Origin of the sequence: Robertmurraya sp. (genome assembly GCF_036676585.1) — a bacterium.
Classification (GTDB): Bacteria; Bacillota; Bacilli; order Bacillales; family Cytobacillaceae; genus Robertmurraya_A.
Genome location: NZ_JAKFCQ010000184.1, coordinates 1 through 45,354 on the forward strand (window position 1 = coordinate 1; position 45,354 = coordinate 45,354).

The 45,354-nt window shown below is 36.6% G+C and carries 48 protein-coding genes; 35 read left to right on the forward strand and 13 right to left on the reverse strand.

Going from position 1 to position 45,354, the window contains the following annotated elements:
- The 10 genes from ACGLXV_RS22695 to ACGLXV_RS22740 form a co-directional block, all read left to right on the forward strand.
- Window positions 1-609 (forward strand): beta-ketoacyl-ACP synthase 3 (locus tag ACGLXV_RS22695; protein WP_391560419.1); only part of this gene is annotated, 609 nt, incomplete at its 5' end.
- Window positions 610-657: 48 nt separating this feature from the next.
- Window positions 658-1,896 (forward strand): beta-ketoacyl-ACP synthase II, encoded by a 1,239-nt coding sequence (fabF, locus tag ACGLXV_RS22700; protein WP_119707246.1) that lies wholly within the window; start codon window positions 658-660, stop codon window positions 1,894-1,896.
- Between the two features lie 109 nt (window positions 1,897-2,005).
- A complete protein-coding gene (locus tag ACGLXV_RS22705; protein WP_391560420.1) occupies window positions 2,006-2,794 on the forward strand; it encodes a DUF2268 domain-containing putative Zn-dependent protease in 789 nt (262 codons plus the stop codon).
- A 177-nt stretch (window positions 2,795-2,971) separates the two neighbouring features.
- Window positions 2,972-4,012, forward strand: a complete 1,041-nt coding sequence (locus tag ACGLXV_RS22710) for an ABC transporter ATP-binding protein (RefSeq protein WP_391560421.1) — start codon at window positions 2,972-2,974, stop codon at window positions 4,010-4,012.
- Window positions 4,002-5,012 carry an ABC transporter ATP-binding protein gene (locus tag ACGLXV_RS22715; RefSeq protein ID WP_391560446.1) on the forward strand — a complete coding sequence of 337 codons (1,011 nt, stop codon included), beginning with the start codon at window positions 4,002-4,004 and terminating at the stop codon, window positions 5,010-5,012. The genes ACGLXV_RS22710 and ACGLXV_RS22715 overlap by 11 nt, the downstream gene beginning before the upstream one ends.
- Window positions 5,013-5,042: 30 nt before the next feature.
- Window positions 5,043-6,761, forward strand: coding sequence for an oligopeptide ABC transporter substrate-binding protein (opp4A, locus tag ACGLXV_RS22720; protein ID WP_391560422.1), 1,719 nt, complete (start codon window positions 5,043-5,045; stop codon window positions 6,759-6,761).
- A 37-nt stretch (window positions 6,762-6,798) separates the two neighbouring features.
- On the forward strand, window positions 6,799-7,764 hold the full coding sequence (gene opp4B, locus ACGLXV_RS22725; RefSeq protein WP_119707250.1) for an oligopeptide ABC transporter permease: 966 nt from the start codon (window positions 6,799-6,801) through the stop codon (window positions 7,762-7,764).
- 13 nt (window positions 7,765-7,777) lie between these two features.
- The gene (opp4C, locus tag ACGLXV_RS22730; RefSeq protein ID WP_391560423.1) at window positions 7,778-8,695 is read left to right on the forward strand and encodes an oligopeptide ABC transporter permease; all 918 of its coding nucleotides are present in this window, start codon (window positions 7,778-7,780) and stop codon (window positions 8,693-8,695) included.
- 116 nt (window positions 8,696-8,811) lie between these two features.
- Window positions 8,812-9,021, forward strand: a complete 210-nt coding sequence (locus ACGLXV_RS22735) for a YuzI family membrane protein (RefSeq protein ID WP_119707252.1) — start codon at window positions 8,812-8,814, stop codon at window positions 9,019-9,021.
- Between the two features lie 95 nt (window positions 9,022-9,116).
- Complete coding sequence (locus tag ACGLXV_RS22740; protein ID WP_391560424.1) at window positions 9,117-9,863, forward strand: YjbA family protein; 747 nt, start codon at window positions 9,117-9,119, stop codon at window positions 9,861-9,863.
- A 28-nt stretch (window positions 9,864-9,891) separates the two neighbouring features.
- Here ACGLXV_RS22740 and trpS read toward each other — a convergent pair whose 3' ends face one another.
- A complete protein-coding gene (trpS, locus tag ACGLXV_RS22745; RefSeq protein WP_391560425.1) occupies window positions 9,892-10,881 on the reverse strand; it encodes a tryptophan--tRNA ligase in 990 nt (329 codons plus the stop codon).
- Between the two features lie 161 nt (window positions 10,882-11,042).
- A complete protein-coding gene (locus ACGLXV_RS22750; protein ID WP_391560426.1) occupies window positions 11,043-11,402 on the reverse strand; it encodes a DUF3899 domain-containing protein in 360 nt (119 codons plus the stop codon).
- Between the two features lie 238 nt (window positions 11,403-11,640).
- On the opposite strand from ACGLXV_RS22750, the gene ACGLXV_RS22755 reads away from it, so the two are divergent.
- The 5 genes from ACGLXV_RS22755 to ACGLXV_RS22775 all read left to right on the forward strand — a co-directional run bounded on the left by ACGLXV_RS22755 (window position 11,641) and on the right by ACGLXV_RS22775 (window position 17,421).
- Complete coding sequence (locus ACGLXV_RS22755) at window positions 11,641-13,326, forward strand: peptide ABC transporter substrate-binding protein (RefSeq protein WP_391560427.1); 1,686 nt, start codon at window positions 11,641-11,643, stop codon at window positions 13,324-13,326.
- Between the two features lie 139 nt (window positions 13,327-13,465).
- Window positions 13,466-14,395 carry an oligopeptide ABC transporter permease gene (opp3b, locus tag ACGLXV_RS22760; protein WP_391560428.1) on the forward strand — a complete coding sequence of 310 codons (930 nt, stop codon included), beginning with the start codon at window positions 13,466-13,468 and terminating at the stop codon, window positions 14,393-14,395.
- Window positions 14,395-15,423 carry an oligopeptide ABC transporter permease gene (gene opp3C / locus ACGLXV_RS22765; RefSeq protein WP_119707258.1) on the forward strand — a complete coding sequence of 343 codons (1,029 nt, stop codon included), beginning with the start codon at window positions 14,395-14,397 and terminating at the stop codon, window positions 15,421-15,423. Before opp3b ends, opp3C begins: the two co-directional genes overlap by 1 nt.
- A gap of 15 nt (window positions 15,424-15,438) precedes the next feature.
- Window positions 15,439-16,479 (forward strand): ABC transporter ATP-binding protein, encoded by a 1,041-nt coding sequence (locus ACGLXV_RS22770; protein WP_119707259.1) that lies wholly within the window; start codon window positions 15,439-15,441, stop codon window positions 16,477-16,479.
- Window positions 16,480-16,491: 12 nt separating this feature from the next.
- Window positions 16,492-17,421 carry an ABC transporter ATP-binding protein gene (locus ACGLXV_RS22775; protein WP_391560429.1) on the forward strand — a complete coding sequence of 310 codons (930 nt, stop codon included), beginning with the start codon at window positions 16,492-16,494 and terminating at the stop codon, window positions 17,419-17,421.
- A 110-nt stretch (window positions 17,422-17,531) separates the two neighbouring features.
- Here the strand turns inward: ACGLXV_RS22775 and ACGLXV_RS22780 are convergent, their stop codons facing one another.
- A complete protein-coding gene (locus ACGLXV_RS22780; RefSeq protein WP_119707261.1) occupies window positions 17,532-17,717 on the reverse strand; it encodes a hypothetical protein in 186 nt (61 codons plus the stop codon).
- A gap of 180 nt (window positions 17,718-17,897) precedes the next feature.
- On the opposite strand from ACGLXV_RS22780, the gene ACGLXV_RS22785 reads away from it, so the two are divergent.
- The 6 genes from ACGLXV_RS22785 (at window position 17,898) to pepF (ending at window position 25,037) form a co-directional block, all read left to right on the forward strand.
- Complete coding sequence (locus tag ACGLXV_RS22785; RefSeq protein WP_391560430.1) at window positions 17,898-18,473, forward strand: GNAT family N-acetyltransferase; 576 nt, start codon at window positions 17,898-17,900, stop codon at window positions 18,471-18,473.
- Window positions 18,474-18,856: 383 nt separating this feature from the next.
- Complete coding sequence (gene spxA, locus ACGLXV_RS22790; protein WP_119707263.1) at window positions 18,857-19,252, forward strand: transcriptional regulator SpxA; 396 nt, start codon at window positions 18,857-18,859, stop codon at window positions 19,250-19,252.
- A gap of 281 nt (window positions 19,253-19,533) precedes the next feature.
- On the forward strand, window positions 19,534-20,202 hold the full coding sequence (mecA, locus tag ACGLXV_RS22795; protein ID WP_119707264.1) for an adaptor protein MecA: 669 nt from the start codon (window positions 19,534-19,536) through the stop codon (window positions 20,200-20,202).
- A 104-nt stretch (window positions 20,203-20,306) separates the two neighbouring features.
- Window positions 20,307-21,818: a cardiolipin synthase gene (gene cls, locus ACGLXV_RS22800; protein ID WP_119707265.1), complete on the forward strand. Its 1,512-nt coding sequence runs from the start codon at window positions 20,307-20,309 to the stop codon at window positions 21,816-21,818.
- Window positions 21,819-21,910: 92 nt separating this feature from the next.
- Window positions 21,911-23,101: a competence protein CoiA gene (locus tag ACGLXV_RS22805; protein ID WP_391560431.1), complete on the forward strand. Its 1,191-nt coding sequence runs from the start codon at window positions 21,911-21,913 to the stop codon at window positions 23,099-23,101.
- Window positions 23,102-23,219: 118 nt separating this feature from the next.
- Window positions 23,220-25,037, forward strand: coding sequence for an oligoendopeptidase F (gene pepF, locus ACGLXV_RS22810; RefSeq protein ID WP_391560432.1), 1,818 nt, complete (start codon window positions 23,220-23,222; stop codon window positions 25,035-25,037).
- Window positions 25,038-25,527: 490 nt separating this feature from the next.
- Here pepF and ACGLXV_RS22815 read toward each other — a convergent pair whose 3' ends face one another.
- The 4 genes from ACGLXV_RS22815 to ACGLXV_RS22830 all read right to left on the reverse strand — a co-directional run bounded on the left by ACGLXV_RS22815 (window position 25,528) and on the right by ACGLXV_RS22830 (window position 28,300).
- On the reverse strand, window positions 25,528-26,400 hold the full coding sequence (locus ACGLXV_RS22815) for a ClpXP adapter SpxH family protein (protein WP_240390691.1): 873 nt from the start codon (window positions 26,398-26,400) through the stop codon (window positions 25,528-25,530).
- Window positions 26,397-26,804 carry a globin domain-containing protein gene (locus ACGLXV_RS22820; RefSeq protein WP_119707268.1) on the reverse strand — a complete coding sequence of 136 codons (408 nt, stop codon included), beginning with the start codon at window positions 26,802-26,804 and terminating at the stop codon, window positions 26,397-26,399. Before ACGLXV_RS22820 ends, ACGLXV_RS22815 begins: the two co-directional genes overlap by 4 nt.
- Before the next feature lie 288 nt (window positions 26,805-27,092).
- On the reverse strand, window positions 27,093-27,710 hold the full coding sequence (locus ACGLXV_RS22825; RefSeq protein ID WP_391560433.1) for a lytic transglycosylase domain-containing protein: 618 nt from the start codon (window positions 27,708-27,710) through the stop codon (window positions 27,093-27,095).
- An 8-nt stretch (window positions 27,711-27,718) separates the two neighbouring features.
- Window positions 27,719-28,300 carry a CYTH domain-containing protein gene (locus tag ACGLXV_RS22830; protein ID WP_391560434.1) on the reverse strand — a complete coding sequence of 194 codons (582 nt, stop codon included), beginning with the start codon at window positions 28,298-28,300 and terminating at the stop codon, window positions 27,719-27,721.
- A 135-nt stretch (window positions 28,301-28,435) separates the two neighbouring features.
- On the opposite strand from ACGLXV_RS22830, the gene ACGLXV_RS22835 reads away from it, so the two are divergent.
- Genes ACGLXV_RS22835 through ACGLXV_RS22850 form a run of 4 tightly spaced genes read left to right on the forward strand, consistent with a single transcriptional unit; the run spans window position 28,436 to window position 31,219 of the window.
- Complete coding sequence (locus ACGLXV_RS22835) at window positions 28,436-28,810, forward strand: UPF0738 family protein (protein WP_119707271.1); 375 nt, start codon at window positions 28,436-28,438, stop codon at window positions 28,808-28,810.
- Between the two features lie 43 nt (window positions 28,811-28,853).
- Window positions 28,854-29,492 carry a GTP diphosphokinase gene (gene yjbM / locus ACGLXV_RS22840; RefSeq protein WP_066054880.1) on the forward strand — a complete coding sequence of 213 codons (639 nt, stop codon included), beginning with the start codon at window positions 28,854-28,856 and terminating at the stop codon, window positions 29,490-29,492.
- A 24-nt stretch (window positions 29,493-29,516) separates the two neighbouring features.
- Entirely contained in the window at window positions 29,517-30,314 is a 798-nt protein-coding gene (locus ACGLXV_RS22845) for an NAD kinase (RefSeq protein WP_119710511.1), read from the forward strand.
- A gap of 17 nt (window positions 30,315-30,331) precedes the next feature.
- Window positions 30,332-31,219 (forward strand): RluA family pseudouridine synthase, encoded by an 888-nt coding sequence (locus ACGLXV_RS22850; protein WP_391560435.1) that lies wholly within the window; start codon window positions 30,332-30,334, stop codon window positions 31,217-31,219.
- A gap of 12 nt (window positions 31,220-31,231) precedes the next feature.
- Here ACGLXV_RS22850 and prpE read toward each other — a convergent pair whose 3' ends face one another.
- Window positions 31,232-31,969 (reverse strand): bis(5'-nucleosyl)-tetraphosphatase PrpE, encoded by a 738-nt coding sequence (prpE, locus tag ACGLXV_RS22855; protein WP_391560436.1) that lies wholly within the window; start codon window positions 31,967-31,969, stop codon window positions 31,232-31,234.
- A 149-nt stretch (window positions 31,970-32,118) separates the two neighbouring features.
- On the opposite strand from prpE, the gene mgtE reads away from it, so the two are divergent.
- The 3 genes from mgtE (at window position 32,119) to fabI (ending at window position 36,257) form a co-directional block, all read left to right on the forward strand.
- Complete coding sequence (mgtE, locus tag ACGLXV_RS22860) at window positions 32,119-33,495, forward strand: magnesium transporter (RefSeq protein ID WP_391560437.1); 1,377 nt, start codon at window positions 32,119-32,121, stop codon at window positions 33,493-33,495.
- An 11-nt stretch (window positions 33,496-33,506) separates the two neighbouring features.
- On the forward strand, window positions 33,507-35,357 hold the full coding sequence (locus ACGLXV_RS22865) for a monovalent cation:proton antiporter family protein (RefSeq protein WP_391560438.1): 1,851 nt from the start codon (window positions 33,507-33,509) through the stop codon (window positions 35,355-35,357).
- A gap of 123 nt (window positions 35,358-35,480) precedes the next feature.
- Entirely contained in the window at window positions 35,481-36,257 is a 777-nt protein-coding gene (fabI, locus tag ACGLXV_RS22870; RefSeq protein WP_119707276.1) for an enoyl-ACP reductase FabI, read from the forward strand.
- A 35-nt stretch (window positions 36,258-36,292) separates the two neighbouring features.
- On the opposite strand, the gene ACGLXV_RS22875 is transcribed toward fabI, so the two are convergent.
- Window positions 36,293-37,252, reverse strand: coding sequence for an EAL domain-containing protein (locus ACGLXV_RS22875; protein ID WP_391560439.1), 960 nt, complete (start codon window positions 37,250-37,252; stop codon window positions 36,293-36,295).
- Window positions 37,253-37,469: 217 nt separating this feature from the next.
- Here ACGLXV_RS22875 and ACGLXV_RS22880 point away from each other — a divergent pair, with 217 nt between their 5' ends.
- The 6 genes from ACGLXV_RS22880 to spoVIF all read left to right on the forward strand — a co-directional run bounded on the left by ACGLXV_RS22880 (window position 37,470) and on the right by spoVIF (window position 40,423).
- The gene (locus tag ACGLXV_RS22880) at window positions 37,470-37,943 is read left to right on the forward strand and encodes a sporulation protein (protein WP_391560440.1); all 474 of its coding nucleotides are present in this window, start codon (window positions 37,470-37,472) and stop codon (window positions 37,941-37,943) included.
- 17 nt (window positions 37,944-37,960) lie between these two features.
- Window positions 37,961-38,434, forward strand: coding sequence for a stage V sporulation protein AC (spoVAC, locus tag ACGLXV_RS22885; RefSeq protein WP_119710512.1), 474 nt, complete (start codon window positions 37,961-37,963; stop codon window positions 38,432-38,434).
- Entirely contained in the window at window positions 38,434-39,453 is a 1,020-nt protein-coding gene (gene spoVAD / locus ACGLXV_RS22890; protein ID WP_391560441.1) for a stage V sporulation protein AD, read from the forward strand. Before spoVAC ends, spoVAD begins: the two co-directional genes overlap by 1 nt.
- A gap of 13 nt (window positions 39,454-39,466) precedes the next feature.
- Window positions 39,467-39,823, forward strand: a complete 357-nt coding sequence (gene spoVAE, locus ACGLXV_RS22895) for a stage V sporulation protein AE (RefSeq protein ID WP_119707280.1) — start codon at window positions 39,467-39,469, stop codon at window positions 39,821-39,823.
- A gap of 87 nt (window positions 39,824-39,910) precedes the next feature.
- A complete protein-coding gene (locus ACGLXV_RS22900) occupies window positions 39,911-40,036 on the forward strand; it encodes a YjcZ family sporulation protein (protein WP_391560442.1) in 126 nt (41 codons plus the stop codon).
- 132 nt (window positions 40,037-40,168) lie between these two features.
- Window positions 40,169-40,423: a sporulation-specific transcription regulator SpoVIF gene (gene spoVIF / locus ACGLXV_RS22905; protein WP_119707282.1), complete on the forward strand. Its 255-nt coding sequence runs from the start codon at window positions 40,169-40,171 to the stop codon at window positions 40,421-40,423.
- A gap of 53 nt (window positions 40,424-40,476) precedes the next feature.
- On the opposite strand, the gene ACGLXV_RS22910 is transcribed toward spoVIF, so the two are convergent.
- Window positions 40,477-42,765 (reverse strand): UvrD-helicase domain-containing protein, encoded by a 2,289-nt coding sequence (locus ACGLXV_RS22910; protein ID WP_391560443.1) that lies wholly within the window; start codon window positions 42,763-42,765, stop codon window positions 40,477-40,479.
- A 112-nt stretch (window positions 42,766-42,877) separates the two neighbouring features.
- Here ACGLXV_RS22910 and ACGLXV_RS22915 point away from each other — a divergent pair, with 112 nt between their 5' ends.
- Complete coding sequence (locus tag ACGLXV_RS22915) at window positions 42,878-43,168, forward strand: hypothetical protein (protein WP_391560444.1); 291 nt, start codon at window positions 42,878-42,880, stop codon at window positions 43,166-43,168.
- A 28-nt stretch (window positions 43,169-43,196) separates the two neighbouring features.
- Here the strand turns inward: ACGLXV_RS22915 and ACGLXV_RS22920 are convergent, their stop codons facing one another.
- The 3 genes from ACGLXV_RS22920 to ACGLXV_RS22930 all read right to left on the reverse strand — a co-directional run bounded on the left by ACGLXV_RS22920 (window position 43,197) and on the right by ACGLXV_RS22930 (window position 44,976).
- Window positions 43,197-43,619: a GNAT family N-acetyltransferase gene (locus ACGLXV_RS22920; RefSeq protein WP_391560445.1), complete on the reverse strand. Its 423-nt coding sequence runs from the start codon at window positions 43,617-43,619 to the stop codon at window positions 43,197-43,199.
- A gap of 6 nt (window positions 43,620-43,625) precedes the next feature.
- Window positions 43,626-44,138 (reverse strand): YjcG family protein, encoded by a 513-nt coding sequence (locus ACGLXV_RS22925; RefSeq protein WP_119707286.1) that lies wholly within the window; start codon window positions 44,136-44,138, stop codon window positions 43,626-43,628.
- Between the two features lie 115 nt (window positions 44,139-44,253).
- Window positions 44,254-44,976: an alpha/beta hydrolase gene (locus ACGLXV_RS22930; RefSeq protein ID WP_391560447.1), complete on the reverse strand. Its 723-nt coding sequence runs from the start codon at window positions 44,974-44,976 to the stop codon at window positions 44,254-44,256.
- Window positions 44,977-45,354 lie beyond the last annotated feature (378 nt).

Below are 45,354 nucleotides of genomic sequence, written 5' to 3' on the forward strand. Positions count from 1 at the left end.
AGTGCAGCATGTGCAGGATTTATGTACGGGATGATTACCGCTAAGCAATTTATTGAGAGTGACAGCTATAAATATGTGTTAGTAGTTGGTGTTGAGAAATTATCAAAAATTACGGATTGGCAAGACCGAAATACAGCTGTTTTGTTTGGCGATGGTGCCGGTGCAGTAGTGATGGGGAAAGTAACGGAAGGCAGAGGTATACTTTCTTTTGAGCTTGGAGCCGACGGTACGGGTGGAAAGCATCTTTACCAAGAAGATTACATCGTAATGAATGGTAGAGAGGTATTCAAATTTGCAGTCAGACAAATGGGTGAAAGCAGCGTAAATGTCCTTGAGAAGGCAGGACTTTCAAAGGAAGATGTTGACTTCTTAATTCCCCATCAGGCAAATATTCGAATTATGGAGGCTTCTAGACAAAGACTAGAACTCCCTGAAGAAAAGATGTCGAAAACAGTTGATAAATATGGAAATACCTCAGCAGCTTCCATTCCGATCTCATTAGTAGAAGAGGTAGAAGCTGGTAAAATAAAAGAAGATGATTTGATCGTTATGGTAGGCTTTGGCGGAGGTTTAACCTGGGGAGCCATTGCCATGCGTTGGGGCAGGTAATTATTTAAGTTATTATATTTATTAAGAAAAGCAAAGGAGTTGCCAGACATGACAAAGAAAAGAGTTGTTGTAACAGGAGTTGGCGCTGTTACTCCAGTTGGTAATAACGTTGAAACAGCATGGAACAATGTATTAGCAGGTGTATCTGGTGTAGGACCGCTTACAAGACTAAATGCAGATGAATACCCAGCAAAAGTAGCTGCAGAGGTAAAGGACTTCCAAGTTGAGGATTTTATTGATAAAAAAGATGCTCGAAAAATGGATCGTTTCACTCATTATGCAGTAGCAGCAGCAAAGATGGCGGTTGAAGATTCAGGACTTGAGATTAATGACAGCAACTCGCATAATATTGGTGTTTGGATTGGATCGGGTATCGGTGGAATGGAGACGTTTGAAAGTCAGTATGAGACGTTTTTAAGTCGAGGTTATCGAAGAGTTAGTCCGTTCTTCGTACCAATGATGATTCCGGATATGGCAACAGGTCAGGTTTCAATTACACTAGGAGCAAGAGGATTTAACTCTTGTACAGTAACTGCTTGTGCGACGGGTACAAATTCAATTGGTGATGCCTTTAAGGTTATTCAACGAGGTGATGCTGTTGCAATGGTAACTGGTGGAGCGGAGGCACCTATTACAAAAATGTCTGTTGCAGGTTTTTGTGCAAACACAGCACTATCAACGAATCCTGACCCAAGTAAGGCAAGCCGTCCTTTTGATCTAAATCGTGATGGTTTTGTTATTGGAGAAGGAGCAGGAATTGTCGTATTAGAAGAATTGGAACATGCTTTAGCTCGTGGGGCAAAAATCTATGCAGAAATCGTAGGCTATGGAGCAACAGGTGATGCCTACCACATTACTGCACCAGCACCAGGTGGAGAAGGCGGAGCGCGTGCAATGAAAATGGCGATAAATGATGCTGGTTTAAACGTCAATGAAGTGGACTACGTGAACGCACATGGAACAAGTACCGATTACAATGATCGCTTTGAAACATTAGCACTTAAAGAAGTGTTTGGTGAACATGCGTATAAGCTTGCAGTGAGTTCAACAAAGTCTATGACGGGTCACTTGCTTGGAGCAGCAGGGGGAGTTGAAGCGATCTTTAGCGTATTAGCGATTAAAGAAGGCATGATTCCACCAACGATTAACTATGAAACACCAGACCCAGAATGTGATTTAGACTATGTACCAAATGAAGCTAGAAAACAAGAAGTACAAGTAGCGATGAGCAATTCGCTTGGCTTTGGCGGTCATAACGCAACAATTGTTTTTAAAGCATATAAATAAAACGAAACAGAGTGGAGTAATATCCGCTCTGTTTTTTTATGGCTTTAATCAAGTTTTGGTTATTCTCTCATAATATGCTATTACAGTGTAAAAGAAATGGGGGAGTTAGGTGGTAGTTGCACGTACGGATGAATGGCTAGACAAAGAATTTTCGAATCCTGTTGCTATATGTGAAAGATTTTTAAAAGAGTTTAACGAAAGTGAATCAAAGCCTATATATGAATATCTTTCCTCGTTTGGTATGTATCGACCTAACCAAGCAAGCTTTCGAACATATGAGATATTAAAAAAGAAAAAAACATGGGAAACGATTAACAATATTTATGAAAAGTATAGAAAAAAGTGGAATGGACCCCAAGTGAATATCTATATTTTCCCCATTACTCAATCTAACACGTCCTTTTTTAGAGAGCGGAAAACAAGAAAATCGGGGGTTTCTTTTCCAGATAGAATGTTTTTATTTATCGGAGATTATGAGGATGAAAAAGAAATAGAGGCATTATTTGTCCATGAATACCATCATGTGTGCCGGATAAAAAAACAAAACAGGGAACCGTTAGAGTTTACTTTACTAGACTCCATTATTTTAGAAGGCTTAGCAGAATTAGAAGTTGAAAAAAACTGTGGAACAGAATACTTGGCTGATTGGTGTCATTATTATAGTAAGGAAGACATAGAAATGTACATGAAGAAATATATCATGTCAAATCTAAAATTGAAAAAAACAGAGGAACAACATGATCGATTATTATTTGGTTTTGGTGCATACCCCAAACTATTAGGTTATGTATGCGGGTATTACCTTGTTAGAAAGTATTACAAGGAAAATTACTTTTCTACAAAAACTTCATTTACAATTCCAGGAAAATATTTTATTACGAAAGTCGAAGAAGCCTAGCTGTATCAAGGGTTTCGAATACACTTTAAAGCCTTAAAGTAGAGGCTTTTTTTGTTTTCTCAATAACTTGAATGTTTTCAATTGTTAAAAAAATCTTGCAATTGTCATTTAACTGTAATAATATTTTAATCAAATAGAACAATTAACTGAATAATTAAAAAACGTAAGAGGTGTCCTATGAGCGTAAATACTCAATTACATAAAGATACACCTTTGCTTGAGGTGAAAAACCTAGAAACTGCATTTTCTATTGATGGTCAATACTATAATGCAGTGGATAATGTGTCATTTTCTGTTAAACCACGGCAAATTGTTGGAATTGTTGGTGAATCAGGTTGTGGTAAATCGGTAATGAGTTTGTCAATTATGAAGCTTCTCCCAAAAGGTATCGGTAAAATTAAGTCAGGAAGCATACAATTTGAAGGTGTTCAATTAGAGCAAATGTCAGATAAAGAGATTAATAGTATTCGTGGAAAAGAGATTGCAATGATATTCCAGGAACCTATGACCTCGCTAAATCCAGTATTTTCAATTGGCTTTCAAATTCAAGAAGTGTTATTTAATCATATGAAAATCTCAAAAAAAGAAGCGAGATTAAAGAGTATTGCCTTGTTAAAAAGTGTAGGTATTTCAAGACCAGAGAAAATTATTGATGAGTACCCGCATCAACTCTCTGGAGGTATGAGGCAAAGAGTAATGATAGCGATTGCAATCGCTTGTCAACCTAAGCTGTTGATTGCTGATGAACCGACGACAGCACTTGATGTAACGGTTCAGGCACAAATCTTGGAACTGCTTAAAGATATCCAAAAAGTGAATGATATGTCAGTCATTTTAATTACTCATGATCTTGGGGTAGTTGCAGAAATGTGCGATGAAGTCATCGTTATGTATGCAGGTAAGGTTGTTGAAAAAACAGATGTCGATACCTTGTTTCACGATCCAAAACATCCATACACAAAGTTGCTAATGGGGGCTATCCCTCGGATGGATGAGGATGTTGAGGTATTAAGTTCCATTAAAGGGATTGTTCCATCGTTAAAGAACATGCCAAAGGTCGGCTGTAAGTTTGCTGCCCGCTGTCCTCAAGTGATGCCAGAATGTACAAGTATCACACCACTTCTAGCTGAAACAGACGAGGGGCACGAAGTTTCCTGCCTGCTGTATCCAACTAGCAGGCCAAGAGAGGGAGTCTTGCATAATGAATATGGAAGTTAAGGAAACAACATTAAATAAAAAAAATAAGAGAAATAATGATGTTCTTCTCGAGGTGAAAAATCTTAAAACCTACTACCCTATTAAGGGTGGGATCTTTAGAAAAACCGTTGCTGTTGTCAAAGCAGTAGATGATATTTCGTTTGAAATTAAAAAAGGAGAAACGCTTGGACTTGTTGGTGAATCTGGCTGTGGGAAATCGACAGCTGGTCGTACTATATTGCGCCTATTAGATGCAACAGACGGGCAGATTATTTTCGACGGAGACGATATTACAAATATTCGTGGGGTATCGCTTCGAAAGGTACGAAAAGATTTTCAAATGGTGTTTCAGGATCCATATGCTTCTCTAAACCCAATGATGATGGTCGGAGATTTAATTTCTGAGCCTATTAGAAATTTCACAAATAAAAGCTCTAAGGATTTAAAACCAGAAGTAATGGAGCTTTTAACAAAGGTAGGATTACCTGAAGATGCCTATTACAAATATCCTCACGAATTTTCAGGGGGACAAAGGCAAAGAATTGGAATTGCGAGAGCGCTTGCATTAAAGCCAAAGTTAATAATTGCGGATGAGCCGGTTTCCGCTCTAGATGTTTCCGTTCAATCACAGGTCTTAAATTTGTTAAAAGAACTTCAAGATGAGTTTGATTTAACCTTCTTGTTCATCGCTCATGATTTAAGTGTAGTAAAACATATGAGTGACCGAATCGGAGTAATGTACTTAGGTGGACTAGTTGAAGTTTCGGAGAAAAATAGCTTATATGCAGAGCCGTTGCATCCGTATACACAAGCATTAATTTCTGCTATTCCTGAGCCAGATCCAAGAAAAAAGAAGGAAAGAATTATTCTGGAAGGTGATGTACCAAGCCCGATTGATCCACCAAAAGGGTGCACCTTTCATCCGCGTTGTGCACATGCAATGCCTGAATGTCAGCAGGTTAAGCCTACTTTAAAGGAGGTGAAGCCTGGGCATAGAGTCGCTTGTCATTTATACAACTAGCAGAAAAAAACTATTTCCGGGGGGAAAACAATGAAAAAGTCAGCATTTTGGCTTGTTTCTGTAATGTTGATCATGTCTCTATTTTTAGCAGCATGTTCAAAGGAAACAGCTAACGAAGAGCCAGCAGAGGGTGATAAGCCAGCTGGAGAAGCAAAAGAAGGCGGTACAGTAACATTTGGTTATACTCAACCATTCAAAGGTGTTTTATCTTATGCATATTACGAAGGAGAAGATGATGTTAATGCTCTTCAATTTATGCATGAAGCTTTAATCAAAACGGGTGATGATTTAACACCACAACCAAACCTTGCTACATGGGAACTTTCTGAAGACCACATGAAATTAACGTTTAAGCTTAAAGAAGGCGTGAAATGGCATGATGGAGAAGAGCTTACTGTAGAAGATATGGAGTATGCTTGGTACTTAATCGCAGATCCAACTTATGAAGGTGCACGTTTTGCTAACGTAGCTATGATTAAGGGTGCTCAAGAATACCATGATGGAACAGCTGAAACGATCGAAGGTATTAAAGTAATTGATGACTACACAATTGAGGTAACTGTTACAGAACCATCTGTAAACTTACTAGATAATATCTGGGTATATCCAGAACCAAAGCATTACTATGGAGATATCTCTTCTAAAGAACTACCAGATTCTGAGCAAATTCGTAAAAACCCAATTGGGGTAGGACCATTCAAGGTTAAGAACATTGTTGCAGGTGAAATGATTGAATTTGAACGCTTTGATGATTACTGGCAAGGTCCAGCGAAATTAGACGGAGTTGTTTACAAAATCATTGACGGATCATTAGCTCAAGGGTTAATCCAAAACGGTGAAGTAGATGTTATCGAAGCACCGAAGGATCAATGGGCTGCTATTAAAGAGCTTCCAAACGTAAATGCAGTTGAAGCAGATGCAATGTCTTACAGCTATATCGGATTTGACTGGGGTCATTACGACAATGAAAAGGGTGTAGTTGTATCTGATAACCAAAAATTCCAAAATAAAGCTTTACGTCATGCAATGGCTCACGCTATTGATCGTCAAGCATTTATCGATGGTTTTGCAAACGGCTTAGGAAAACCATTAAATACTCCATTCCCTTCAGTTTCATGGGCAAAAATTGATGATTCTGAAATTAATGGTTATGAGTTTGATGTAGAGAAAGCAAAAGAATTACTTGATGAAGCTGGTTACAAAGATGTAGATGGCGATGGTTTCGTTGAAGATCCAGAAGGAAAGCCATTTACTGTGAACTTTGATGCAATGGCTGGTGCTGAAACATCTGAAGCACGTGCTCAATTCATCATTCAATCTTGGCAAGCAATTGGTCTTAATGCAAAGCTTAACGGTGGAGCGTTAAAAGACTTTAACTTATTCTATGACACAATTGAAGCAGATGACCCTTCTGTTGAAACGTTCATGGGTGCATGGGGACTTGCAGCAGATCCAGATCCAGCAGGAATTTGGTTATCTACAGACAAGTGGAACATGTGGAGATGGTACTCTGAAGAGTCTGATGAGTTAATCAAGAAGGGTGTAACATTCCCAGAAGATGAGAGCATGGACATTACTGAGCATCGTCAACAATATTATGATAAGTGGCAAAAACTAGTTAACGAAGAGTTACCAATCATTTTCTTCGAACAACGTGTTGATCCATGGGCAATCAATAAGCGTGTTCAAAACGTAAAGGTTACTCCATTCGGAACAGAAGATTTCCATTTATGGGCTGTAACGGAGTAATGAAAAGTACATTATAGTTTGATAAGGGGAATTGAGCATGCTACAATACACCATTCGTAGACTAATAGGTATGATTCCAATTATTTTCCTTATCTCAGTAGTGGTATTTTCCCTGGCAAAGCTTATGCCAGGGGATGCCCTATCTGGTAAAATCGATCCACTAAATTCAGATCCAGCTTATATAGAAGAAATGCGTGAAAAGATGGGATTAAACGACCCTATTCATGTACAGTACATTCGCTGGATGAGTGGAGTGGTCAAGGGAGATTTTGGTGATTCATTCGTACACAAACGTGAAGTAATGGAATTGGTTGGTGATCGCCTTCCAAACACAATCATTTTAGGATTATCTGCACTTTTAATCACATATTGCTTAGCCTTTCTAATGGGAAGGTTTTCAGGACGATACGCATATAGTATTGGGGATTATCTCATTTCAGGATTTAACTATTTAGCTCTAGCCATTCCGAGCTTTGTTGCAGCATTAGTTGCTATTTATATTTTCTCTATTAATTTAGGTTGGGTACCTGCCACAGGAAGTATCGGCTCAGGTGTGGAACCTGGTACTTTTGAGTATTTTATTAGTAAAGCGAAACATACGATATTGCCGGCTCTAGTGCTAGGATCTCTCGCTACTGCATCCTATACACAATTTTTGCGTAATGATATGATCGAAAGCTCTCGTAAAGATTATGTTCGTACTGCAAGAGCGAAAGGTACGAAAGAATCAACGATTTATAATAAGCATATTTTAAGAAATTCAATTATTCCTATTGTAACCTTATTAGGTTTTGATATTGCCAGTATTTTTGGTGGTGCGATTATTACAGAAACCATCTTTACATATCCGGGAATCGGGTATCTGTTTGTTGAGTCAGTTAATGCTCGCGATTATTCTGTTATGATGGCAATTGCCATGATGTTAACGGTTCTAACATTAATAGGTAATTTAATTGCAGATCTATTGTACGGATTGGTAGATCCACGAATTCGTTTAAGTTAGGGTAGGTGAGAGAATGGAACCAGTTACACAATCAACTACAGCGACTGTTGGGAGGGTGATTAAGCCTCCGAAGAGCCAATCACCATGGGCTCTCGCCCGCCGGAAATTTTTGAAAAATAAAATAGCCATGATTAGTTTGGCATTTTTAATCATTGTTACTGTGTTATCAATCTTTGCTGAGCAGCTGACGATTCCAGTCGAAGAAACAGCAAAAATCAATCTTACGCAGATGAGTAAGGAGCCATCAGCTGAGCACTTTTTTGGGACAGATAAGTCTGGAAGAGATGTGTTTGCTAGAACCTTACATGGTGGACAAACGTCACTATTACTTGCATTTTCTATTACCATTTCAGTAATTTCCATCGGAGCCATCGTTGGTGCAACTGCAGGTTTCTTCGGTGGATGGGTTGATAACGCGTTGATGAGATTTACTGATTTTATGATGAACTTCCCATTCTTACTATTTGTAATCGTATTAAAGTCGATTTTCTTAGAATCTAGCACAGCTACCCTAATTTTTGTTATTTCGGTACTGAGCTGGACAGGTACAGCTCGTCTCGTAAGAAGTAAGGTAATGGCTGAAAAGGAAAATGAGTATATTTTAAGTGCAATTTCAATTGGATGCTCACCTTTTAAAACTATTACAAAGCACTTACTTCCAAACGTTATGTCTACAATAATCGTACAAGCAACATTAACATTAGCTGTTATGATTGTTGCAGAAACAGGTCTTAGCTTCTTAGGTTTTGGTGTACCGATGAATATACCAAGCTGGGGAAATATGCTTCAGGAAGCACGTAGTCCTGATGTTTTGACTAGTAAATGGTGGATTTGGATTCCGCCTGCAGCAGTGCTAACTGGCACGATTTTATCTATAAATTTCATAGGTGAAGGGTTTAAAGACGCCTTTAACCCTAAATCAAACAGATAAATCTACCAATTCAAACTGGTAGATTTTTTTTTGTCTACATAAGTTGTCCCATAGTAACATATGTATGTAGAAAAGAGAGCTGGGGGAAGGGCGATGGAGAGAGTGGGGAAATCTCTATGATTATGAGGATTTTCCTTTTGCTTACTGGTTTTGGACTAGCAGTACTCGGGGGGATAAGTACAGTTGCGTACCTAAACTTATTAACTACAGGATATACGATGATCGACTATCTTGAATTTATTAAGGGTCGTGTAGAGTGCTATCTATTTCTAGTCGGCATGTTAATTATATGGTTAAGTATTTATTTTCCGGGTAAAGAGGAATAAAATATAAATTGGATTAAGATTTCATAAAAGGAATAAATTAACGGTAACCTGCCCATACTGAATGACAAACAGTTTGTGAAGTGAGGGGTTAATTCATGTTGTATCTTCATGATGTTTGGGTAAATTGGTTTGAAGGAGAAGAGAACGGATACAATGTCTGTCACTTTCATGAGTGGCGGAAAGATGACGGAGTCGAACTTCTAGATCAGGTTCCCTTGTTAAAGGTTGAGTCAGTGTTGTTTAACTATATTGAAAATGATCTTTCTGAACTCCCACAGCAGCTATTGGACGATGTTTATCAAAAGGCATATTTACGTAAAAATCACGAGCGTATACAGCTAGAATATTGCTTTGTCGTCACTGATGGTACAGGAATATTAGTAGTGGATACTATCGGCTACAATATACCGATTAGAAAGAGTAGGTTGATTCCAAGGCAAGAGCAGTTAGTTTATGAGATGATCGATAAGCATGACACCATTCCGTATGCATTTAATGATCATTCTTCATTAAAAGAATTTCATATTTTATCACCAGCACCAGAGCTAATGAACGGGTTAACTAGAAAAGAGAGACAACTAAAGCAGTTGTTATTTATGGCCCTAGACCAGCTTCACTCATCAAATAACGCCGCAGAAGTAAGATACTGGTACACAGAGTGGAATCCAGAAAGGTATTCGGAGATTCAAGACCTAACATTTGAAAATGTTTGGCGGGAATTATATGAAAATACAAAGTACGGTTGGTCCTTAAAGCATGAGAACTTTTGTGAAAACTTAATAAAAGGGCAGCCCTTCTTTGAAAAGTTATGGGAGATGGAACATGGTCCGAAAGTAAATTAAAAAGGCTGGAATATCCAGCCTTTTTAATTTACTTTCTTTTTCTTCCTAGCCCCATGGCATTTTCCATTTTCTTAACCATTTTACTAGCAACTTGATTTGCTTTAGCTGCTCCTCTATCAAGGATTTCATCCAATTCAGTAGATTCCATTAACTGATGGTATTTTTTCTGAATCGGTTCAAATTCAGAAATTAGAACTTGTGCTAGTTCTGATTTAAAGTCTCCGTATCCTTTACCTTCATACTGATTTTCTAATTCTTCAATCGTTTTTCCAGTTAGGATGGAGTAGATTGATAATAAATTCGAAACCCCTGGTTTATTTTCTTTGTCAAACTTTACTACCCCTTCAGAGTCAGTAACAGCGCTTTTAATTTTCTTTTCTATTTGCTTTGGCTCATCCAATAATGAAATAAATGCTTTTTGATTAGGGTCAGACTTACTCATTTTTTTCATTGGATCTTGTAAGGACATAATACGAGCGCCAACTTTTGCAATTCTTACCTCTGGAATAGTGAAAATATCATTGTACTTCTTATTAAAACGCTCCGCTAAATCACGTGTAAGCTCTAAATGCTGTTTCTGATCTTCTCCCACTGGAACAAGGTCTGTGTTGTAAAGCAAAATATCTGCAACCATTAAAGGTGGATAAGTAAGCAATCCAGCAGAAACAGCGTCTTTCCCAGCTGATTTATCTTTAAACTGTGTCATTCTCTCTAGCTCTCCAATATAGGATATACATTGGAACATCCAGCCTGCCTGTGCGTGAGCCGGAACTTCAGATTGAATAAATAACGTAACCTTTTCAGGATCTAATCCAACCGCAATGTATAAGGCAGCAAGACTACGAATATTTTTCCTAAGTTGCTGAGCTTCTTGAGGGACCGTAATAGCGTGTTGGTCTACGATACAGAAATAACAGTTATATTCATTTTGAAGCTCAACGAACTGTTTCAATGCTCCGATATAATTTCCTAGTGTTATCATTCCGCTCGGTTGGATACCAGAGAAGATGGTTTTCATGAAAGTTCCTCCTTTTAAGTGGAAAAAACCACCTCTCCATTCTAATACAAGGAAAGAGTGGCTGAATATTAACCACAAACTTAAAATCACTCATTAATTATGTAATAAGATGCTTATTAAAAATTATAAGTAACAATGCTCTTTTAATCAAGAACTACCGCTTATATATAGTAGAAGAAGAGCGCTGCGAGACAAAGAGCTAAATTAATAAAACCTATAAACAATAAAGGAGAATAATTAATAGTAATTATTTGTGATAAGGGTCTCATTTCATCCACGTTTTCTCTTGTTACATCTTTTCCAGCGAATATTAATCGAAAGGATTTGGTTACGACGTCAAAAAATCCTGTGTTCACTGTAAAAATTGCTAAAGATATAAAAAGAAGCAAACTTGAAATATAGAAGCTTTTATTTATATAGCTTAAAAGTGAAATGCTATTACTGAAAAACATTAGAATGAAGATAATTAATTGAGAGCATAATAAAAGTGCTAAATTTAGCTTTGTTTTAAGCGTTTCCATTAGGTAATCCTTTCTGAAATTATTATATTTGTAAAACAATATAACAAAAAACTAGTTGGTCGGGTTAGATATTCTATTTCTAATAAATGCTAATTATATCATAGTATATCTAAAGTCGATGTTAACAATTATAACAATAGTGTAAAATTTTTTTGAAAAAACATGTACAAACCGTAAATTAAATGTATAATAACTAATGTACAACTTTTCAGAAAAAACAATCTAAGGAGGTCTATCAGTGAAAAAGTCAAAATTTTCATTGCTTTTAGTCCTAACACTAGTACTTAGCATGTTTTTAGCTGCATGTTCTGGTGGCAATAATGAGGACGAAGCAACACCTGATAATGATTCAGACGCAACAGGCTCTGAATTAGCTGAAAACCAAGAAATCACAGTATTGGAATCTGCTGAGATTCCATCAATGGACTCTGTACTTGCTGAGGACACTGTAGGTTTCACAATGATCAACAACGTTAACGAAGGATTATACCGCCTAGACCAGGAACAAAATCCAATTCCTGCATTATCTGACGGTGAACCAACTGTTAGCGAAGACGGTACTGTTTACACTTTCAAACTTAGAGAAGCTAAATGGTCTAATGGTGATGCTGTAACAGCTAACGACTTCGTATATGCATGGCAACGTGCACTTTTACCTGATTCTGCTTCATTCTACGGTCCTTACATAATGACTGGAGTAATTAAAAACGCAGATAAAGTAAAAGCTGGAGAAGTTGACCCAAGCGAGCTTGGCGTTAAAGCTTTAAGTGATACTGAATTAGAAGTTACACTTGAAAAGCCAGTTCCTTACTTTACAGCTTTAATGGCATTCCCTACTTTCTATCCACAAAACCAAAAATTTGTTGAAGAAAAAGGCGCTGACTTTGCAAAGAATGCTGAAAACCTAATCTTTAACGGTCCTTTCAAAATGACTAGTTGGGATGGGGTTGCTGCTACTGAGTGGACTCTTGAAAAGAACGAAGAGTACTGGGATGCAGAAAACGTTACTTTAACAAAAATCAACTATAATACATCTAAAGATCCACAAGCAGCTGCTAATGCTTTCGAAGCAGGACAAGCTGATGTAACACCAAAATTATCAACACCTGCGGTTATCTCACAATATGAGGGAGATTCTCGTCTTGTAACATGGTTAGAGCCAACTGAATTCTGGTTAAAGTTTAACCAAGAAAATGAAGCTTTAGCTAACAAAAACATTCGTTTTGCTCTTTCTTTAGCGTTTGATAAAGATGCTTTAGTAAACGATATTCTTCAAAACGGTTCTTTAGCTGCTAACTACGCAGTTCCTGCTGAGTTTGTTAAGCACCCAGAAACTGGTGAAGACTTCCGTGAAGCAAACGGAGATTTAAATGCATTTGATGCAGAAAAAGCAAAAGAATATTGGGAAAAAGGTCTAGCTGAACTAGGCGTAGAAAGTCTTGAATTGAACTTCCTTGGTGGAGACACTGAGACTTCAAAAACAGTTGATGCTTTCCTTAAGGATCAACTACAAAATAACCTTCCAGGTTTAACTATTAACCTTGAAAGTGTTCCATTCTCTGTACGTCTTGACCGTGAAGATACTCAAAACTATGATATCCTTCATGCTGGTTGGGGCCCTGACTATCCAGATCCAATGACATACTCTGATCTTTGGTTAACTGGTGGCGGACACAACAAAATGTCTTACTCTAACGCTAAATATGATGAGCTAGTAAAATCTGCTCAAACTGAATTAGCTGATAAGCCTGCAGAGCGTTTCGAAGCTCTACAAGAAGCTGAGAAGGTATTATTTGAGGATGCAGCTCTTGCTGGAACATACCAACGTGCTTCAAACATCTTAGTAAACGAAAAACTTGAAGGCTTTACTTACCATATCTTTGGACCAGAGTACAGCTGGAAGTTTGCTAAACTAAATAAATAATTTACCATATAATTAATATGGTGAAATGATGTACAATGAAATAGGAGAGAGAGTATATTCGCTTAAATATACTCTCTTTTTCCCTGTATTCGAATTGTCGAAAGATGGGGAAAATTCAAAATAAGTAGGAGGTGCACAGATGATTAAATATATTGGCCAAAGGGTCATTTATATGATAATTACTCTATTTCTAATTGCCTCAATGACGTTTTTCTTAATGAAGCTTGTTCCAGGAACACCATTTAAAAACCAAGCAAAAATGTCAGATGAGCAACTTGAGATGATGCTTGAATATTATAAGCTTGATGAACCAGTTCCCGTTCAGTATGTGGCGTATATGACAAACTTAGTTAAGGGTGACTTAGGTACTTCTTATCAGTTTGCCAATACACCAGTATCAGAATTATTAGGTGCAAGGATTGGTGCCTCTGCTTTATTAGGCTTTCAAGCACTATTAGTAGGTACGATTGTTGGTATCATTCTTGGGGTATTAGGAGCGCTAAGGCAAAATACATGGGTAGATTATGGAACGACCTTTATAGCCGTTATTGGTAAATCTATTCCTTCGTTTGTTTTTGCTGGATTGCTTCAATATTATGTAGGTGTAAAACTAGGTTGGTTCCCTGTTGCATTCTGGAAAGGTCCTGAATACACAGTTATGCCAACGATTGCACTTTCGATGTTCCCGATTGCCATTGCAGCTCGTTTTATGAGAACTGAAATGGTAGAAGTTCTAGGATCGGATTATATTACATTAGCAAGAGCTAAAGGTGCAAACTACTTTGAAATTGCATTTAAGCATGCGTTAAGAAATGCTTTAATTCCAGTTATTACTGTATTAGGTCCGCTTGCTGTAAGCTTAATGACTGGTTCCCTTGTTATTGAAAAGATTTTCTCTGTTCCAGGACTAGGAGAGCAGTTTGTAAAATCTGTTCAGGTGAATGACTATTCGGTCATAATGGCGACAACTTTGTTATTTGCGTTCCTATTTATTGTTGTTATTTTAGTGGTTGATATTCTTTATGGATTGATTGATCCAAGAATTCGTTTAGCGGGAGGGAAGAAATAATGGCACAATTTGATGAGAAAATCAGCAAAGACCAATTTGAGCCCGCTATTATTGACGCATCAACAAGTGAGCGCATTTCTAAACCAAGTCTAAACTATTGGCAGGATGCGTGGTTACGAGTTAGAAAAAACAAAGGTGCGATTGTAAGTTTAGTAGTGATCGGAATTTTAATTATTATGGCTTTAATTGGGCCATCATTAAGTAAATTTGAGTTTGATAAGCAAAACACGAAACATGCAAACTTACCACCTCGTATTGAGGCATTAGAAAATATATCTTGGTTACCATTTGATGGAACAAGAACATTGAAAAATGGCAATGTGGTAAATCCATATGAGCAAAAGCAAATTGAAGAGTACTACTGGTTTGGTACGGATGCTCTTGGAAGAGACCAATTTTCACGTGTTTGGAAAGGGATGCAAATCTCTCTATATATTGCATTTCTAGCAGCTTTTATTGATATGGTTATCGGTGTTGCCTTCGGTGCTATTTCTGGTTACTTTGGTGGACGTATTGATAATATTATGCAAAGAATCATTGAAGTACTTTCAGGAATTCCAAATCTAGTAATTGTTATTTTAATGATTATTGTTTTGAAGCCGGGGATTATATCAATTACAGTAGCATTGACGATTACCGGTTGGGTGAGTATGGCGCGTGTCGTTCGTGCCCAAGTACTAAAATTAAAAAACCAAGAATTTGTTTTAGCGTCTCGCACACTTGGCGCTAGCCATGCGAATATAATCTTTAAACATTTAATTCCTAATCTCGCAGGTGTTATCATTATTAACACAATGTTTACGATCCCTAACGCAATATTCTTTGAAGCCTTCTTGAGCTTTATCGGTTTAGGTCTTCAAGAGCCATTAGCATCATTAGGAACACTTATTGATGAAGGATTTAAATCAATGATTGCCTTCCCATATCAAATGCTAGTTCCAGCAATTATTATTTCTGTCATTATGATTGCATTTAATATGATTGCAGATGGTCTTCGTGACGCGTTAGATCCTAAAATGAGAGACTAAGGCAGGTGAAATAAGATGTCAAAAATATTAGAAGTAAATAACTTAAATATATCTTTCCATACGTTTGCTGGTGAAGTAAAAGCGATTCGTGGAGCGAACTTTCATCTTAATAAAGGTGAAACTCTTGCCATCGTTGGGGAATCTGGTTCAGGGAAGTCTGTAACAACAAAGGCTATTATGCGTCTTTTACCTGAGAGTAACTCTGAGATTAAAGAGGGCGAAATCCTATTTGATGGAAAAGATTTAACAAAATTATCGGACAAGCAAATGCAAACGATTCGTGGTAAGGAAATCTCAATGATCTTTCAGGATCCAATGACTTCTTTAAATCCAACAATGACTGTTGGTAAGCAAATCATGGAACCAATTATTAAACACCAAAATATGAGTAAATCTGCTGCTAAGCAACGTGCGATTGAGCTTTTAAAGCTTGTTGGAATTCCGATGGCTGAGGAACGCTTTAAACAATATCCTCATCAATTCTCAGGTGGGATGAGACAAAGGGTTGTAATTGCGATCGCTTTAGCATGTAATCCCAAAGTATTGATTGCTGACGAACCAACAACTGCTTTAGATGTAACGATTCAAGCGCAAATTTTGGAATTAATGAAAGATCTGCAGAAAAAAATTGATACTTCTATAATCTTTATTACGCATGACTTAGGTGTGGTTGCCAATGTAGCAGACCGAGTAGCAGTTATGTACGGTGGAAAAATTATTGAGATCGGTACTGTAGATGAAATTTTCTACAATCCGCAGCACCCGTATACATGGGGGCTAATTAGCTCGATGCCAGATTTGGATACAGCTGAAGCTGAGCTTTATGCTATTCCAGGATCACCACCAGACCTACTTAACCCGCCAAAGGGAGATGCGTTTGCACCGCGTAACGAATATGCGATGAAAATTGATTTAGAACAAGAACCTCCAATGTTTAAAGTTTCGGATACTCATTACGCAGCAACATGGCTTCTTCATCCGGATGCTCCAAAGGTAGAGCCACCAGCAGCTGTTATGAAGAGAAGAGAAATGTATCCAGGTTACAATAATAAATAAGGAGGTAAATCAATGGAAACTAGAAAGAAATTGCTTGAAATTAAAAATTTAAAGCAATACTTTAATGTTGGTAAGCCAAACGAAGTAAGAGCAGTCGATGGAATTAGTTTCGATATATATGAGGGTGAAACATTAGGACTCGTAGGAGAGTCAGGATGTGGGAAATCTACAACTGGTCGAACAATTATTCGACTTTATGATGCTACAGACGGAGAAGTTTTATACGATGGGGTTAATGTACATGGGAAAAAATCTAAGGAAGAGTTAAAGGCATTTAATCATAAAATGCAAATGATCTTCCAGGATCCATACGCTTCATTAAATCCAAGAATGAAAGTTTCTGATGTAATTGCTGAAGGGATCGATATTCACGGTCTAGCAAAAACGAAAGAAGATCGAATGAACAAAGTGTATGAACTATTAGAAACGGTTGGATTAAACAAAGAGCATGCGAACCGTTATCCACATGAATTCTCAGGTGGTCAAAGACAACGTATTGGTATTGCTCGTGCTTTAGCAGTTGATCCAGACTTCATCATTGCTGACGAACCTATCTCAGCTCTTGACGTGTCAATTCAAGCACAAGTTGTTAACTTGATGAAAAAGCTTCAAAAGGAAAAAGGGTTAACTTACTTGTTTATTGCGCATGACCTTTCAATGGTGAAGTATATCAGTGACCGAATTGGAGTTATGTACTTTGGAAAGCTTGTTGAACTAGCTCCAGCAGATGAATTATATAATAATCCAAAGCACCCATACACTCGATCTTTGCTTTCTGCAATTCCACTTCCAGATCCTATATCAGAGCGTTCAAGAAAACGCAAAACTTATGATCCAAAAATGCATAATTACCAAGCGGATGAATCCGTTGAATTACGTGAAGTATCACCAGGACATTTCGTTCTATGTTCTGAGAAGGAATTCGCACAATACATGAAATAATAAAAACGATCTCGAAGACGAGATCGTTTTTCATTTGAAGAAAGATACGCTATACGTTATCATAAGTAAAAAGTGAAGCGCTTACGATACGTGATAAAGAAATAAAAATATTATTTTCTTTTTCCGCCAACTTGTTTCCAGCCGGTTTGAAATTTTGCTGATTGGTCTACAAATTCTGTTTTTTGTTTACCACCAAACAACTTCTCTCCAATTCCATTTGTAACGACTCCTAAAACAGCGGTGATTCCAATAATTAATAAGGCAACAATGGTAAGGTCGGTAATATAATTAACCATAATAAACCTCCTTTATGAATAACTGGCGTAAGCGCGATTATGTAATTCCCACTACTTTCTATTCTAAAGAATTATCCTTAGTATGAAAAGAGTAATATTAACAAAAAATTGTATCGTAAGAAATCTTTCTATTTTCAAATATAGTTCATAAACGATAAATCCATTAAAAGGAGTAATTATATGCACTGGTATGAAAAATTAAATCAATATTTTCCAATTGAAGAAATGAAGTCAAAGGAACATATGGAAACCCTTCTAAAAGAGAAATCGTCTATATATCACAAAGACGAAGGAAAGTATCACGTGTTAATGTATGCGGAATTTGACCAGTTTATATTCATTGATTATTTATATGTTTCTGGTGAAGCGAGAGGGAAGGGGTTAGGACATCAACTTTTAGAAAAGCTGAAACAGAAGGAAAAACCAATCATTTTAGAAGTTGAACCAATTAACTATAAAGATAGTGATACAGAAAAGAGATTACGTTTTTATAAACGTGAAGGTTTTGAGCATGCAAGCAAAATTGGATATGAAAGAAGATCGTTAGCAACAAATGAAGTGAATACTATGGAAATTCTTTATTGGTCACCTGGACATGAAAGCGAAGAGGCGATATTTGAAGGTATGAAACAAGCATATAAATTGATTCACACATATAAGGATATCGAGTTTTATGGAGAGTCATATGAACCAGTAGAAGAGGTATTAAGTTTTGACCAAAAACATGAGACAACGGACCTATTAAAAGATATTTAATGAATTTTGGACAGTTGCCACTGTGAGGTGACTGTTTTTCATTTTCATTAGCTAAATGAGAATTATATTAAGGTTTACTCCAACTGAAATCTGGGTAAATAAAGTAGGAACATAAAAATATTCGAGTTTTTTTAAAAAAAGAAAGAAAAAAATGAAACTTTTCTCTCACCTAGTACGTATATAGACTATCTAGCCAATAAATTTATTGTATTATTGTAATTTAAAACTTTCGAAAAAAGGATACCTTTTTACTCAGATTTGATGTATAATAATTAATATAAATTACTAATTTAAAGTAATTTTAAATAATAATACGTCAAATGACCAAAATATCTCCCAACATAGATTTTATAAGTTAAATTTAAAGGAGTGTGAGTTAGTTAATGGTAACATTATACACTTCACCAAGTTGTACATCATGCCGTAAAGCGAAAATTTGGCTAGAAGAACACGATATTCCTTATACAGAGAGAAATATTTTTTCTGAACCATTATCTATTGATGAAATCAAAGAGATTCTTCGTATGACTGAAGATGGAACAGATGAAATTATTTCAACTAGATCAAAAACGTTTCAAAAGCTAGATGTTAATTTAGAGACTATGCCTCTTCAGGATTTATTCGAGTTAATCAAAGATAACCCTGGTTTACTGCGTAGACCAATCATCATTGATGAGAAGAGACTTCAAGTCGGGTATAATGAGGATGAAATCCGTCGCTTCCTACCAAGAAGAGTCCGAACGTTTCAATTACGTGAAGCTCAACGCTTGGTTAATTAAATGATTGAAACCTTCGAATAGAATCGAAGGTTTTTTATCTATTATTGGTTTAAAAATAGCTATAATAGATAATTATGTAGGAAGAAAAGTATTAAATATGGGTGTTAGTTGGTTTTTTGAAAAGTGTAACATTTTATTTCCCTTTATTGTATTTTTGTCATAAAATATAAATACGAGGCAACAATACGGTTAACACATGCCTCAGGAAATACTAAAGACTAGATCGTTTTTCTGCATGAGGGTAAGTCCCTTCCAAAAATGCAAGAAGGGAGAGGTTAGTGTTGGAAATCGAACGTATTAACGATAATACAGTCAAGTTTTATATTTCATACGGGGATATTGAAGAAAGAGGATTTGACCGTGATGAAATCTGGTATAATCGTGAAAAAAGTGAAGAGCTTTTTTGGGAAATGATGGATGAAGTTCATCAAGAGGAAGAATTTATGATTGAAGGCCCTCTTTGGATCCAGGTCCAGGCTCTTGACAAAGGTCTTGAAGTTCTCGTAACAAAAGCACAAATATCAAAAGATGGGCAGAAGTTCGAACTTCCTATCACAGATGAAAGGCTGAAAGATATTCCTGTAGATGAAAGAATTGAGGAATTGCTTGATCAGCATTTTAATACAAAAGCAGACGATGAAGATGATGATTCATACGAAGATACACTAGAGTTCCTAATTGCTTTTAAAGACTTTGAAGACTTAATATCACTCTCAAATCGTAATATTTTAGAAGACTTATCAACAAAACTATATTCCTTCGAAGGTAAATATTATTTATATGTTGATTTTCCCGAAGAGGAGTATGATGAAGAGGATATCGATAATAGCTTAAGTTTATTATTAGAATATGGACATGAAACAGCGATCACCATTCATCGTGTAGAAGAGTATGGAAAACTAATTATGTCTGAGAATGTTTTCTCTGAAATAAGAAGACACTTTAAATAATTATCCGATTTCAATAAATGAAATCGGTTTTTTACTTTTCGGACAAAGAGTTTATCCTCTTACTTTTGAGGGAATAGTAAGGCAATGTTTTAGAGGGGGTAGCTATGAAAAATTTCGTTAGAATTCTTTTATTTGTTGCTGTTTTAGCTATTCTTTATTTTCTTCTCCAAGGAAAAGTGTATGAAGGATTATTCCGATATATTAGTATTCTAACTACATTATCGGTTATTTTTATTGGAGCAGTAATCTTTTTAGAAAATAGACATCCTACACAGACATTAACATGGTTAATCGTACTTGGTAGTTTTCCATTAGTAGGTTTCTTTTTTTATTTGCTGTTTGGAAGGAACCATAGAAAGGAAAGAATGTTTCGTCGTAAATTTTTCCTTGACCAACAAAATTACTTGAAATACGAACGTGGAAGAGACCCTATTAGTGAAGAAAAGATAAAAGTACTGGGGGAAGATCAGCAAAGGTTATTCCATTTGGCCCACCGTATAGGCCATAGTCCGATATCATTTGCCACATCTACTAAGGTGTTATCGAATGGTGATTCCACCTTTTATGAAATTTTAGAAGAGCTTAAAAAGGCTATGCATCACATCCATTTGGAATATTATATCGTTCGCCACGATGAGATTGGCCAACAAATAAAAAAAATCTTGATACATAAGGTGAAAGAAGGTGTGAAAGTTCGCTTTCTATATGACGCTGTGGGATCGTGGAAGCTGCCGAGCGTATACATAGAAGAGCTTAAAGAAGCTGGAGTGGAGGTCGTTCCATTTGGTCCGGTTCGTATCCCTTTCTTAAATAGTAAATTTAACTTTAGAAACCATCGTAAAATTATTGTTATAGACGGGAATATTGGGTTTGTTGGAGGATTAAATATTGGTGATGAATATTTAGGTCGTAATGATACCTTTGGATTTTGGAGAGATACACATTTACTTGTAAAAGGAGAAGCGGTAAGAACGCTACAGTTAATTTTCCTTCAAGATTGGTACTATATGACGAACCAAAGCTTTCTCAATTCTGAATACCTTTCACCTGTTCTTGAGGAAAACATTCATGGTGGCGTTCAGTTAATTGCTGGTGGTCCAGATAATGAACATAGTGTGATTAAGACGATTTTTTTTGCTATGATTACCTCCGCTAAGGAATCTGTTTGGATTGCTTCTCCCTATTTCATTCCAGATGAAGATATTTTCTCAGCAATAAAAGTAGCTGCATTGAGTGGTATTGATGTACGTATTCTTGTGCCTTATAAACCGGATAAACGGATTGTATTTCATGCTTCCCGTTCCTACTTTCCAGAGCTTTTGGAGGCTGGTGTCAAAGTGTACGAATACGAAAAAGGATTTATGCATAGTAAAATATTAATTATCGATAAGAAGATTGCTTCTATAGGTACATCGAATATGGATATGAGAAGTTTTCATTTAAACTTTGAAGTAAATGCCTTTTTATATGGTACAAGAAGTGTTGAAATGTTAGTCCATGAATATGAAAGTGATATTACTTTTTCTAGGCAGATCAATCTTGCTCAATTTACAAAGCGTCATTTTGGATTAAAGCTGCTAGAATCTACATCGAGGCTATTATCTCCACTTTTATAAAAAATCTCCTAGCCGAAAACAGCTAGGAGATTTTTTATGGAGGAATTAACGAGTAAGGAAGAGAATTAATTAATCAGAAAGGAGATGATTCATTGTTAACGGCTAAAAATCAATATGGAGAGATCGTTTATATTGGTGAATTGATAAAGAGGGAGGGAGTACATCGATTAAGGGAAAACCATTATTTTTGTCCAGTATGTAAGGGAAAAGTAATTGTTAAGCTTGGTGTTCAGCGAATCAGTCACTTTGCTCATGTTCAATTGTCATCTATATGTGTTGAATACGAAAGAGAATCTGCGTATCATATGCAAGCAAAAATGCAGCTCTTTGAATGGCTTGAAACAGAATGTTCAAAACCTGAATTGGAAGTATTTCTACCTGAGATCATGCAAAGACCAGATCTTATGTTTACGTTCCTAGGAAAAACATACTGTGTTGAATATCAATGTTCCCCGATACCAGAGGAGATTTTTGAAAAGCGGACAAATGGGTATTTATCGAGTGGTTTGACACCTATATGGATACTAGGTGCAAATAGAGTTCATAGGAAACAAACCAATCTAATTACTCTGCCAAAATTTCAATCCTTGTTTATTAAAAGAAATAATATAGGAGCCTGGTATTTACCATCATATTGTCCTAGTCTAAAGAGCTTTATTTCGATAACGAATTTGCACCCGCTTTCTCCACATACGATGCAATGTGACTACGATGTAACTCCTCAATCTCAACTACACTTACCTCAATGGTTAAACCCAATTTTTCAGAATACCTTTTACGTTTCTAACTGGCGTAAAGGAATTCAACATGTAAAAGACAATATTATTCGTTTTCACACACATAAGCTCTTCCTGCAGGAGCTATATAGGAATCAACTTCACCTCTATCTCCTCCCGCCCTATGTTGGCGTACCACTAAGAGATAATCTATTACTCGAAACCTCCCCAATCATTTGGCAAATGTATGTTTTATTAGATAATATATTTTCGAAAGAGGTAGGGATCATCCTTACAAAAGAGGATGTGTATAAACAATTAATCAAGCGTATAAATAGGAACCATATTAAAGTTAGAAACCCTCTAAAGCCAAGTGTGGATCAACTATTGGTATTAATTCGAGAGTATTTTTATCTACTGATAAAGTGCCAAGTCCTTAATGAAATCAAGCCTAATGTATATAGGTATGAGAACCCTATGTCATTTCCGAGTACTATTAGTGAAGCTAGTAAATTTGAAGAACAATTTTATAAGAATCTTACTAATGAAAAGATTGTTTGGTATTAATGAACTCGCCGTTGTTAACATACACTAGGGTGTAGTGGATTTTTCCTAGATTGAAGCAGGATTTTATTAATTGGTGGCGAATACCAAAAATAGAAGTGAGTAGATTGGAGGAATAAACATGGCAAATGAGACGGCAGTAAAGAAACTTCCCACTAGAAGTGAAATACCATTGGAGGACACGTGGAAACTAGAGGATATTTTCCTAACAGATCAACAATGGGAAAGCGAATTTCAAGAAGTTAAACAGTTAATTCCTTCTATGTCAAGCTATCAAGGAAAGCTTGGGGAAAGTGCGGATTCTCTTTTTCAGGCTTTACAAGCACAGGATCAGTTGCTAGAAAGGATTGGTAAGCTGTATACATATGCTCATATGCGTTATGATCAGGATACCACCAATTCCTTTTATCAAGGCTTAGACGACCGCATCAAAAATCTCTACACTCAGGCAGCAAGTACACTTGCTTATATTGTTCCAGAAATATTGTCTATCGACGAAGAAAAAGTAAAAAAATTTCTAAACGAAAAAGAAGAGTTAAAGCTTTATGAGCATTCTTTAGATGAGTTAAACTTGCAAAGGCCACATGTATTATCTGCAGAACAGGAGGCCCTTCTAGCAGAGGCATCAGAAGTGATGAGTGCCTCAAGTAATACATTTGGTATGTTGAACAATGCGGATATTCAATTTCCAAGTATTAAAGATGAAAATGGAAATGAAGTGGACGTAACTCATGGTCGCTATATTCGTTTCCTCGAAAGCGCGGACCAGAGAGTAAGAAAGGATGCTTTTCAAGCGGTTTATGATACGTATGGAAAGTTTAAAAATACTTTTGCTAGTACATTAAGTGGTCAAGTTAAAAAGGACAACTTTAATGCAAGAGTACGCAAATATAGTTCAGCAAGACATGCAGCTCTAGCGGCTGATAATATTCCAGAATCTGTGTATGAAAATTTAGTTAATACGGTCAATAAAAACTTACATTTGCTTCACCGCTATGTGAAACTTCGGAAAAAGGTATTGAAACTTGATAAAATTCATATTTATGATCTTTACACGCCGCTTGTAAAGGATGTAAAGATGGAAATTCCTTATGAAGAAGCGAAAGATCTAATTCTTAAAGGTTTAGCGCCTCTTGGTGAGGATTATCTAAATGTATTAAAAGAAGGTTTTACCAACCGTTGGGTAGACATTCACGAAAATAAAGGGAAAAGAAGTGGAGCCTATTCCTCTGGTTCGTATGGAACGAATCCTTATATCCTTATGAACTGGCAGGATAATGTTAATAACTTGTTTACTCTTGCACATGAGTTTGGTCATTCGGTACACAGCTACTATACTAGAAAAGAACAACCATATGCATACGGCAATTACTCTATTTTCGTAGCAGAGGTTGCATCTACATGTAATGAAGCGCTACTGAATGATTATTTATTAAATACGATTGATGATGAACAGAAACGTCTGTACTTGCTTAACCACTTTCTAGAGGGATTTAGAGGTACAGTGTTCCGCCAAACGATGTTCGCAGAATATGAGCATTTAATTCATAAAAAAGCACAAGATAATGAAGCGCTAACTGCGGAACTTCTTACAAAAGAGTACTATGAACTGAACAAAAAGTACTTCGGTGAAGAAGATATCGAAATTGACGAAGAAATTGGCTTAGAATGGTCTCGGATTCCACATTTCTATTACAATTACTATGTGTATCAGTACGCAACGGGGTACAGTGCTGCGACAGCATTGTCCAAACAGATTTTAACAGAAGGTCAACCTGCAGTTGAGCGTTATCTAGACTTTTTAAAGTCAGGTAGTTCAGATTATCCGATTGAAGTTCTGAAAAAGGCTGGAGTTGATATGACGAGTTCTAAGCCAATTGAGGAAGCATGCAAGGTATTTGAAGAGAAGTTAAATGAAATGGAAGCATTATTATCATAAAAATGAAGTCCCTTCCGACCAATCGGGAGGGACTTTTATAAACCTTTAAATCTTTTTCGTTCATTTAAAAAAAGAACTAGGGACAATAAGGAAAGAAATAATAGGGGGGCTGTAATGATCAGAGGGAAAATATTTAATAAGCCAAAAAGATTTAGTATAAAAGAAATAATAATAAATAATACGATCAGCCATAAGCCGATGGTTCGTGCCACAAAAAATCACTCCTTTTCCTTCTCTATAGATATATTCGTTTGTCCCAGTAATCATTCATAGATTATGACAATATTGTGAAATAGCGAGCACAATTATTGTCGAATAATCTATTTCATGATATATTATTGATGTGAAGTTGATCACAAGCAAACATATACCCCTTTGTTTGACCGTGAAAAATTTCTCCCATCCCCTTTGTTCGTATTTAAATAGAGAAAAGGCCATTTACAAACAGACAGGTTTGTATGGCCTTTTCTTTTTTTACATAGTCTTAGCGCTATTCAATATAGCGCCAAAACATACCATATTTAGCTGGAACTTGTTCAACAATTTGTTTTAATTGTAGCTTTTTCATTTCTCTTTCGGCTTCATTTATTGACATATTATAAACAACCGAGATTTCCTTTGTTGCCACGAGCTTAAAGCATTTGAGAAAGCTCTCTAAATTAGGAGGGGTACTTTTCTCGGGCTTCATTGGTAACATTTCTTCAAGTATTTGCTCATATACCTCATATGGATAATATCCGGTAATCTTGATTCCTTCGTCTTCAATATTCTCATTAAAGAAAACCAAGGTTGGTATTTCGTCCACTTCCATTTCAGAGGTGATTTTTAAGTCACATTGAAAGGCTTTACCAGCTGATTCCGAATGAATATCAAGAACAAATTCATCCACGTCTAATCCGGTGGAACTAGCCATTTCCTTTAATACCTCAAAGCTTGAGATGTTTTGTTTTTCTAGAAAAATACCCTCCTGTAATTTTCTTAGAAAGCGAATCCCGGCTTTTCTTCCTTGCAATTCAGCCGCTTTAATAGCTATAGAGGCTAAATGAGGAGACGAAATAGGGTTGTCAAACCAAAGACTTCCATCACAAGACATGCCTGTTCGGCTTGCAGTTTTTTCCCATAAGTCTGCAATGTTTTCATATTTTTGCTTTTTGCTCATATTTAATGATGCAAGGCGACCGCTTAAAATATATTTAATGGAAAAGAAACGACCGTATTCAATTTGTAGCTTCTTTATAATTGGCTCAAGTGCCCAGCATTCTGGACATAGAGGATCAATAAACATATAAATTTCAAGCGGCTTCTTCTCATTTCCATGGCAATAGTAGGAGGGAGTCGTTGGCAATGTTTCTCGATTCCTCACGTTCTCTCACCTTTCATCTCTTCATTTTCATCTGTATTTATCATATGCTGAGCTGTTAGCACAAGTCTCGCATAAAATTCATCTCGGATAGGACCGGTAAGGCCAACCTCATCCATAGCTTCGCGCATACATCCGAGCCATGCTTTTGCTCTAGTCTCTGTTATTTCAAATGGTAAATGTCGAGCTCGCATCATCGGGTGCCCATGCTCATTCGTGTAAAGAGTGGGTCCACCTAGATATTGAGTCAAAAACTGCTTTTGTTTTCTCGCTGTTTCCGTTAAATCATTCGGAAATATGGGAGTCAGATCTGGATGTTGCCCAACTCGATGATAAAAGGCATCAACTAGTCGATGCAATGTTTCTTCACCGATCAAATCAAAAGGTGTAAGCATGTTTCCGACCATATTAAAAACTCCTTTAAACATATCTTTTTTCGTTTGTTAAATACTTTGCAATCGAGCTTCGGCGGCTAGTCCCTCGGGGTCATTAGCCAAAGCCTTACAGAGGTCAGGACCTCTTTCAGTCCTTCTCTTATGCCTGTCGGGCCTAACCAAGCCGCCTACGCATCTATCCAATTGATAGTACTATTTTATCAGTGCGGAGTTTATATCACAAACAATGTGCATTAGGAGGTTATTTCCTATCGGATTTTACGCATAAAAATACCGTCTGTTTGGTAACAGACGGTGTATTTATGCTAGCAGGTTACTAGTAACCTTTCTAACATAATTTTGAGTTTCTTTAAATGGAGGAATTCCTCCATACTTGTCCACATTTCCAGGTCCAGCATTGTATGCTGCTAAAGCTAATGTTGTATTGCCGTTATATTTATCTAGCATTTGCCGTAGGTATTTGCTGCCACCAAAAATATTATCTCTTGGATCGAATACATTAGTCACTCCAAGTCCTCTTGCGGTAGCCGGCATAAGTTGCATTAAACCAGAGGCTCCTGCACCACTAACTGCATTGGGGTTGAAGTTAGATTCTTGTTTAATGACTGATTTAATTAAATTTCCAGGTAAGTTGTATTTAGCTGCTGCCTCTTGAATAATTGAATCAAATTCAGTTGAACTTCCAGAACTAGAAATTTTCGTCATATGGATAGGTGGTAAAGAAGGTGTTTGATTTAAAAGGGTGGCAGTTGTAGATACACTCGTTTGTCCACTTAACTGGGAAAAAGAGTCGCCTTCCTCTAACAGCATCTCATTCATTAGGTCTTGAAATATATTTCCGGATGATGAATTAGATGAAGAATTGAAATTTTGTAATGCCTGTAGTTGAAGCATAATTTTTAGTTTATCTATATTCATGTGACACCTCAATGAAGTGAGTATTTTTGTTTGTAAAAACGTTTGATTTTATTTTCAGTAACTCGAATGGGAATTTGAAAGGATTGGAGAAGTTGTTTAAAAGCTAATTCGCCCTCTACTGGATCCTCGACTTCATATTCTAGCTCATAATCTTCTTTTAATAAATATAAACTATGGTCTAGAACTAATAAACCACCTTTATATTGTAACTCACACCGTTTTGTCGTTAAAGAACCAAAATATTGAAGCTTATTGATAGGAAAATTGTTTTTTTCTAATTGTTCCCTCACGATTCCGCTTGGAAGAGCTGCACCTTGTAACATCGCCAAGGCTACGTCCTTTGTTAATTCTTGATTTGTTTCAAGAAGGCCAACCACTAAGGGCTGTTTTAATGTAAGCTCAAATCGCCCTTCTTTTTCACGAATTCGTAAGGCACTGCCTAATTCTTTTAGATGAAATTTCCCTGTGTCAAAATAATGGTTAATTTGCGTACCAATCATAGTTTCATTTATCGAAAATTCGGTTATCAAATGAAGGTATTCTTCTTTCGTGAGCATGTTTTTAAATTCAATTTCGATATGTTGGCTCAAGATTGTTCTTCCTTTCTCTACTCATGCTACGTTTAATTATCGGTTGTTACGTGTTCAATTTCAATATCTGATTGCATGTGAAGTGGATAATTCAGCCACTTATGATAAAATAGGGGAAGTGTGGAGGTATTAAAAATGAGAGAAAAAATTTATGTGGAAAAAGCAATCAAAACTGAAAAAAATGAAGTGATATTAGTAGTAAACAATGATTATTCGATAAAAGAGCTGAGTGCAACAGGTCAAGTACTTGTTGATTCAAATGAATTGGCTTTTGTATACATTGTTGAAAAAGATGATAGCTTTATGTATATTGAGCTAAGTCTCAATACATGGCCAATCTTAAAAGAAGGTTTGGGAAACAATTGTGAATATAAGCTTTCTAATGGTGAAGAAACTATTGTGTTACCAAACCTGCAGGAAGAATTATTGTACTTAATTGACAATATAAAAGGTAATAGCAACTATGGAGAGGAAATGGTTACAAAAGTAGAAGAGTGTTTTTGTAACTAATATCACCCACCAATATAAAATAATGGTCCGGATGAGGTGACTTATGAAGCACTGGGAGAAATTCTTGGCACCCTACAATCAAGCGGTGGAAGAATTAAAGGTTAAGCTCAAGGGGATGAGACGGCAATTCGAAATGAAGTCCTCTCACTCACCTATTGAATTTGTTACTGGTAGAGTAAAGCCAATCGCAAGTATTCTAGATAAAGCCAATCAAAAATCAATTCCCCTGGATAAGTTAGAGACAGAAATGCAGGATATTGCAGGCCTTCGGATGATGTGCCAATTTGTCGATGACATAAAAAGGGTTGTGGAACTTCTTCGTCTTCGAAATGACTTTGAAATTGTCGAGGAAAGAGACTATATTTCTCATAAGAAAGCAAGTGGGTATCGTTCATACCATGTTGTTGTACGATATCCTGTTCAGACAATTCAAGGGGAGAAAAAGATACTAGTTGAGATACAGATTCGAACACTCGCAATGAACTTTTGGGCAACGATTGAGCATTCGCTAAATTATAAATATCGCGGGCAGTTTCCAGAGGATATTAGAGTAAGACTACAAAGAGCAGCAGAAGCTGCTTTTCGACTTGATGAAGAAATGTCCCTTATTCGTGGGGAAATCCAAGATGCACAAGCATTCTTTTCAAGGAAAAAAGAGCTGCATCAAGAGGGAAATAATTAATTATAGAAGAGAGCGAACTTGGTCATGAAATTTGCGATTACGTCAAAAGGAGACTCAAAATCTAACACTCTCATGCATAAAATGAGAACTTATTTGCAGGATTTTGAACTTATATACGATGAGGATCAACCAGATATTGTGATTTCAGTTGGAGGAGATGGAACGCTACTATATGCGTTCCATCGCTATAGTAGCCGCTTAGATCGAACAGCATTTGTTGGTGTTCACACGGGACATCTAGGTTTTTATGCCGATTGGATCCCAGAGGAAATTGAGAAGCTAGTCATTGCAATTGCTAAAACACCCTATCAAGTCATTGAGTATCCATTGTTAGAGGTAATCGTTCGTTACCAACATGGTGGAAGAGAAACGAGATATTTGGCGTTAAATGAATCTACTGTCAAAAGTGTGGAAGGTACATTAGTGATGGATGTAGAAATACGGGGTCAGCAGTTTGAACGTTTTCGTGGTGATGGACTTTGTTTGTCCACTCCATCTGGAAGCACCGCGTATAATAAGGCGTTAGGTGGAGCGATTCTTCATCCATCATTACCTGCTATACAATTAGCTGAGATGGCATCGATCAATAACCGTGTGTTCCGAACAATCGGGTCCCCACTTGTTTTACCGGCACATCATACATGTATGCTAAAACCGGTAAATGGACCAGATTTTCAATTAACCATTGACCATTTAACTCTTCTTCATAAAGATGTAAAGTCCATTCAGTTTCGAGTTGCAGATGAAAAGATACGCTTTGCTCGTTTCCGACCATTCCCATTCTGGAAGAGAGTAAGAGATTCTTTCGTAGCGGATAACTAACAAGCAGGAGACCGTACATGTCACAATTTAAACTTCAATGGGTTATTGATGAAACACACGCAGGGATGTTAATACGCGATTATTTAAAAGAAAAAGAGATATCAAAAACTGCTCTAACTGATATCAAATTCAATGGTGGCCGTATTTTGGTTAATGGAGCGGAAATGACAGTTAGGTATGAGTTAAAACAAGGAGATCTTCTTGAAGTATATTATCCACCTGAAAAACATAGTGAGGGGATCGTAGAAGAGAAGATCCCCTTACTCATTCTTTACGAAGATCCATATGTACTAGTAATTGATAAGCCGGCTGCGATGAATACTATTCCTTCAAGGGAACATCCTACAGGCAGTGTTGCTAATGCATTAGTTGGGTACTATCAATCCATTAATCTTCAATCAACGGCTCATATAGTTACACGGCTTGATCGCGATACTTCTGGCATTGTATTGATTGCAAAGCACCGGCATATTCACCACTTGTTTAGCAAACAGCAAAAGAGTGGGGGGGTTCACCGGACTTATGAAGCATTTGTTCACGGAGCTTTGCCAACAAAGAAAGGAACGATTACCGCACCGATTGGAAGAAAAAAGGATAGCATCATTGAAAGAGAAGTTACGGATGATGGCCAATATGCTTGTACCCACTATATTGTTAAACGTAACTATCCTTTATTTACTCACATCCAGCTACGTCTTGAAACTGGTCGAACTCATCAAATAAGAGTGCATATGAAACATATTGGACATCCTCTTTTGGGTGATGATTTATATGGCGGATTACGAGAACTTATACAGCGGCAGGCATTACATTGCCGAAAAATATCCTTTTTTCATCCCATTTATCAAAAAGAAATGATGTTTTCCTCTCCATTACCAGAAGAAATGACAAGGCTTTTTGAATAATTATCTTTTCGTTTATTCAAAAGGCCTGAATTTTTCCTGAACAAAAGGCATGGAAGAAGGGACAGATATAAGTTCCATCTCCGGGTAACGAAGGGCAGTTAGTTTCCCTCCGAACACTGCGCCTGTATCAATATTATACGTATTATTGACAATTCTTGGCTCCCTAACGGGTGTGTGACCGTAGACGATCGTTGCATTTCCATGATATAATTTTGCCCAATCTCGTCTAACTGGTGTGCCATCGGGGTTCGTTTTTCCAGTGATATCACCGTATAGAACGAATGTTTTTACTTTTTCTCCTTGTTTACCAATTAAATCCTCTTTTATTCCAGCGTGGGCGATAACAAGCTTTTTATTATCTAACACGTGATAAAGAGGAGAGGACTCATAAAGACGAATAAATTTGTCACAAATTTTGTTTTTTTCTTTTTTTGCTAAATCCTCGTATTCTGCGACAGTTGTTTCAAGACCATGAGTTACTTGAACGTTCCTACCGAGAAAAAATCGATAAAGTTTGTTACAATGATTACCCGGAACGTAATATCCGCTTTTTTGATCCATAACGATGGAATAGACAAGTTCGACCATTTTAAGGGATTGTGGGCCACGATCTGTTATGTCCCCAACAAAAGCCAGTTTACGTTCTGAATGAAAGGGACAATCGTTGCTCCACTCATATCCTAAATTATTTGTTAGCAGCTTGAATTCCTCAAAGCATCCATGAATGTCACCAATGATATCTAATTTCATTTTTACCTATACTCTCCTTTCCCGTCTCTACAAACTATTTTCTCATAAGTTTCATCACATTATGATTCTACACCGAGTGTTTTTTCATGTTTGGTTTAGGGAAAGGTAAACTACAAAGATGAGTGTATGGGGAGGAAGGAGGAGAAAAAATGGCTGATAACAGTCTAGAAAAAAAACAACATATTGATTTTGATTTATTATTCGAATCTTTACAAAATGAAGATATAGGGAAATTTCGAGAAGAATTTTTAGAATTACATCCATATGATCAAGCTTCATTTTTTAAGGATTTGGAAGAAGAGATCCAAACTAAGATTTATCATTATTTGTCACCGGAAGAGATGGCTGGTATTTTCGAGAATATAGAAATTGAGGATGAAGATTACAAAGAAGTTCTTTCGCAAATGACACCGACTTATGCTGCTGAAATGCTTGCTAATATGCATGCAGATGATGCTGTAGATGTTCTTAATGAGCTGAGTAAAGACCAAGTTGCGAGTTATCTTGCTATTATGGATAATGAAGCAGCTCAAGAGATAAAAGAGTTACTTCACTATGAAGAGTATACAGCAGGTAGTATTATGACTACAGAGTTTATCTCGATTGCAGCAAATCAAACCATACGTTCTGCGATGTATATTTTAAAAAGGGAGGCCCCAACCGCTGAGACAATCTATTATCTGTTTGTGGTAGACGATGAAAAGCGGTTAGTTGGTGTTATCTCCCTTAGGGATTTAATAGTCAGTGATGATGATCAGATGGTAGAAGAGATTATGAATGAACGTGTTCATTCTGTTGGGGTTGGAGAGGACCAAGAGGAAGTTGCAAGAAAAATGAAAGACTATAATTTCTTAGCATTACCGGTTGTAGACTTTCAAAATCATCTTCTCGGAATTATCACCGTTGATGATGTAATGGATGTTATGGAAGAGGAAGCATCTGATGATTATTCAAAGCTAGCGGCTGTCTCGGGAATCGATAGTTTTGATAGAGGCCCACTCTCCGCAGCGAGAAAAAGATTGCCGTGGTTAATTATTCTTTTGTTTTTAGGAATGATTACTGCAAATTTAATGGGCCGATTTGAACAAACCTTAGACCAAGTAGCTATATTGGCGGTGTTTATTCCTCTGATTGCAGGTATGGCAGGAAATACAGGTACTCAAGCCTTGGCTGTAGCTGTTAGAGGACTTGCAACTGGTGATTTAGAAAAAGAGGAGAAATCAAAGTTAGTTGTAAGAGAAGCGGGAACAGGTTTGATAACAGGAACCACTTGTGGAATGTTAGTGATGATTATTGTATACCTATGGAAAGGAGATATCTTCTTAGGTATGCTCGTAGGGATATCTATCCTGTTGACTTTAATCGTTGCCACTCTAGCTGGCGCATTAGTTCCGCTAATTATGCACAGACTCAAGGTAGATCCTGCTGTTGCATCAGGTCCTTTTATCACAACGGTAAACGATATTATTAGTCTTCTCATTTATTTAGGTATGGCGACAATATTTATGGGATATTTGATTAGTTAGGGGGGAAACAAATGGAACATGGTGCTTCCGTTACATCGCTATTAATAGTAGTTGTTGTTGCATTCTTAACACCAATTCTTTTGCATCGGTTTAAATTAAACTTTATTCCAGTGGTGGTTGCTGAGATCATCGTCGGTCTAATCATTGGGAAAAGCGGTTTTGATATTGTTCATGAAGACATGTGGCTAGAAACATTGTCGACTCTTGGATTTATTTTTTTAATGTTCTTAAGTGGTCTTGAAATTGATTTTTCTGCTTTTAAGAAAAGTGGAAATAAAGATAAGAAAGGCAGTAAGAAGGAACCGAATACTTTTTTTGCTGCATCCATTGTTTTCATAGGTATCTTTATTGTGTCATTGGTTTTGTCGTATCTATTCGTACTGGCAGGATTTATTGAGAATGCGTTTTTAATGACATTGATTATTTCAACGATTTCTTTAGGTGTTGTCGTACCGACTTTAAAGGAAGGAAACTTAATGAAGACCAATATTGGTCAAATTATTCTCCTTGTGGCGGTAATTGCTGACTTAGTTACAATGATTTTGCTAGCAGTCTTTGTTTCCTTATATGGAGGTGGAGATAGCAACACATGGCTACTACTCGTCCTTTTTGCTGTTGGAGTTGGTTTATTTTTTGTTGCGAAAAGATTTAAAAACAATAAAATATTGGAACCTCTTTCCACAGGAACGATTCAAATTGGTACGAGAGGAGTATTTACTCTTATCATTGTTCTTGTTGGACTTTCTGAAACGGTTGGAGCTGAGAATATTCTCGGAGCGTTTTTAGCTGGAGTACTCGTGTCATTATTATCACCGAATCAAGAACTAGTTCATAAGCTTGATTCCTTTGGTTATGGATTTTTAATTCCGATATTCTTTGTAATGGTAGGAGTTGGGTTAAATATATGGGAGCTATTTAGTGATCCAAAGCTCATAATACTTATCCCTCTTCTGTTGATCGCTTTACTTTTATCAAAGATTATCCCTGCTCTATTCTTAAAGAAATGGTATGATTTCAAAACCGTTATGGCCTCGGGCTTTATTTTAACCTCAACACTTTCCTTAGTGATTGCAGCTGCTACGATTGGGGAGAGAATGGATGTCATTACGAATGAAATGAGTGGAATGCTTATTTTAGTAGCAGTCATTACATGTATATTCACACCAATTGTGTTTAAAAAGCTGTTACCAAAGGAATCAGTACAGGTGAAAAAACTAAAGATAGCTTTTATTGGTGCCAATCAATTAACCATGCCAGTCTCCAGACAACTAGAAGATAGTCTTTATGAGCCAACGATTTATCATACAAAGCAAGAAAAAGCGACATATAAAATTGCGGACTCACTGTTTAACATTGTAGAAATTCCGGATTTTGAGCTTGAAACACTCGAAAAGGAAAATGTACTACATTCCGATATTATCGTTGTTTCAACGGGTAGTGATGAAATCAATGCTCAATTAGCATTGGCATGTAAGGAAAAAGGAGTAGAAAGGGTTATTGCAAGAATAGAAACACAGGATTTAGAGGAGGATTTAAAAGCTCAAGACGTAGAGGTATTCTCAATCTTCCTGTCAACAAAAGCATTGTTACGTGCATTAATTGAAACTCCGAGCGTATTGAATATCCTTACCAATCAGGAAACCGCATTATATGAAATCCAGTTAATGAACGTACAATATGAAGGAATGACACTTAGAAAGTTCCCGTTTACGGGAGATGTCATTTTTGTGCGGATTTTCCGTGGAAAAGAAACCATCGTTCCACATGGAGATACAGAGCTTCACTTACATGATCGTTTAATTGTAACAGGTTCTAAAGAGTATGTTGAAGAGTTAAAGAGGGAATTAGAATTCCTTATGTAAAAGTAGTCTGCTGGCTGCTCCCAGCAGACTACCTTTATCATTAAGGCTTTTCTTTTTGAAAAAAATCATGTAATATTAGTACTAGGTACTAATAACAGATTCTTATTTAGGAGGATATACATAATGAACCTTTCTTTAAAAGGAAAAAATATAGTTGTAATGGGCGTTGCTAATAAGCGTAGTATCGCATGGGGGATTGCTCGCTCTTTACATGATGCGGGCGCAAACTTAATCTTCACGTATGCAGGAGAGAGGTTTGAAAATGAAGTTCGTAAATTAGTTGAAACGTTAGAAGGTCAACAATCTCTTCTAATTCCTTGTGACGTCACTTCTGATGAGGACATCGCAAAATGCTTCTCATCGATCAAAGAACAAGTTGGAACAATTCATGGTATTGCTCACTGTATCGCGTTCGCAAACAAAGAAGAACTGCAAGGGGAATACATGAATACAACTAGAGATGGTTTCTTACTAGCTCATAATATTAGCTCTTATTCATTAACAGCGGTTGCGAAAGAGGCAAGAGAGCTAATGTCAGAAGGTGGAAGCATTGTTACGCTAACATACCTTGGTGGAGAGCGAGTAATTAAAAATTACAATGTAATGGGTGTTGCAAAGGCTTCTCTAGAAGCAAGTGTAAGATACTTAGCCAATGATTTAGGACCAAACAATATTCGTGTGAACTCTATTTCAGCTGGACCAATTAGAACATTATCAGCTAAGGGGATTAGCGATTTTAATTTGATTCTTAAGGAAATTGAAGAGAACTCTCCTCTAAGGCATGCAACAACACAGGAAGAGGTTGGGGATACAGCACTGTTCCTATTTAGCGACCTGTCACGCGGAATGACTGGTGAAAATCTACATGTAGATTCTGGATACCACCTACTATCTAGATAATAAAAGATCCTGCTTCTTATGGAAGCAGGATTTTTTTATTGGCCCTTTGATGTTTGAAGTAGTTGCCCGACAGCTACTTTTTTTATTATTTGATTTTTGTCCATAATAACAATTTCATTGTCAAGCTGGACAATAACGGGTTTCAGTGTTCTGTTTTTGTTTAATTGTGTATGTGTGCGTCTGATCTTCTCTATAAGTGTCTCGTCAAGTTCTGCGACAGGAAAGTTTGGTCTGGAAATATAATACCCTTGTCCGCAATCAATTCCCAATTGAATTACAGCGTCTAGCTCTTCTTCCAATTCAATGCCCTCCGCAATAATAATTGAATCCATTTTCTTTGCAAACGTTACAAATGCATCCAAAATATGTTTTTTTACATTGTTTTCATGAATTTTACTAATCAGGGAGCGATCGACTTTTATATAATCAGGTTGAATTTCTGAAATAGCTTGGAGGGAAGAATAGCCTGCTCCAGCATCATCAACAGCAATTTGAAATCCTTGATCTCGATAATGATAAAGAACCTTCGTAAAGGCTGAAAAATCCTCAATTGCACTTCGCTCAGTTATTTCAAACACAATGTTTTGAGGGGATAGTTTATATTGTTTAAGCAAGGATACGGTATGTCCAGGAGTGAAACTTGGATCATAAATCACTTGAGGACTAAGATTAATAAATAACTTTTCGTCCTTACTAAGGATTGTTGAGCTATTTTCAAAAGCCAGTTCTCTAGCTATTTTTTCAAGCGTATATAACGAGCCATATTCTTCTGCATACTTAAATAGTTGAAGTGGTGATTGGAATCTGCTTTGGATAGGACCTCTAGTTAACCCTTCGAATCCTAAGGTACTCCCAGTAGTGAGATCAATAATTGGCTGGAAAACCGTTCTTAATTGTTTCTTAGCTAACAGAGTCTGAAACTCTTTCCGGATTTCTAAGTCACTATATGTGTGTAGTTGGATAATGTTTTGACTGATTAAAGCGGTTGAATTCATTAAAAAAGCTCCTTCCCTGAAAAAAGATCAAAGTTGATCTTTTTCACTCTATTTCGACAGTAGCATATGAATTTATTAATTTAATGAAGAAATTGTAAATATTACTTTAACCTTTAAAACAAATGAGTATGGAATAAATATACAAATGTAATGCAACATAAAATCTTCAATTTTTGAAAAAATAATTACAAGAATAAGAACAAAAGGATGGAATGATATGCAAAAAATACTCACTCTCACCTGTATAACTGTACTAACCGCCTTGCTTACTTCCTGTAATACTGACGCTACGCAGCATAGTGGGATGTCTTTAATTCAAAAAAGTGATCCCGATCCAATCATTCTTGATGAGAAATCAAGGGATAAACATAAATTAGTGGCCTCAATAAAAAAGGATGTTGCTAAATTTGAGGAACTATATGATGTAGCTGTCATCAAAGGTGAGGAGGAAATATTAGTTGCTTATAAGGTAAAACATATGCAGCGTTTTCATATGGTCAAAATTGAAGGGGAAATTAATAAAATGCTTGAAAAAAAGTACCCGAAGGAAAATTTCATAGTCTCGAGTGATTATAAAATATTTTTAGAAGCTGTTGAATTAGACGATAAAATGAAAAATCCGAATTTTTCCAATAAGGATGCAAAGAAAAAGCTAGAAGAAATCATAAAGCTTAAGAAGGAACTAACTTAAGAAGGGAGCATGTGAAGGTGGGGAACAATAAGCAAGAATCAAAAGAGGTAGAACAATATAAGCAATTTGAGAAGAATTTTGAAACAAAAAGACCGGTCTTTAAAAATTGTTTAAAGGCTTTTTTAGTTGGAGGATTCATCTGCATGATCGGTCAAGCTATCACCTATTTTTATATTTATTTTTTCAACTTTACAGAGCAAACAGCAGGAAATCCAACTGTAGCAACGATGGTGTTTATTTCGATGCTTTTAACGGGCTTTGGGGTGTACGATCGATTAGGCCAATTTGCAGGGGCAGGTAGCGCAGTTCCTGTAACGGGTTTTGGGAACGCAGTCATCTCTGCTGCGATTGAACATAGAACAGAGGGGTTTGTTCTAGGTGTTGGGGGAAACTTATTTAAACTAGCAGGGTCAGTTGTTTTATTTGGTGTTTTTTCAGCATTTGTGGTTGCGTTAATTAAGACGATATTAATCAAACTGGGGGCAATATAATGCTGAAAGGAAAACAATCATGGATATTTAATAATCGCCCCGTTATTGCTGCTACAGGTGTTACTGGTGGTCCATTCGAAGCAAATGGCAGATTATCAAATGATTTTGATGTTCTGTTCGATGATTTATGGATGGGAGAAGATTCCTATGAGAAAGCACACCGTCACTTACTCGAAGTTGCAACGAATACAGCGTTCGAAAAAGAGGGTGTAACGGTAGATGATGTACAGTTCATGATTGCTGGAGACCTTATTAATCAGATTACTCCAACTAGCATTGCTGCAAGACAATTGAAAGTCCCATATCTCGGTATTTTTGGTGCATGCTCGACATCTATGGAGGGACTTGCACTTGCGTCGTTTTTTGTTAATTATGGGGGAGGAAATTATATTCTGACAGGTGCTACGAGCCATAATGCGGCTGTTGAGAAGCAATTTCGTTATCCTACTGAGTATGGTGGACAAAAGCCGCCTACTGCTCAATGGACCGTAACAGGTGCAGGTGTTGCGCTGGTCAAAGCAAATCAGGGAAGTGATAGTGGGAAGCCAGTCACAACATCAGCCACAATAGGAAAAGTCATTGATCTTGGGCTAACGGATCCTTTTAATATGGGTGGTGCAATGTCTCCTGCGGCAGCTGATACGATCTTAGCTCATTTTAAGGATTTGGAAATTGATCCTTCGTATTACGACTTAATTGTAACAGGTGATCTTGGAAAAATTGGACATGAAACAACGTTTGGATTATTGCAAAAGGAAGGTTTACCAATTAAAAAAGAGCAATTTAAGGATTGTGGGATGTTAATTTACAATGAAGATCAACCGGTTCAATCCGGAGGAAGCGGGGCCGGTTGTTCAGCAACGGTATTATATGGACATCTGATAAATGAAATGAAAAAGGGATCATTCAAGCGAATTCTAGTCGTTGCAACAGGAGCACTTCTTTCACCGCTTACTGTTCAACAAAATGAAACCATTCCTTGTATTGCCCATGCTGTTTCTATTGAAATGAACGAATAAGGGAGGGAAGAAGATGCTGGCTATGTTTTTTTGGGCATTTGTTGTTGGAGGGGCAATTTGTGTAATCGGACAGCTAATGTTTGATGTAGCACGACTTACCCCTGCACATACATTAAGTACGCTTGTTGTTATTGGAGCGGTATTAGACGGGTTTGGATTATACGAACCATTAGCCGATTTTGCAGGTGCTGGAGTAACTGTGCCGATTACTAATTTTGGAAATACCCTTGTTCACGGTGCCCTTCAAGAAGCTGAACAGCATGGAATTATCGGGGTATTAACAGGTATGTTTGAGATTACAAGCTCAGGTATCTCAGCAGCAATCGTTTTTGCGTTTATCGGTGCACTAATATTTAAGCCAAAAGGCTAAAACTTTTTTAATATAGGACAAAGCCTACACGTTTTCAGGTCACTTACATACGTTATAGTAAGTCAAGAAAAAGTGAGGTGACTTGATATGTGTGGTTACGGCTACGGTGGCTACGGCTATGGCGGCAACGGCGGTGGATACGGATCAACTTTCGTATTAATCGTTGTATTATTCATCTTGTTAATTATTGTTGGAGCTAGCTTTTACAACTAATCTCCAGAACGAAGTGTAGGAAGAGAGATCGTTTCTGTACAAAGAAACGGTCTTTTTCCTGTCCTAAAATCACCCTTTTTATGTTCTCTTCATAAGATGAGAGTAGCTTAAAAAGGAGGCGTGGTTTTAAGAATGGATAATCAATTTTTCAAAAATGTTGAAAAGAAAACTGGCGTTAATATGAAAGACATTCTTGAACTGGCTGGTTCATTACAAAATGCAAACTTTAAAGATGAAAAAACAGTTCGCAATGTAATCAAACGTGTATCTCAAATTGCAAACAAACCAGTCACAAAGGAAATGGAAGATAAAATCGTTTCTTCTATCGTTGCTGATGGAAAACAACTTGATTTTAATACGTTATCTAAAATGATTAATAAAAAATAATTGAAAAAGAGAAGCTCTCAAAATTGGGAAGCTTCTCTCTTCTTTTTACTTTTTTATTTAGGAAGGATGGGAGCCAAAAATCTAGATGGCTTTGCGTTTTTGCCTCTTCTCTTATGCGGTATCGCTATATAGCATTCTTCTCGAGCACGAGTGATAGCTACATATAGTAGACGACGTTCTTCTTCAATTGGTGCCGACTCACCATTCCTCAAGGAGTCTAGAGCGTAGTCGTGGGGGATTCCTCCGTCAACAACATCAAGAATATACACGACTCGGTATTCTAATCCTTTTGCTCGATGAATGGTGCTAAGGGTAATTGCTTGTTCAAGCTGTTTACTAAGTTGTTTTATTTCTTTATTCATAGCACTCATATGCTTTGTGTGGTCTAGGAAGTCGATGATTGTTTGGAAGTTTTTAGCTGCGACCTTCAAATCCCGAATATCGTCAGAGCCTTTTTCAAGACTATTTCCTTCATTGCCACGCTTTTTTAGATAATCCCCAAATCCTATTTCCTTTTCAATAAATTCAATGCACTCTAGCGGCTTGAGTCCTTTCAAGCTTCTAATGGAAGGTAATAGCTTTTTTAGCTTTCTTTCCTGAAAAGCATGTCCGGTTGTATAATTTGATAAGCATTCGAGCATGGAGCAATCATTCAAAATGCTGTTTGCTTTTAAGTCAGTCATAACGGATTGTCTAATAAAGAGAACCGGGAGTATCTGACTGATAGCGTGCTGGTCATCCTCATTAATTATTAGACGTAGAAAGGACAACATGGATTTTACTAAATAACGTTCATAAAAGTTTTCGGAATCCAGATCAATTCGAAAAGGAAAGCTAGTCGTTGCTAGTCTTTCAAAAACTGCTCGGCTCCCGGTATTCGTTCGATATAAAATGGCAATATCATTTGGAACATAACCGTTTTGTAGTTTTTCATGTATATCCTGAACAATCATGGTTGCTTCCTCTTCTTCATCAAAAGGATAAAACAACAAAGGTGAAAGAGAATGTTGATATTGAGCTTGCATGGTTTTCTTTCTACGAGCTGTATTTTTTTCAATGATCCGGTTGGCAGTTGAAATAATCTCATGTGAGGAACGGTAATTTTCGTTTAGGATAATCATTTTACTATTTGGAAAATCTTTTTCAAAAGATAGAAGGTAATTAGGGTCACTACCTCGAAATGCATAAATAGATTGATCATCATCTCCTACGGCAAATAAGTTTTCGGTTTTCCGAGATAGCAATTTAATCAGCTCATATTGAACTTTGTTAATATCTTGGAACTCATCAATTAAAAAGTATTGAAACCGATTTTGGTACATTTCTAAAACATCTGGATGATCGGTTAAATATTTATAGCATCCGATGAGCATATCATCAAAGTCAAAAAGGTTCTTCTTTTCCTTTTCAGTTTCATAATATTTATATAAATGCAACACTTGCTCCTCCCAACGACTAGCTGTTTGAACATCCTGTGGAAGAAGAAAGGTATTTTTCCAATATCCAATTTGTTGTAGAGCTAAATCGTATGCAAACTCCTTCTCATCAAGAGAAATTGTTTTTCCACCTTCTTTAAGTATTTGGTCCTTTTGCCAATCCTTTTTTATCAGTTTAGATGGATGCCATCTTTCTGGCTCATGGTAAGCAAGTATTCTATAAAAAATACTATGAAATGTACCAGTTAACAGCCTATTGATGTCTGTAGATGAAAGGAGAGGATATTGGTTAAGCCTTTCTTTCATTTCAGTAGCTGCTTTCGCTGTAAACGTAACAAGCATGATTGATTTCGGATCTATTTTTAGCTCATAGAGCATATATGCAGCTCTTGTAGTCAATACTCTGGTCTTACCACTGCCCGCACCAGCAACAACAAGGACAGAACCGTTTACTGTTGTGACGGCCTTTATTTGTTGATCATCAAGTTGGAAACCGTTGTTGAATAATCGTTTTATATATTGTGAGGTTATCTTTGTTTCTTGCCGACCGGTTGGTTGAAAGGAGGGAGAAGCTTTTACATGTATGGATGGCTGAAACGTATGCTGTTTGGATGGTGAGACAATTATACGTGTAACTGGTATTCTGAAGCCATTTCGTTCAACATATTCGATAGCTTCTTTATTCATATCAGCGGATTCGCTATCTAAATCTTTGCAATCCGAGTGCTTCCGTAGCATATGATAAAAATAGGGCTCCTCTTGTATTCCTAAATACAGACGGACCTGTTCTTTACAAATGGGACAATGAAGTTTTCCTTTTTTAGCTTCATCATATACGAATTGATAGCTCTCTCTATCCAAAGTGTGCAAATTAACTTTTTCATTATTTTTCATAGCAATTTTCATAATTAACCCCTTAAAATCAAAAACTCAATCGAACTCTATCATAACAAAACAATTACTCCTACATAAAGAAGAAAAAACAAAAGATTTATTTTCCAAAAGCTCGAGGAGATTTATGAAAGAGGTGAAGTTGATGGGCTATATTGCTCCAGTAGTTAATTTTCAATCAAATCAGTATATAGAGAGAAACTTAATAGCATCAAGAGATCCGTATAAATATGAATCGGTAAACAGAGTGATTCCGATAAAAAGTGGAACATCAGAGGATAATCAGCACCAGCAATCCTCTTTTTCTAAGAAATTGATTCAAAGAGAAGAAAGAAAAGTAGTAAGACCTTCAAATCAGGCATTAGCACATATATATGAGATTACAGGAAAAGGAAAATACTTTGACATAAGCGTATAAAAAAATGCCTCGTTATTGAGGCATTTTTTTATATATATTTCTTCATTGTTCGATGTGGAATGCCAGCATCCATAAACTCATCAGATATAATTTCATATCCTAATTTACTGTAAAATGGAATGGCTTGTGTTTGAGCGTTTAATTTTAATGCAGAATAATTATTTTGTTTGGCATATTGTTCGATTTTATCCATCATCAGTTTCCCAGCTCCGGTACCTCTACTATTAGACAGCACACAGATTCGTTCCACTTTTCCTATGCCATCTAAATTTCGAAAGCGACCAGCACCTATAGGCATTTCCTGATCATAAAGTACGAAGTGAATGCATTCATCATCGTACTGGTCAATCTCTTCTTCCTCCGGTACTTGTTGTTCTTCAACAAATACCAGTCTTCGAACACTAAAGGCATCCTGGAGTTGTTCTTTTGTTGTAACGATTTCTACATTCACTAATATCTATTCCTTTCCAAGCCTGAATGTCTCAAAAACAGTCCATGAGCCATTTTCTAATTGATATAAAAGATGGAAACGATCAACGTATTCATCGTGATTCATCTTCTGCATTTTTAATGACCCGAAAACATCCGAATGCTCATCATCTGATAATCTTTGTCCTAACGTTATATGAGGAACAAAGGAATATTCTGTAGCCTCTCCATACTTAAGGGCATCAATCGCCTCATGAAGATCCGTAATCTCAGTAGAAGGTTCTACTTTAAAATAAATAACATTGTTCACGGGATGAAAAGAACTAAATTTCGGTATGTGAATATGTAAAGGAGAAAATCTTTTTGCGATATCTTCAAGTTTGTTTGCTAATGTTTTTGCCTCATCCTCGCTAGCTTCAAATGGTGCTTTTAATGTGATATGTGGTGGAATGAGTGAGTAATGAGGATCATAGCGCTTTCTGTAAGAATTAGCTAAATCTTGAAGTGTTTTTCCAGGGAAAATAACAATTCCAAATTTCATTTTATGACCTCCGTTATTCTATGCATTATAGAAGAGCTGAATATTTAATATTATAACAAATTTTCAAAATCATTTATATAATTATACCCATACATGGTCCGTAATACCCTTTGTATTATGAGCCAAACATTGCTTTTAGGGACGACCTCAAGTCTCCTTGCCAATATGTCCACGTATGATCTCCGTCAAATTCCTTATAAACATAAGTAAGAGAGTGATTTATTAAGTATTTGTTCAGTTCTCTGTTAGGTGTTAGAAAATCATAAACCTGATCGTTTGTCATTTTTACGGCCGTCTCGTTTTGTCCAATGCTATGGTAAATAGAAAGAAGGCTAGTTGTGTTTTCGTTAACCACTTTTTCCAAGACGCTGTTGTTAATGTAAGGGGACTGAAGAATGACCTTTCCAAATGTGTTTGGATATTTTATAGCGGCGAGTAGAGAAATAGTAGCCCCTAAGGAATCACCAATTAATGCCCGTCCCATGCCCATTTGGAAGGTTGGAAACTTTTGATCCAAAAATGGTATAAGCTCATGGGCTAAAAAGCGGATGTAAGCTTCATGCTTACTACCTTTTGGATGATATTTTTCCCTGCGATCTTCAATGGTAAGATAAGGAACTCCAACAACAATAAGATTTTCTATTTCTCTTTCAGTAAGTAGATCATCACAAAGCCTTGCCATTCTACCTAATTGGAAATAATCCTTCCCATCAGCTGTAACAAGGAGATGGTATTTATATAAAGGTGAAAAATTGGCTGGCTTATATACCAAAAGGTTTATATCTTCTTTAAGTTCGTAACTGTAAAATAATAAGTCTTGGAGTGTTCCTTTTAGGATATTCACTTAGCATTTCCCCCTAACTGGAATATAAAGGTACTACTAAAAATTCTATCATAAATATTGTATGGAAATAAATTTATTTTATCTTGTGTATAAATACTGTATAGAAATACATAAATAAATAGAGTGTATTAGAATGAATCATAGAAAAGTTGTAGCAGATATGCTAGTTGTACCAAATTGTTTGACAAACTGATGAAGGGTTATGATAAAATTGATACGAAAAACTGGAAATTTATAAAAGGGGGAATTCCATTGAAAAAGAAACGTTTTCTTCTCTCAACCGTTCTGATGTTGGTACTGTCACTTGTGCTTGCTGCTTGTGGAGCAAACAATGACGAGGGAAATGGTGCTGAGGATAGCGGTGATTCAGGT

Coding starts and splice junctions, on each gene's coding strand:
- ACGLXV_RS22750 (WP_391560426.1), bottom strand. CDS start 11,402: ATGGAAACGCTTAAAACAAAGCTAAATTTAGCACTTTTATTATGCTCT.
- spoVIF (WP_119707282.1), top strand. CDS start 40,169: ATGGATAATCAATTTTTCAAAAATGTTGAAAAGAAAACTGGCGTTAAT.
- ACGLXV_RS22835 (WP_119707271.1), top strand. CDS start 28,436: ATGAGAGAAAAAATTTATGTGGAAAAAGCAATCAAAACTGAAAAAAAT.
- ACGLXV_RS22850 (WP_391560435.1), top strand. CDS start 30,332: ATGTCACAATTTAAACTTCAATGGGTTATTGATGAAACACACGCAGGG.
- ACGLXV_RS22880 (WP_391560440.1), top strand. CDS start 37,470: ATGCAAAAAATACTCACTCTCACCTGTATAACTGTACTAACCGCCTTG.
- ACGLXV_RS22740 (WP_391560424.1), top strand. CDS start 9,117: ATGTTGTATCTTCATGATGTTTGGGTAAATTGGTTTGAAGGAGAAGAG.
- cls (WP_119707265.1), top strand. CDS start 20,307: ATGAAAAATTTCGTTAGAATTCTTTTATTTGTTGCTGTTTTAGCTATT.
- opp3b (WP_391560428.1), top strand. CDS start 13,466: ATGATTAAATATATTGGCCAAAGGGTCATTTATATGATAATTACTCTA.
- mgtE (WP_391560437.1), top strand. CDS start 32,119: ATGGCTGATAACAGTCTAGAAAAAAAACAACATATTGATTTTGATTTA.
- ACGLXV_RS22875 (WP_391560439.1), bottom strand. CDS start 37,252: ATGAATTCAACCGCTTTAATCAGTCAAAACATTATCCAACTACACACA.
- ACGLXV_RS22915 (WP_391560444.1), top strand. CDS start 42,878: ATGAAAGAGGTGAAGTTGATGGGCTATATTGCTCCAGTAGTTAATTTT.
- spxA (WP_119707263.1), top strand. CDS start 18,857: ATGGTAACATTATACACTTCACCAAGTTGTACATCATGCCGTAAAGCG.
- pepF (WP_391560432.1), top strand. CDS start 23,220: ATGGCAAATGAGACGGCAGTAAAGAAACTTCCCACTAGAAGTGAAATA.
- prpE (WP_391560436.1), bottom strand. CDS start 31,969: ATGAAATTAGATATCATTGGTGACATTCATGGATGCTTTGAGGAATTC.
- ACGLXV_RS22910 (WP_391560443.1), bottom strand. CDS start 42,765: ATGAAAATTGCTATGAAAAATAATGAAAAAGTTAATTTGCACACTTTG.
- ACGLXV_RS22825 (WP_391560433.1), bottom strand. CDS start 27,710: ATGAATATAGATAAACTAAAAATTATGCTTCAACTACAGGCATTACAA.
- yjbM (WP_066054880.1), top strand. CDS start 28,854: ATGAAGCACTGGGAGAAATTCTTGGCACCCTACAATCAAGCGGTGGAA.
- opp4A (WP_391560422.1), top strand. CDS start 5,043: ATGAAAAAGTCAGCATTTTGGCTTGTTTCTGTAATGTTGATCATGTCT.
- ACGLXV_RS22775 (WP_391560429.1), top strand. CDS start 16,492: ATGGAAACTAGAAAGAAATTGCTTGAAATTAAAAATTTAAAGCAATAC.
- ACGLXV_RS22780 (WP_119707261.1), bottom strand. CDS start 17,717: ATGGTTAATTATATTACCGACCTTACCATTGTTGCCTTATTAATTATT.
- trpS (WP_391560425.1), bottom strand. CDS start 10,881: ATGAAAACCATCTTCTCTGGTATCCAACCGAGCGGAATGATAACACTA.
- fabF (WP_119707246.1), top strand. CDS start 658: ATGACAAAGAAAAGAGTTGTTGTAACAGGAGTTGGCGCTGTTACTCCA.
- spoVAE (WP_119707280.1), top strand. CDS start 39,467: ATGCTGGCTATGTTTTTTTGGGCATTTGTTGTTGGAGGGGCAATTTGT.
- ACGLXV_RS22710 (WP_391560421.1), top strand. CDS start 2,972: ATGAGCGTAAATACTCAATTACATAAAGATACACCTTTGCTTGAGGTG.
- ACGLXV_RS22770 (WP_119707259.1), top strand. CDS start 15,439: ATGTCAAAAATATTAGAAGTAAATAACTTAAATATATCTTTCCATACG.
- ACGLXV_RS22845 (WP_119710511.1), top strand. CDS start 29,517: ATGAAATTTGCGATTACGTCAAAAGGAGACTCAAAATCTAACACTCTC.
- ACGLXV_RS22865 (WP_391560438.1), top strand. CDS start 33,507: ATGGAACATGGTGCTTCCGTTACATCGCTATTAATAGTAGTTGTTGTT.
- opp3C (WP_119707258.1), top strand. CDS start 14,395: ATGGCACAATTTGATGAGAAAATCAGCAAAGACCAATTTGAGCCCGCT.
- ACGLXV_RS22900 (WP_391560442.1), top strand. CDS start 39,911: ATGTGTGGTTACGGCTACGGTGGCTACGGCTATGGCGGCAACGGCGGT.
- ACGLXV_RS22925 (WP_119707286.1), bottom strand. CDS start 44,138: ATGAAATTTGGAATTGTTATTTTCCCTGGAAAAACACTTCAAGATTTA.
- ACGLXV_RS22785 (WP_391560430.1), top strand. CDS start 17,898: ATGCACTGGTATGAAAAATTAAATCAATATTTTCCAATTGAAGAAATG.
- ACGLXV_RS22735 (WP_119707252.1), top strand. CDS start 8,812: ATGATTATGAGGATTTTCCTTTTGCTTACTGGTTTTGGACTAGCAGTA.
- ACGLXV_RS22715 (WP_391560446.1), top strand. CDS start 4,002: ATGGAAGTTAAGGAAACAACATTAAATAAAAAAAATAAGAGAAATAAT.
- fabI (WP_119707276.1), top strand. CDS start 35,481: ATGAACCTTTCTTTAAAAGGAAAAAATATAGTTGTAATGGGCGTTGCT.
- opp4B (WP_119707250.1), top strand. CDS start 6,799: ATGCTACAATACACCATTCGTAGACTAATAGGTATGATTCCAATTATT.
- ACGLXV_RS22820 (WP_119707268.1), bottom strand. CDS start 26,804: ATGGTCGGAAACATGCTTACACCTTTTGATTTGATCGGTGAAGAAACA.
- opp4C (WP_391560423.1), top strand. CDS start 7,778: ATGGAACCAGTTACACAATCAACTACAGCGACTGTTGGGAGGGTGATT.
- spoVAD (WP_391560441.1), top strand. CDS start 38,434: ATGCTGAAAGGAAAACAATCATGGATATTTAATAATCGCCCCGTTATT.